Origin of the sequence: Pseudarthrobacter sp. C1, assembly GCF_034720455.1 — a bacterium.
Lineage (GTDB): Bacteria > Actinomycetota > Actinomycetes > Actinomycetales > Micrococcaceae > Arthrobacter.
The window spans coordinates 170,456-216,612 of sequence record NZ_JAYESK010000007.1 but is presented as its reverse complement, the minus strand read 5'-3'; the positions used below and the strand labels follow the sequence as shown (position 1 = coordinate 216,612).

Here is a 46,157-nt window from a genome sequence, read left to right as displayed (position 1 = left end):
GTGTGCATGCGGCGTGGTCCGGGGCTAACAAGTATGTGCGGGACTGTGTCAATGATGGTGATGACAAGAACGTTGACGTGCCCAAGGCGAGTGCCTCGCCGTCGTATGTCTTCCGGGTGAACCGGGACCTGGTGGTCCTGAATGACGTGAACTCCGGGAATGTGTGGCTGGTGAACCAGAACATGCAGCTGGTCAACAACTGGGACGACGTCATCCCGCCCAAGAACGAATCCGACGAGCAGGACCAGGAATCCGCGGACAACAACACCATCAACGTCCTGCCGGACCGCACCAAGCCCAACCGTCCGCCGGAAACCAAGCCCGACGCCGTCGGCGTGCGCCCCGGCCGCACCACCATCCTCAGCGTCCTGGACAACGATTCGGACCCCGACGGCGATGTCCTCACTGCCGCCGTCGGGGATTCCGGACCCCAGGCCGGCAGCCTTGAGAACATCTACGGCGGCACGGCCTTCCAGATCTCCGTTCCGGCCGGCGCGAAGCCCGGAACGGAAACATTCAGCTACAGCGCCTCCGACGGCCGCGGCCTTTCCGCCACCGGGCAGGTCACCCTCAGCGTGGTGGCCCCCGAAGAGAACAAGCCGCCCCGGTTCAAGCGCGGCGACAACACCACCATGCTCGTGGAACAGGGCAAAACCGTCAGCCAGAACATCCTTACCGACTGGATTGACCCCGACGGGGACGACCTGGTGCTCCTTGACGCCAAAGCGGACAACGACCAGGACCAGGTCAAAGTCCGCCGCGACGGCCTGCTGACCTTCCAGGACTCCGGTGCGACAGCCGGCAAGAAGGCCGTGGAGGTGACCATCTGGGACGGCAGGGCCACTGTCACCGGAAAAGTGGTGGTCAACGTCCAGCCGCCGGGAGCCCTTGCACCGGTGGTCAACGCCGACCACGTCACGGCAGTGGCAGGCCAGGACCTGGTCATCTCGCCGCTGAAGAACGACGTGGACCCCAACGGCGGCGCCCTCCGCCTGGCCCAGGTGGAGGCCAGCGGCCCCGCCGAGCTGGGTCCCGTGACCGACGGCGGCACCTTCACCTTCCGCAGCACCACCCCCGGCCCCGTCTACCTCACCTACATCGCCAGCAACGGGCCGCAAAGCAGCCAGGGGCTGATCCGCGTTGACGTTGAGTCCGGGGATGAAACCGGCAACCCCGTCGCCGTCCACGACGTCGCGCTCATGCCCACCGGCGGAAGCGTGCTGGTGGACCCGCTGGCCAACGACTCCGATCCCTCGGGGGGAGTCCTGGTGCTGCAGTCCGTGAAGCTGCCGGAAAATTCGACCGCATCCGTGAGCGTGATCAACCACAGCGTCCTGCGGATTACCGACATCCTCGGAACCAAGGACCCGGTCCTCTTCGAATACACCATGTCCAACGGCAAGAAGTCGGCCACCGGCAGCGTATCGGTGGTGCCCGTCCCGGCCCCCGCCGTCCTGGAAGCACCCCAGCCCAAGCCCGACGAAGTGAACGTCCGGGTCAACGACGTCGTCACCATCCCGGTGCTCGAGAACGATACCCACCCGCAGGGCCAGGAGCTCACCGTGGACCCGGTTCTTCCGCAGGGCGTTGATCCCGTGGACGGCAAGAGCTTCGTCTCGGAGAACACGCTCCGGTTCATTGCCGGCCCGCAGCCCAAGACCGTCCGGGCCATCTACAACGCCGTGGATCCGCAGGGCCAAAAGAGCGCCGCAGCGGTGACCATCCACATCCTTCCCCTGGAGGGGGCCGAAAACTCACGCCCGCAGCCGCGCAACCTGACGGCACGCGTAGTGGCCGCCGGCACGGTCCGGATTCCCGTCCAGCTGGACGGCATCGATCCCGACGGCGACTCCGTCCAGCTGACCGGCATCGACAGTACGCCCGCGATGGGCATGGCCACCGTGGGCAGCAACTTCATCGACTTCACGGCTGCCGGCAACGGCGCCGGGACAGACACGTTCCGCTATAAGGTGGTGGACCGGCAGGGCGCCGTCAACACCGGAACCGTCACCGTGGGCATCGCCCCGCGCGGCGAGGTCAACCAGAAGCCCACTCCCGTGGACGACGAAGTGAGGGTTCGCCCCGGCCGCCAGATCGCCGTCGACGCTACCGGCAACGACACCGATCCCGACGGCGACCTCATCCGCATCCTCAGTGACGGCATCGAGGCCGACGCAGCGCTGCAGGCCACGGTAAGCAAAGCGAGCGGCCGGATCATCCTGCTGGCTCCAGCAGAAGCCGGAACCGTCAACGTGCGCTACACCATTGCAGACGACCGCGACGCCTCCGCCCAGGCCGCAATCCGCGTCGTGGTGGACAACGAGGTTCCCCTCAAGGCGCCCATCGCCCGTGATGACAGGGTGACGTCCGCGCAGACCATGGGCAAAACCGCAGTGGACGTCCCTGTCCTGAAGAACGACGAGGACCCGGACGGCGTAGGGGAAAACCTCAAGGTCAGCACCGAAGCCACCACCGCCCGGCCCGGGGCGGACGGCAACATGATCGTGGACCTGACTGAGCAGCCCCAGCTCATCCCCTACACCGTGGAGGATGTGGACGGCCAGAAGTCGACGGCGGTGATCTGGGTACCGGGCCTCGGCCAGCAGGTGCCCACCTTGGCCAAGGACGAAGTGCTTGAGGTAGTTGCCGGCCAGTCCGTGGATGTTGACCTGGATGAGTGGGTCAGGGTCCGGGAGGGCCGCTCGCCGCGGCTCACCCAGACGGACCGCATCAGGCTCATCGGCGCCGACGGCAGCGACCCCATGACCGGAGACGGCACGGGACTTAAGTACACCGCCGGCGCGGACTACGTGGGACCGGGTTCCCTTACCTTCGAGGTGACCGACGGGACCGGCCCGGATGATCCGGCCGGCCTGAAGTCCACCCTCAGCATCCGCACCAAGGTGCTGCCGGATCCGAACAAGAACAACCCTCCGGAACTGCTGGGCGCAAACCTGGACGTGCCCAAGGGCGACTCCGCGAGCACCGACCTGGGCAAGCTGACGGCGGACCCTGACCGGGACGACGTCGAAAAGATGAAGTACGAGCTGGTGGGAGGATCGCCTGCCGGTTTCAACGCCGGCATCGACGGCAAGACCTTGAAGGTTTCCGCGGCAGACTCGAGCGGGGCCGGGACGACGGCCGCCGTCCAGGTCAAAGCCAGGGATTCCCGCGGGCTCGAAGCCACGGCCACCTACCAGCTGAAGGTGACGGCTTCCAACCGGCCGAAGCCGGTGGCGAACGACGACGTGCAGGACAACGTTGCCGCCGGTAAACCGGTGACGGTGAACGTGCTCGCCAACGATGCCAACCCGTTCCCGGAGACCGCACTCAAAATCATTGCGGCCGCTGCGGAAACCGGCAGCGGCAACGTGGACGTGAACGGCGATTCCATCACAGTCACCCCTGCGCCTGGATTCACCGGCACCATGGTGGTGTCCTACACAGTGGCCGACAAGACCGGCGATGACTCCCGCAATGCCACCGCCCGCGTCCGGCTGACAGTCAAGGACAAACCCCAAACCCCCACCACCCCGCAGGCGCAGAGCGTGGGGGACCAGACGGCACTCCTGACCTGGACGGCGCCGGCGGACCGCGGTTCAGCAATCACTAAATACACCGTGTACGGAGAGTCCGGCTTCCGGCAGGACTGCCCGGCCAACACCTGCACCCTCAACGGGCTGGTCAACAACACCAACTACCATTTCCAGGTCACGGCCACGAACGAGTTCGGCGAGTCCGACCGCTCGCCTGCGTCCGCCGAGGTGCGTCCTGATGTCAAGCCCGATACCCCGCTGGCACCGTCGCTGAAGTTCGGTGACAGGGAGCTGTCCGTCAACTGGACCGCTCCGGCCAGCAAGGGCTCACCGGTGAAGTCCTACGACCTGGAGATCTCGCCTCCTCCCGCCGGCCAGAACGCCCAGATCCAAAACCTGACGGGCGTCAGCTACGTCTGGAAGGGCCTGCAGAACGGCGTCTCCTATAAAGTCCGGGTCCTGGCGCGCAATGATGCCAAGGAACCCTCCGAGTGGAGCCCCTATTCAGCAGCCATGGTTCCGGCGGGCGTTCCGGCCACTCCGGCCGCACCATCTGCGGCGCAGGCGGGTTCGGTGGGTTCGCAAAGCCAGCTGCAGGTGAGCTGGACTGCGCCGAACAACAATGGCGACGCCGTCTCGGCGTACACCCTGACCACCCTCCGCGGCGGTGCCGTGGTGTCCAGCCAGCAAGTGGCCGGTACCTCGCAGAACGTCACGGTGGACAACTCCGAAACCAACTACACCTTCACGGTGTCTGCCACCAACAAAGCGGGCACCAGCGGGACAAGTGCCCAGTCAGCGGCCATCCGTGCTGCCGGCAAGCCCGGCCAGGTCAGCGGTGGAACGGTGGCGGAAACGGGGAACAGCGGGCAGCTCAAGGTCACCTTCACGCCCCTGACGGAAGCCCAGCGCAACGGCTCCACGGCGAGCGAGATCGCCTACTCCTACCGGGCTTCAAACGGCCAGGCCGGGCCCATCAGTGCCCCCGGCGGCAACATCAACGGCCTGCCGAACGGCCAGGACATCACCATCAACATCATTGCCACGTCCACCAAGAACAACGTGTCCGGTGACGCCAAGGCCATCGGAGCCGGCAACCCGTACGGACCGGCCAATGCACCCAACGTGAACGGGGGCACATCACCGAAGGGCGATGGCCAGGTGCACTGGACCTGGAACAACCCGAACACCAACGGCCGTCCGCTGAGCCATTACGAGGTCAGCATGGACGGCGGAGCGTGGCAGAACGTCAACAAGGCCAACAGCTTCGATGCCGGCGCCGGCGGATGGAGCCAGAGCCATAGACTGCGGGTCCGTGCCGTGACGGTGGTGGACGGCGCCATCGGCGGGCCAGCGACCTCCACATCCGGCGCCGACCCGACGCCTCCTCCGGCACCCACAAAGGTCCGGGTCGAGGCTTCGACCGTCAACAGCTGCCCCGGAAAGCCGGGCGTTCCAGACCGATACAGCAATGTCAACGGCGATGCCCGTTGCGGTTCCAGCGACGCCAACTGGGTGTCCTTCTCGGACGGCTGGATCGACAGCGCCTGCTGGATGAACATCTACGGTTCGCCAGAGTCGGATCCCGGCTACTACAAGTGGTACCGCATGGATGGCGGCCCCTGGCCCGGCTGGTACGTCAAGCGCGCCACGATCGATATCAGCGGTCCGGACGTTCCCCGATGCTGACCGTTCAAGCCCACCCCCCGTTTCCGCCCCGCCTAACCAGCAGCCTCACCAAAGGACGTACATCATGACCATGACCATCGAGCAGGCCGCGTGGTTTGCAGACACCTTCGAGAAACTCGTTGCCAATGTGGGGCAGGCCGTCCTGGGCAAGGAGCACGTCATCCGGCTCACCTTCACCGCCATGCTCGCCGAAGGCCATGTGCTGTTCGAGGACGCCCCCGGCACCGGTAAGACCTCCTTGGCCCGGGCCCTGGCCGCCACGGTGCAGGGGTCCAACAACCGCATCCAGTTCACCCCGGACCTGCTGCCCTCGGACGTCACCGGTGTGACCATCTACGACCAGAAGACGCAGAAGTTCGAGTTCCACAAGGGCCCGATCTTCAACAACATCGTCCTGGCGGACGAAATCAACCGTGCTTCGCCGAAGACCCAGTCGGCTCTGCTGGAGGTCATGGAGGAGTCCCGGGTCACGGTTGACGGCGTCACCTACGAGGCCGGGCGCCCGTTCATGGTGATGGCCACGCAGAACCCCATCGAGCAGGCAGGCACCTACCGCCTGCCGGAGGCACAGCTGGACCGCTTCCTGATCAAGACCTCCATCGGCTACCCGGACCACGCCTCCACGGTCCGGCTGCTGGGCGGCTCCAACCTGAAGGACCGGTCGCAGGATCTCTCCGCCGTCATCACCACCCAGGCTGTGGCCGATATGGCAGACCTCGCCGCCACGGTGCACGTGGACACGGCCGTGCTCGAGTACATCTCGCGGCTCTGCGAGGAGACCCGCAACGCCCCCGAAACCCGACTGGGCGTCTCGGTCCGCGGGGCCCTGGCCATGGTCCGTGCAGCAAAGGTCTGGGCGGCCGGGCAGGGGCGGAACTTCGTGCTGCCGGATGACATCAAGGAACTGGCCCCGGTGGTGTGGACCCACCGTTTCGTCATGGATCCGGAGGCAGAGTTCTCCGGAGCCACTCCGGAAGCCGTGCTGACACGGATCCTGGCGGATGTCGCGGCTCCCCAGCAGCGCACCAACGCTTGACGGTCCCGGCACGGACCCCACCACGTCCACGCAACAACGAAGGCACACATATGTCCACCGGCACCCCGTTGACCCGGCTCGCGGAGCGTCTCAAGCAACCCTTCCACAGGGATGGCCGGCCCACGCAGCTGCACCCGTCGGCAGTCTGGTCCGAGGCGCGGAACACTGCAGCCATGGCGCTGGCGCCAGCCTGGCGTACCGTCCGGACTGCATGGCTGAAGTACGCCTGGCCCGTGCTGTCCGTGGTCAGCGTCCTGGGCTGGTCCGTCCTGGCCGCCGCCATCCTGCTCTGGACCACCGGGCAGGCGTTCGGCTGGCAGGAGGCGAAGGCTGCGGCCATCGCGGCGTTCGTGATGTTCCTGATTGCCAGCGCCTTTGTCCTGGGCCGCTCTTCCTATGGAGTGCTCCTCGACCTCGCCCGCACCCGGGTGGCCGTGGGGGACAGTGCCGTTGGCAGCATCGCCGTGTCCAACACATCAGCCCGGCCCCTGCTGCCGGCAGCACTGGAACTTCCGGTGGGCAGCGTCACGGCTGTGTTCCACCTGCCCCGCATGAAGCCGCAGCAGGTGCACGAGGACCTCTTCACCATTCCCACCGCCCGCCGTGCCGTGATCGTCGTCGGACCTGTCCGGTCGGTCCGGGCAGACCCGCTGCACCTGCTGCGCCGCCAGGTCCTGTGGACCGAACCGGAAGACCTTTTCGTCCATCCGCGCACGGTGGCCCTGGCCGGTTCGGCCGCCGGCTTTATCCGCGACCTGGAAGGAATGCCCACCACGGACCTGTCCAGTGCGGACGTGTCCTTCCATGCGCTTCGCGACTACGTGCCGGGGGATGACCGCCGGCACATCCACTGGAAAACCACCGCGCGGACCAACAAGCTCATGGTGCGCCAATTCGAGGAAACACGCCGGGCCCACCTGGCCATCTCGCTGTCCATCAACACGGACGAATACGCCTCCGAAGCCGAATTCGAGATGGCCATCTCCGCAGCCGCATCGATCGGCCGGCAGGCCATCCGCGAGCAGCGTGAGCTGGACGTCCTGACCCAGAAAGGCCCGCTCCGCTGTGAAACCGGGCGGAACATGCTCGATGACATGACCAGGATTGTGGGAGCTCCCATGCGGCGGACCGCCGTCGACCTCGCCAGGACCCTTGCGGACACCGTCCCCAACGCCTCCGTGGTTTTCCTCGTGGTAGGCAGCAACGTGACGGCCACCCAGCTGCGCTCCGCGGCCGCGTCCGTGCCGCCCGGCGTCCGCAGCCTCGCGGTGCGGGTGGAAGCCGGCGCTTCGCCCGGCCGCGCCAACATCGCAGACCTCACCGTGCTGACGCTCGGCGACCTGAACGACCTTGCCATTGTGCTGAGAAAGGCCGCAGCATGACCTCCACGGAAGGCATGCGCCCGCGCAGCACGCGCCCGCGCAGCGAACCAACCGGCACCAACCGCGGTGCGTCCGGCAGCGGCCGTAACCAGGCCTCCGCCTTCGCCGACGGCCAGCCGGCCTGGCACTTCGTGCTCGACGCCGGCGCGCTGACGGTCCTGCTGGGGCTTGGCCTGCTCGGCTTCGGCCTCAGCTTCGGCGGCGACCCGTACTACCTGTTCTCCGGCTTCGGCGGCATCCTCCTGGGCCTGGCCATCGGCGCGCTCAACGCGCACCTGCGGCTCGGACTGCTCATCACCACTGCGGTTGCCCTTGGCGCCTACCTGGTCCTCGGCACGTTGCTGGCGGTGCCCGACGCGGCAATCGCAGGTTTTGTCCCCACCCTTGACTCACTCCGGACCCTCCTCCTGGGGGTGGTGTTCGCCTGGAAGGACATGCTGACGGTCGGTGTCCCCGTGGGCACGGCAGGCGGCGTGCTGATTGTTCCCTTCCTGAGCTCCCTGGTCACCGCCCTGGCGGCCGGTGTCCTGACGTGGCGCCTTCGAAGCCCCTACTTTCCGCTCCTGCCGGTGCTGGTCCTGTTCGTTACCGGGATCGCCTTCAGCACCAACGCCGCGTTCCTCACCCTCGAACGCGGCATCGGCCTGACGGTCCTGGGCATCGCCTGGGCCACCTTCCGCCGGGACGCCCTCAGGAAGAACTCCACGCGAAAGGTATCCGTCAACAATCCGCAGACGGATACCGCCACCGCGCAGCGGGCGAAGATCCGGAGGCTGGGAATGGCCGCCGGCGTCATCGCCGTCAGCGTGGCCGTTACGGCGCTTTCGGCGCCGCTGGTCACCGCGGGCAATGACCGGAAGGTCCTCCGGAACGTGGTGGTCCCGCCGTTCGACCCCAAGGACTACATCACGCCACTGGCCAGCTTCCGCACGTTCGTCAAGGACAAGAAGGACGACACCCTCTTTGTGGTCAAGGGCCTTCCCCGTGATGGCCGGGTCCGGCTGGGGGCCCTGGACGCCTTCAACGGAACCAACTACACCATGGACCCCAACGGCTCGGGAAACTTCAGCAAGGTCGGCGATACCGAGTCGATCAACACCCTGGCGGACACCTCCGGTGTTGTTCCCACCAAGGACTACGCCATCAGCATCACGGTTGAGGACTACCAGGGATTCTTCGTGCCCGGCGGGCGTAAAACCACGGGGCTGAGCTTTGATGACAGCGCCTCGGCCGCGGCGTCCGGCCTCTACTTCAATGCCGGCACGGATACCGCCGTCACCACCAACGGGCTCTCCCGCGGAGATTCCTACAAGGTCCAGGTTTCGGATCCCGTGAAACTCGAACACGGGCAGCTGGCGCAGTACGACTTCGCGAAACTGTCCCTGCCCGACGCCACGGAAGTGCCCCCGGTGGTGGGGTCGCAGGCCAATGACCTGTCCACTGACGCCCCCACCGCCATCGACCGGGTCCGGCAGATTGAGGCGCATTTCCAGAAAACCGGGGCATTCAGCAACGGGCTGGTCAGCGAAGGCCAGCTCCCGAGTGTGTCCGGCCACGGTTCTGCCCGGATCAGGAATCTCCTCACGGCCAAGCAGATGCTGGGCGACGACGAGCAGTACGCGGTGGCCATGTCCCTCATGCTCCGCCACCTGGGCATCCCGTCCCGCGTGGTGATGGGCTTCTACCCCGAACCCACCAGTCCGGAAAACGGGGCAGGCGAAGTCAAGATCACCGGCAAGGACGTGCACGCCTGGGTGGAAGTGGCCTTTGAACGGGTGGGCTGGGTAAGTTTCGATCCGACGCCGCCCAAGGACAACATTCCCATCCCGCCGGACCCGGAAAACAAATCCAAGCCCAAGCCGCAGGTGCTGCAGCCGCCGCCCCCGCCGCAGGAACCCGCGGACCTGCCGCCGGACTCGTCGCCCGATGCGCTGGATGCGGACCAGAAGAAAAACAACCCGTGGCTCTTCTGGGGCGCCCTGTTGGGCGCGCTGGGCATCGCCCTGATACCGCTGTCCGTCCTTGCGCTCCCGTTGCTGCTGGTCGTCCTGTTGAAATCACGACGGCGGAAGTCGCGGTTCAGCGAAGGCCATCCTGCGCAGCGCGTAGGGGGCGGCTGGAGCGAGGTGGTCAGCCTCGCCACGGACATGGGGGCCGCCGTCGACACCCGGGCCACCCGCCGCGAAAGCGCCGCGGTCCTGGCCGAGGCGTTTCCGGCCGCGGGCGGTACCACCACGATGCTGGCCCGCCGCGCGGATGCGTCGATCTTCGGTGCCGGCCAGCCCAGCGAGGACGAGGTGCGGGAGTACTGGACCATCGTGGACAGCTCGCTGAAGGAGATGACCTCCACGGCAGGTTTCTGGCAGCGGCAGCAGGCAAGGTTCTCCCCGCGGTCGCTGCTTGCTGACGCGCGCGGCGCCCTGGCCCGCCGCAGCCCGCTGGCTCAGCGCGGCCGGCTGGCTTTGCCGGCCCTGTCGGCACTCAGGCCGTCCACCCGCCGTCGTACTGGCGCGGACGGCGAACACTCCGCAACGCCTGCACCGGAAGCAACGGCGGTGCAGGCAATGCCGCTGCAGGACCGGCAGGCGCCGGAACCGCCAAGGCAAGGACCTCCGGCGCCGTGACCGCGGAACTCCAGACATGCCCCCGCTGCCAGCGCTCCATCCGGGCCGGTGCGGCCTTCTGCACCTCCTGCGGAGCGCCCCTGCCCAACAGGGCGGCGCGCAGCAACCGCAACCTGCACACCGGCGGCCATGCCGGCAGTGACCCGCCGCCCGGAGCTGTGACTGCCCACCGTGCAGCGATTCCCGGTACTATCCCGGTAGTACAAAGCCCCCCGGCGCTTCAGGCCGCGGGGTTCGCAAACGCAGGCACGGGGCGGGGGCGCGCCGGCGGTTTCACCGCGCAGTCGGGGGCCGTCCCAGGGGGAGGAACGGGAATGGCAGTGAACCTTCAGCTTGTGCCGGCCACGGCCGGCAAGCGGCTTGGCGCTGCCGTCATTGACTGGCTGCCGCCGCTAACCGTGCTGGTGCTGACGCTCACCGTTGGCTTTGCCGGGATTACCCGCACCCGCAACGGCCAGTACATCACCTATGACACCGCCTCCCTGGTGCTGTTCGGCAGCATCGGGCTGGGCCTGACGCTGGTGTACCTGTTCGTGGTCATGGGGATTGAAGCGAGGACAGGCAAGACACCCGGCAACCTGCTCATGGGCATCCGCAGCGCGGACAACGACGGCTACGCGCCGGGCGCCGGCGCCGTCTTCCTCCGCGGCCTCTTTACCGGTGCCGGCATGCTGGTGGCGCTGCTGGCGGCGGTCCTGGTGGTGGTGTTCAAGTGGTTCGGACCGGCCCTGTTCATCCTTGCGCCGCTGCTTTTTGCGGGTGCCGCCTGGGCCGTGCTGGTGGTGGTGTCCAATACCTGGGACCGGAACGGCCGCCTGCGGGGATGGCAGGACAAAGCCGCCAAGGCCCTCGTTTTCGATGTGAAGGCCGGGCGCGACCCCATCACCACCGGCGGCATCCAGGGCCCGTACAGCTTCGCGCCGCTGGACCTGCCGCCGGTGCAGCAGGTGCTCTCCCCGGTGGCGGGCATTCCCGCCGCGTCCCCGCCGGTGCAGCCTTCCCCGCCCGTTCAGGCGCCCTCGCAGACGTCGCCGTCCCAGACCATGCCCTACACGGCACCTGGGTCCTTCGCGCCGCCGTCCGCCGTGCCGCCGGGTACGTCAGCCGCCGCCGGTGGACCCGCTGGTGCGTCCGTGCCGATGCGCGGCGCGCAGCACCACGTGGACGACGACGTTGAACGCACCCAGGTGCGCCCGCAGGCAGGCGGGCCTGCACCCGTCGCCGTCCTCCGGATCCGCCTGGACGACGGGCGCGACTTCCAGTTGGACCGCAGCGTCCTGGTGGGCCGCAATCCCGTGGGCCAGTCCGGTGAACAGCATGCCCAGCTCCTGGCCGTCGACGATCCCGGCCGGTCCATCTCGAAAACCCACCTCCACCTGCTGACCGACGGCGCGGGGATCTGGGTGACGGACAGGAACTCCACGAACGGCAGCGCCGTGACCACCCCGAACGGCGCCAGGACGCCACTTGCGCCGGGTGTCCCAACTTTTGTTACGCCCGGATCCAGTGTCCACTTCGGAGACCGGACCTTTTACCTAGGACAGGCATGAACCAACAGCCCGCCAGCGTTCCCTCCACCGTCCAGCCGGGCCTCAGCCTGAGCTACGGCTATGGCACGGACCGGGGACTCCGCCGGGAGCTGAACGAAGATTCCTACCTTGCTTCCGATCCTGTGTTCGCCGTTGCGGACGGGATGGGCGGCCACGAAGCAGGCGAAGTGGCAAGCGGCATGTGCGTGCGGGCCCTGGCAGGGATTCCGCAGCTCGCAACGGGGGAACGCACCGTCACGGCCGCGGCGCTCCAGCAGTACCTGCTCCGGGCGGACTCGTCCATCCGGGAGGCCACGGGTGCCAGGGCGGGGACCACCCTGACCGGTGCAGTGGTGGTGGAACAAATGGGCCTGCCCTACTGGCTGGTCATGAACATCGGCGATTCCCGTACGTACCGCCTCAGCCAGGGGCGGTTTGAGCAGGTCAGCGTGGACCACTCTGAGGTGCAGGAACTTGTGGATGCGGGCGAGATCACCGCCGAGCAGGCCACTGTCCATCCTCGGCGCCACGTTGTCACCCGCGCCCTGGGCACCGGGGACGAGACCGAGGCCGACTACTGGCTGCTCCCCGTGGAGGAAGGCGACCGTGTCCTGGTCTGCTCGGACGGCCTCACCGGCGAAGTGGCGGACGAGGACATCCTCCGCATCATCAGTACGGTGGGCCACCCGCAGGACGCCGCCGACGCCCTGATCCAGGCTGCGCTGCGGAACGGCGGCAGCGACAACATCACGGTGATTGTGGTTGATGCCCGGAACGTCCTGAACGACGCCGGCGCCGCCACCACCGCGCCGCGGCACGGTCCGGACGCAGAAGAGGCAGACACGCTGCCCCGCTCCCATGGGAGCCAGGCTGTAACGCAGCCCTTGCCCCAACAAGATGGCGGACCTTCGGCGCACGAGAGCGGGGAACCCCACGATGACCGGCACTAGCTACGTCCCGGGCACCTGGCTGGGCATCCTCCGCTCGCGCACCGCGGTCCTCCTCGGCCCGGACACGACGCAGGCCACGGCGGGTGCGGTATGGGAACTCCTGGAAAGCAAGCCGGCGGTCCACGAAGTACTCCATGCCATCACCGGCAGCTCTGGCGGCTCACTCACCCGGATCCCGCCATTTGGCATCCTCGATTTCTCCGGTCCCTTGCGGGTGTTCCTCCGCGGCGACCTCGACCTCGCCGTGGAACTCCCGGACGGCCGGGTGGAACTGGACGGGCGGGACGTCACCACCTGGAACGAGCGCCGGTTTGCCCTGTCCGGAGCCTGCCGGATCAGCATCCCGGCCGGCGGTTCCGGAGACCAGCCGGAGTTGCCGCTGGGGGAGGGTGTGGTCCTGCTGCAGTCCCTGGTCCTCGGGCTGGGCCCTGCCCGGCCGGAACTGGCGCCGGCGCCGGCGGCTGCAGTGGCGGTCGATTCCGCAGGCGTAGCGGACCGGCGCGAGGCGGCGCCGGGAACGGACGAGCCGCGCGAGATAACAATCGTCCCGGAGCCGGAGCCGGAGCCGGAGCCGGAAGCCTCAGCCGAGACTGTTCTCGCCGTGCCCGACGATGATGCGCAGGTCGATGCGTACATAAGTGCGTACGTAGATGAGGGCGACGTCCAACCGGCAGGGGCCGGGCCCGGGATGGAGGCGGGCGCAGGCACAGAGCCGTCCGCCCAAGCCGAAACAGCTGAATACCAGCCGGCGCAAGCGGCAATCGTGGTGAGCGACCAGACCAGCTCCTACGACCACCTGTGGGAGCGGACGGTCATCCGGAGTATCGAAGGCGCCGCAGTGCGCGAGGAAGCGGAGGTTGCCGATGCCGGAAGCTTCACAGACTCTGCCGGCGCCGGGACTGCCGACGCCGTGCCTAGAGCGGAGGAACACAACGCGCCCGTAGTCCTCAATCCTGGCGGAGATGCGAAGGCGGCAGTAACGGAAGCCCCGTCCGCCGTCGAACACGCGCCTGGCGTGGTGGCGGCCCCCGCCGTCGACCACCCGCCGGCAGTGCAACAGCCCGCCGGGGTACTCATCGATTCCGTGCCGTGGAAAAAGGTCCCCGGCACCGCCGCCGCCGCCGCGGCCGATGCCGCGCCAGGGCCTGCACCCGTGCCGGCCACCGTCCCCGCGACCCCGCCTGCAAACGCGGCCTTCGACGACGACCATGACGGACAGACGGTCATGAAGGGCAGCATCGGAGCTTCACCGGCGCAGCCCGCCCCTGCGGCGGTTGCGGACCCGCAGGCCGGGCCGACCGTCCTGGCCCGGGTCTGCAGCCAGGGTCACGCGAATCCCCCCACCCGCGCGCAGTGTGCCGCCTGCGGGGCAGGGCTTCATCCGGACGCCGTGCAGGTGCCCCGGCCACGGCTGGGACGGGTGCGCCTGTCCACCGGGGAGCTGCTGGACCTTGACCAGTCATTGGTCATCGGCAGGCAACCCTCCGTGTCCCGGGTCCAGGGCGGCGTCATGCCCCGGCTGGTCCAGGTGCCGAGCCTGGAAGGCGACATATCCCGGTCCCACGTGGAGGTTCGGCTGGAGGGATGGCACGTCATGCTGTGCGACCTCAAGGCCACGAACGGAACCGTCCTGGTGCGTGAAGGCCAGCCGCCCCGCCGCCTGGCGCAGAACGAGATGGCCATCCTGCTGGACGGGGACATCGCTGAACTGGGCGACAACATCTCGCTGCGTTTTGAGGAGATTCCTTGAGTTCCAAACGGCCTGTAGCGCCGCCGCCCCGCATCCAGGGGTTCACGTACATCAGCCTGCTCGGTTCCGGCGGCTTTTCCGACGTCTACCTGTATGAACAGGACAGGCCGCGCCGCAAGGTGGCCGTCAAGGTCCTGCTCTCGGACCTGAAGACGGAGGGCGCCCGCCGCCGCTTCGAGTCCGAGGCCAACCTCATGGCGCAGCTGTCCTCGCACCCGTACATCGTCACCATCTTTGAAGCGGAGGTGACCGACGACGGGCACTCCTACCTGGCCATGGAGTACTGCTCCCGGCCAAGCCTGGACGTGCGGTACCGCAGGCAGCGGTTTAGCGTGGATGAAGTCCTGGCCGTCGGCATCCAGGTGGCGTCCGCCGTCGAGACCGCCCACCGCGCCGGCATCGCCCACCGCGACATCAAGCCTGCCAACATCCTGGTCACCGACTACAACCGGCCCGCCCTCACCGACTTCGGCATCTCCGGCACCCTCGCCGGCGACAGCGACGACGACTCGGGCATGTCCATCCCGTGGTCCCCGCCCGAACAGTTCACCGATGGCGCCGTGGACGGGGTGATGGTGGATGTGTGGGCCCTCGGAGCCACGCTCTACACCCTGCTCGCCGGCCGCTCGCCGTTCGTCATGCCGGGCGCGGACAATTCACAGCGTGAGCTGATCAACCGGATCAGCAACACGCCGCTGCCGCGCCTGGGCCGCGCGGACGTTCCCGAGTCCCTGGAACAGGCCCTTTCGACGGCGATGGCCAAGTCGCCGCAGTCCCGCTATTCCTCAGCGCACGCCTTCGCCCTTGCCCTGCAGCGCATCCAGGCGGAGCTTAACCTCTCCGTCACGCCCTTTGAGGTGCTTGAGGAGCCGCAGCACGAGGACAGCCGGCCGGATGACGGCTTCGAAGAAACCCGGGTCCGGAGCATCGCCGCGATCGATCCGGAGCGGACGGGCAGCGCGCCCACCTTCCCCGCACGCACGTGGCCGCAGGCCGCTGGCGGGCAGGCAGGTGGCGGGCAGGCCGCTGGCGGACAAGCTCCCGCAGCGGATGCCGCGCCGTCGCGGTTTGCGCAGCCCGCGCCCGCCGTGCACAGCAGCCCCTCCACTCCTGCACCGGCGGCGCAGCCGCAGGAGTGGGCCCACGCCACCGTCCTGCGCGGTGCCGCCGCGCCGGCGCGCCCTGGCGAGCAGGCACCGGGCGGCAATCTTCAAGAGGGTGCGGACGTCCCGGACACTACCGTCCACCGGCCGGCAAGACGCGACGAGCCGGCAGGCGTGCCGCTACCCGCCACGGACCACGGCAAACGCAATCTCTGGCTGGCAATCTCGGGCGGCACCCTGCTGGCCCTTGCCGCCGTGGTGGGCCTGGTGGTGGCCAACGCCTCGCCCGAAAAACCCGCTGCGGTGGAGACCCAGCAGGCCAGCAAGCCGCCGGCCGACGCATTGGACAACGGAACGGTGCCGGACGTGGAAGGCCTCAAGGGAACGGTGTCCGCGGACGGCAACGCCTCCTTCACGTGGCTGAACCCGCAGCCCAAAGAGGGTGACACCTACAAGTGGCGGGTGTACAGCATCGGGGGCGGCGGCGAATACCAGTCTGTCGAACAGCCGCCTGTCCGCGTCACGGCAAACCCGTCCGGCCAGACCTGCATCCAGGTGATGATCGTTCGCTCGGACGGAGCCTTCTCCCCGCTGGAGGAAGGCTCGATCGCTTGCGCCGGCACATGACCGCGGAGCGCCCTGCAACCAGCTCCATGACAAGCTCAGTTCCGCCTAACGAGGAGGCACAGAAAATGGGGGATCTAGCAATAGATTTCTGTGGTGAATGGTACGAGCCATCGGACGAGGACGTCTTCAATATCGGCCGCGAAGGCGACCTCGAAGTTGACGACAATCCCTACCTTCACCGTCAGTTCCTGCAGGTGGCCCGCTATGACGGGATCTGGTGGCTCAGCAACGTGGGCAGCATGCTCTCGGCCACGGTTGCCGACGCCACCGGCGGGATGCAGGCCTGGCTGTCACCCGGAGCCCGGATCCCGCTGGTCTTCAGCCACACGAACATCATTTTCACGGCAGGGCCCACCACCTACGAGTTTGCCGTGCACCTCAAGACCCCCTCCTTCCGGCAGGAGGCGCGCGACGGCGACAGCAACGGCGACACCACCATCGGCCCGGTGGTGTTCACCGACTCCCAGAAGGCCCTCATCGTGGCGCTCGCAGAACCCATGCTCCGGCGGGAAGGTACGGGGTTCAGCGCCATCCCCTCCTCGGCGGCTGCCGCGAAGACGCTGGGATGGGCGCTGACCCGCTTCAACCGGAAGCTCGACAATGTGTGCGACAAGCTCGACCGCGTGGGCGTGGCCGGACTGCGGGGCGGCGGCGGCAAACTCGCCACCAACCGCCGCGCCCGGCTTGTGGAGCACGCGGTCACCTCACACCTGGTGACCCCGGATGACCTGCACCTGATCGAGAAGATGAGGGGCGTGGACGAGGGATGAGAATCCGTGTGACCCTCCGCCGGGACCCTGCCGAAACGAAGGATCTGGCCGTTACCGTGGACGGCCTGGCCACCGTGGCCGATACCGCCGCCATGCTCTGGGCCGCGGATCCGGGGCGCAAGGGCACCCCGGTGCCGGACAACCTCTCCCTGCGCATCGAAGAGGCGTTTGTCGGTGCCGGCCTGAGCGGAACCATGCTCACCCGGACGGACAACCTCCTCGAGTCCGGCCTCCGGCCGGGTTCTGTTGTGTCCCTGGCCCAGGTGAGCGCGCAGTTCGATGTGCCGGGTGCCAGCCGCGGTCCTGCGGCCGCCACCCTCCGCGTCCTTTCGGGGCCCGACGCCGGCCGCGAGTTTTCCCTGCCCGTCGGCACCAGTTACATCGGCAGGGACCGGGACGTGGACATCCGCCTCTCGGACCCCCTGACATCCAAGCGCCACGCCCGCATCACGGTGGGTGAGGGCGTGGAAATCGTGGACACCAATTCGGCCAACGGGCTGCTGATGGACGGCCTCCCCGTCACCCGCGCCACCCTGAATTCCTCGGACGCGGTCACGCTGGGGGACACCACCGTGACCGTGGTGCCGCTGGGGCACAACCAGGCGGCAGCACCGACGTCGCCCCTGGTGAACTTCAACCGGTCACCGCGCGTGGTTCCCCGCTTCGAGGAACCCAAACGCGTGCTCCCTGCCGGACCCAAGCGTCCCGAGGACCACCCGTTCCCGTACATCATGATGATCGCCCCGCTGCTGATGGGTGCGGTGATCTTCGCGGTGACCGGCAACGCGCTCTCGGTGCTGTTCATGATGATGATGCCGCTCTTCATCGTGGGCCACTACGTGGACCAGAAGATGCGGAGCAGGGGGCAGCAGAAGGAGCAGCTCAAGCACTTCCGCGCCGCCATGGCCGCCTTCCGGAAGGACCTCACGGAACTGCAACAGGTTGAACGTGCCGTCCGGCTCCAGGAAGCGCCGTCGGTCAGCGACACCGTGGACGCCATCTACAAGCTCGGTCCGCTGTTGTGGACGCACCGTCCGGAGCACACCGGATTCCTGGGCCTTCGGTTCGGCCTGGGCACGTCACCCTCCCGGGTCCTGTTGGAGGAACCGCCAAGCAACGACACCGAGGCGCAGTACGCGCAGGAGATCCAGGACTGCCTAAAGCAGTTCCGCGACATCGAGGGCGTTCCCGTCGTATCCCAGCTGCGCACCTCCGGGTCCCTGGGCGTTGCCGGTGCCCGCGGCCTGGTGGACGACGTCGCCCGGGGCATGGTGCTGCAGCTCGCGGGCCTCCACTCGCCCGCGGAAGTTGTCATCGCGGCCATCACGTCCGCGCAGTCCCGGGAACGCTGGAACTGGCTGCAATGGCTGCCGCACGTGGGTTCGGGGCACAGCCCCCTTGCCGGCGACCACCTGGCCGCCGGTTCGGCCGGCGGCTCCTCGCTGCTGGCCCGGCTCGAGGACCTGCTCGATGCCAGGGAGGCCGCGGCGAAGCGCTCCGGACCGGACCTCCGCCCCGGGCTGGACCCGGCCAAGCACGACGTGGACCAGCCTGTGCTGCCCGCGGTCCTGGTGATCGTGGAAGACGACGCGCCGGTGGACCGCGGCAGGCTCACCCGGCTCGCGGAGCGGGGACCGGACTCCGGTGTCCATGTGGTCTGGGTGGCCACCGACATCCAGTCGCTTCCCGCTGCCTGCCGGGACTTCATGGTGGTGGACGGGGAACACGGCACCACCACCGGGCAGGTCCGCCTTGGCAGGCACACGTACCCTGTCAGCTGCGAAAGCGTCGACGCCGAACTGGCCGCCCAACTTGCCCGGATGCTGGCCCCGGTCATGGATGTGGGCAAACCCGTGAACGACGATTCCGACCTTCCACGGGCCGTCTCCTACGCCACGCTGATCGGCAAGGACTTCCTGGACAACCCCCAGGCCGTGGCCGAGCGCTGGACGGAAAACAACTCCGTGCACGCCAGCGCCGTGGCCAACCGGAAGGACAACGGCACCCTCCGGGCCCTGGTGGGTTCCAAAGGCATTGAACCCCTGTACCTGGACCTGAAGAACGAGGGCCCGCACGCCCTGGTGGGCGGCACCACGGGTGCCGGCAAGTCCGAATTCCTACAGTCCTGGGTGATGGGCATGGCCGCCGCCTACAGCCCGGACCGGGTGAGTTTCCTGTTCGTGGACTACAAGGGCGGGGCTGCGTTCGCCGACTGCATCAACCTGCCCCACACCGTCGGGCTGGTCACCGACCTTTCGCCGCACCTGGTCCGGCGCGCCCTCACCTCACTGCGCGCCGAACTCCACTACCGGGAGCACCTGCTGAACCGGAAGAAGGCCAAGGACCTGCTGGCCCTTCAGCGGGAAGCAGACCCGGACGCGCCGCCCTACCTGGTGATCGTCGTCGACGAATTCGCCGCGCTGGCCAACGAGGTACCCGAATTCGTTGACGGAGTGGTGGACGTTGCAGCCCGCGGGCGCTCGCTGGGCCTGCACCTCATCCTGGCCACCCAGCGCCCGGCCGGCGTCATCAAGGACAGCCTCCGCGCCAACACCAACCTCAGGGTGGCCCTGCGGATGGCTGATGAGGACGACGCCACGGACATCCTCGGCGTCCCCGATGCCGCCTACTTCGATCCGGCCATCCCCGGCCGCGGTGCAGCCAAGACCGGCCCGGGACGGATCCAGGGCTTCCAGACCGGCTACGCCGGCGGATGGACCACGGAGAAACCGCAGCGGCCCCAGATCGACGTCGTGGAAATGGCCTTTGGCTCCGGCCCGGCCTGGGAGGCCCCGGCTACGGAGAAACCGGAAGCGGCCGGGCCCGCCGGCCCCAACGACATCGCCAGGATGACCTCCACCATCGTCCGCGCAGCGGATGCCCTGTCCATCAACGCCCCCCGCAAGCCGTGGCTGGACGAACTCGCCAAGACTTACGACTTCTCCAGGCTGCCCAACCCCCGTACCGACGAACAGCTGCTCCTCGGCGTGGCCGACGACCCTTCCCGCCAGGCGCAGCCCACCGTGTTCTACGAGCCGGACAAGGACGGCAACATGGCCATCTACGGCACCGGCGGTTCGGGGAAGTCGGCCGCGCTGCGCGGCATCGCGATAGCGGCCGCGGTGACGCCCCGCGGCGGGCCGGTCCACGTGTACGGGATCGACTGCGGCTCCTCCGGGCTGAGCATGCTGGAGGAGCTTCCGCACGTGGGCGAGGTCATTAACGGCGACGACGTTGAACGGGTGGGGCGGCTGCTGCGCCTGCTGGGGGACATCGCCGAGCAGCGGTCGGCCCGGTTTGCCGAGGTGCGCGCGTCCACCATTGTCGAGTACCGCAAGCTGGCCGGCAGGCCTGATGAAAAGCGCATCTTTGTTCTGGTGGACGGCATGTCCGCGTTCCGGGAGGCCTACGAACACAGCAGGCTGTCCGGGCTGTGGGACATCTTCCTGCAGCTGGCGACGGACGGGCGCACCCTGGGCATCCACCTTGTGGTGACCGGAGACCGGCCCAACGCCGTGCCCGCCTCGCTGCTCGCTTCCATCCAGCGCCGCCTGGTGCTCCGCCTGTCCTCCGAGGACGACTACATTTCCATGGACGTGCCCCGGGACGTCCTCACCGCCGCCTCGCCGCCCGGGCGGGGACTCCTGGACGGGCTGGAAGTCCAGCTGGCAGTCCTTGGCGGCAACTCCAACCTGGCGCTGCAGGCACGTGAGGTGCACAAGCTCAGCGAAGCCATGCTCCGCCAGGGGCTGGATGCCGCACCCGGCATCGAAAGGCTTCCGGACCAGGTGGACCTGGATGTCCTGCCGTCCGGCAGCACCGGAGTTCCGGTCATTGGCGTCGACGATGAAACGCTGCGGCCGGCCGAGATCATGGCGCGGGGCCCGCTGCTCCTGGCAGGCCCGCCAGGTGCGGGCCGCACCGTGGCGCTGGTGACGCTGGCCTACGCCCTGCGGCGGTCCAACCCGGACACCGAGCTGATCTACCTGGCAGCCCGGCGCTCCGCCGTCGCCTCCCTGCCTATCTGGAACCGCTCCGTGGTGGGAGCGGACGATCTCGCTGCGGTTGTGGAGGACCTGGTTGAACATTCGTCCGGAAACCCCGGCTCCCTGGCCATCTTCATTGAGGGCCTGACCGAGTTCACGGATACCCTGGCCGAATCGGGCGTGGCGCAGCTGGTGACCGCGTCCATCAAAGCCGACCAGTGGGTGGTGGGGGAGTCCGAAACCTCCACCTGGTCCTCGGCCTGGTCCCTCGCGCAGCCATTCAAATCCGGCCGGCGCGGACTGTTGCTGAACCCGGGGGACATCGAAGGCGACAGCCTGCTCAACACCTCCCTGGGCCGGGTCAGCCCGGACTTCATCCCGGGCCGCGGCTACGTGGTGGGACGCGGCAAGGCACGGAAAATCCAGGTGGCGCTGCCCCCGGAAAGCAGGGACTGACGCACGTGCCACACGGTACGCCGCAGGTCCCGGTGATTTGCGGCTGATTTGCGGCGCCAGGCGAGGGTGTAGAAGACTACCGGAGACACCAGAAAGCCGCAGCGGGGGGACTGCGCGCATCGAAAGGTAGCAAATGTTCCCGTCCCTACCAGTATTCCGCGCTGCCTCGGCGACGGCATCGGCCGCTGTCCTGGCCAGCACCCTGTGTCTCCTCCCGGCCAGCCCGGCGACCGCAGACTCCCCGGAACCCGCACCGGCGTCCACAACATCTCCTGGCCTGTGCCTCGTGTTCTGCGCGCCAGAGCCTGCGGACAATCCGAATCCCGCGGAGCCCACCCGGACCCAGAAGCCCAAGGAACCCGAAAGCCCGCCCGTTCCGCCGGCCGATCCAGCGCCGGCCCCTCCGGGTCAGCCCGCCCCTTCGGTCGCGCCTCCGGCCGAACCTGAGCCCTTGCAGGCAGCCCCGTCTGCGGAACCCGAAGGATCAGCCACCCCTTCGGCCACGGCAACGGGACCCGCGGCTTCCCCACCGCCCACAGGCGCATCAAGCGGTCAGGACTGGAATACGCCCGTCACCAGGTCCGCCAAGGCCACGCGGGTTGCGGCAGTCGCGCCCGACGGGGATTCCGGTGGCGGCCCCGCCCTCCTGCCAGTCATTGCCGGCATCTTACTGCTGGCCGCCGCCGCAGCATCCTTCGCCTGGTGGGGCAGGAACCGCCTCCGGTCGCACTGATCAGGGCCCCGCTCACCTGCCTTGATGGCAAGATAGGTCTGTGAGTACAGGACCAGGCCCCGCAGAAATGACCGCCACCCGCACCACGGAACCCGTTGAGCCGAACGCCGTCCCCAGCGAATCCGTCCGCGAGGAGTACGAGAACCTGGTGGACCTGGTCAGGAAGTACCGGTTCGCGTACTACCAGGAAGACGCCCCGCTGGTTTCGGATGCTGAATTCGACGAGCTCTTCCGCCGGCTGGAGGAAATTGAGGCGCTCCACCCCGAACTCGTGGCCAACGATTCGCCCACCCAGGAGGTGGGCGGGGAAGTTTCCGCAGCCTTCGCCGCCGTGCAGCACCTCCAGCGGATGTACAGCCTCGAGGACGTTTTCTCCCTCGAGGAGCTGGAGGCCTGGCTGAAAAAAGCCGACGCCGGCATCGCCAAGCTCGGCGACGGGACACCGGCCGCGGCCTGGCTGACGGAACTCAAGATCGACGGCCTCGCGGTCAACCTGCTCTACCGCGACGGGAAGCTGGTGCGTGCCGCCACCCGGGGCGATGGAACCACCGGCGAGGACATCACCCACAACGTCCTGACGATCAAGGAAATCCCGCAGGAGCTCCGGGGCGGGGGGTTCCCGGCAGAAATGGAAGTCCGGGGCGAGGTGTTCATCCCCTCCAAGGAATTCGCCGAGTTCAACGAGGCGCTGATCGAAGCGGGCAAGGCACCCCTGGCCAACCCCCGCAACGCCGCTGCAGGCTCGCTCCGGCAGAAGGACCCGGCAGAAACAGCCAAGCGCCCCCTGAAGATGTTCGTCCACGGCATCGGTGCACGCGAGGGCCTTGAGGCCCGCAGCCAGTCCGAGACCTATGACCTGCTGAAGGAGTGGGGCCTTCCCGTCAGCCCCTACTCCGAGGTGCTGGGGAGCCTGGACGAGGTCCTGGAATTCATCAAACGGTACGGGGACAAACGCCACAAGCTGCTGCACGAGATCGACGGCATCGTCATCAAGGTCGATGACTTCGCCACCCAGCGGGCCCTCGGCTACACCACCCGGGTGCCGCGGTGGGCCGTCGCCTACAAATACCCGCCGGAGGAGGTGCACACCAAGCTGCTGGATATCCAGGTCAACGTGGGGCGCACGGGCCGCGTGACGCCCTTTGGCCTCATGGAGCCCGTCAAGGTGGCGGGCTCCACGGTGGAAATGGCCACCCTCCACAACCAGGACGTGGTGAAGGCCAAGGGCGTGAAGATCGGCGACATCGTGATCCTGCGGAAGGCGGGCGACGTCATTCCGGAGATCGTGGGCCCCGTCCTTGCCCTCCGCGACCAGCAGGACCCGCCGGTCCGCGACTTCGTGATGCCCACCGAATGCCCCTCCTGCGGCACACCGTTGGCTCCGGCCAAGGAGGGGGACGTGGACATCCGCTGCCCCAACGCCAAATCGTGCCCGTCGCAGCTGCGGGAGCGGGTCTTCCACCTGGCCGGCCGCGGAGCCTTCGACATCGAGGCCCTCGGCTGGGAGGCTGCCATAGCACTGACCCAGCCGGCCGAACCCGAGGTTCCGCCGCTTACCTCGGAAGCTGCGCTGTTCGACCTCACCCCCGAAGACCTGGCCGGCGTCCGGATCCGGCGCGAGAAACGCTCCAAGGGCGTCCCCACCGGTGACTACGAACTGGTGCCGTACTTCTACAGCAAGGGCACGGCTAAGTCTCCGTCCAAGCCCACGGCCACCACCGAGAAACTGTTCAAGGAACTGGAGAAGGCCAAGGCCCAGCCACTGTGGCGGGTGCTGGTGGCCCTGTCCATCCGGCACGTGGGCCCGCGGGCCTCGCGTGCCTTGGCGACGGCGTTCGGCAGCATGGACGCCATCCGGCAGGCGTCGGAGGAAGACCTGGCCCACGTTGACGGCGTGGGCCCCACCATTGCCGCAGCGCTGAAGGAATGGTTCGCGGAGGACTGGCACCAGGAGATCGTTGACCGCTGGGCGGCCGCCGGGGTCCGGATGGAGGACGAACGCGACGAGTCCATGCCGCGGACCCTGGAGGGACTGACCGTGGTGGTCACCGGTTCCCTGCCGAACTTCAGCCGCGACGAGGCCAAGGAAGCAATCCTGGTCAGGGGAGGCAAGGCAGCGGGTTCGGTGTCCAAGAACACCAGCTACCTGGTGGCCGGGGAAAGCGCCGGCACCAAACTGGACAAGGCCGAGCAGCTGGGCGTCCCCGTGCTGGACGAGGACGGCTTCCGCCGGCTCCTGGCCGGCGGCCCGGCAGCGCTGGCCACCAGACCGGAGGACAACGGAGCGGAACCGGGCGCGGAGGCGGCTGAGGCGGTCCCGGCCGACGCGGAGGCATCCCGATGACCAGCCCTACGGAACTGCTGGAGATCGCCAAGGCTGCAGCGGCGGCGGGCGCCCGGGTCCTGGCAGGCAGGAACGCCGGGGAACTCCAGGCCAGCAACAAGGGGGACGCCGGCGATTGGGTCACCTCGTTCGACGTCGCCGCCGAGCATGCGGTGCGGGACGTCATCTCTGCCGCACGGCCGGGGGACAGCATCACCGGTGAGGAACACGGAACCACCAGGCCGGACGTACCCACGGGCTACCGCTGGTCCATCGACCCGCTGGACGGAACCACCAACTTCATCCGCAACATCGTCTACTACGCCACCTCCGTTGCTGTGGCCGATGCCGACGGCGTCTGGCTGGCCGGCGTCGTCAACGCCCCGGCGCTGGGCCGCACCTACTACGCCGCCCGGGGCCACGGCGCCTGGCTTGAGGAAGGCGGCAGGGCCACCCGGCTGGACGGGCCCGTCCCCGGCCGGAAGGGGCAGATCCTGGCCACGGGCTTCAGCTACGATCCCGCCGTCCGCGCCGAGCAGGCCGCCTTCCTGGCCGAACTGCTGGACGGGTTCGCGGATGTCCGGCGGCTGGGCTCCGCGGCCCTGGACCTGTGCCTCGTTGCGGACGGCACCCATGACGCCTACGGTGAGCGCGGCCTCAACGAGCACGACTTCTCCGCGGGGGCACTGATCGCGGAAGAGGCCGGCTGCTGGGTCCGGCGTCCCCGCCTGGCCAGTCCGCTGGAGGGCGGGCCCGCCGATGCCGACCGGCTCGACGCCTGGACCTGCGCCGGCGGGCTCGAGCTCTCCGGCAAGTTTCCGCTCTGACTGATAGTTCGATCACGGAAACCGGGCTTTCGAGGAGCGTTATGGGGCAGTACCACTAGCATTGACGGGTGCAGCCCCAGATAACCGTCCGTCCCGCCGTCGCAACGGATTACGACGCCGTTGCCCGCATCACGCGTGATTCCTACCTCGCGGCGGGCTACTTCGAGGACGCCGACCACCCCTATATGCGCCAAGTCCAGGATGTTGCGCTGAGGGCCGCGAACGCCACCATTTGGGTGGCCGAGCGGGACGGCAGGGTGGTTGGTTCGGTGACGCTGGCGCGCGCCGGGGAACCGTACGCGGACATCGCCCTTGACGACGAGCTGGAGTTCCGGATGCTGGTGGTGGACCCGGCCGTGCAGCGCACCGGCGCGGGCAAGGCCATGGTGGACGCCATCCTGTCCTACGCCAGGCAGTTGGACGGTATCCGGGCCGTCGCACTCACCACCGGGCAAACCTGGGAAAGCGCGCACGGCCTCTACCGCAAGACGGGCTTCTCCCGTGTGCCCGAGCGCGACTGGCTGGTCCCCGGAACCGACATAAAACTGCTGGTTTACCGGCTGGACCTGTAGCAGCCCTACAGTGGTGCCGACCCAATCCAGTATTGAAAGGCCCACCATGCGCAAAACCTTCGGCACCGGCTCCGTCTGGGAACAGACCCTCGGCTACTCACGCGCCGTCCAGGTGGACAACACCCTCTACATCTCCGCCACCGCGGCAAGCGGCGAAGACGGGATCGTGGGGGAGGACTTCTACACCCAGACCCAGTACATCCTGCAGAAACTCGGCAAGGTCCTGGCCGACGCCGGCTTCAGCTTCGAGGACGTCGTCCAGTCCAAGCTGTACCTGACCGACATCAGCAAATGGGAGGAAGCCGGCCGCGCCCACGGCGAGGTGTTCGGCGAGATCCGCCCCACGCTGTCCCTGGTGCACGTCCTCCCGTTCCTGGACCCGAAGATGCTCGTGGAAATCGAGCTCGTTGCCCAGAAGAGCGCAAGCTAGCCCCCGGCAGCCGGCTCAGGACGTTGCGGGCAGGCCGTAGCGGTGCTCCGGCCTGCCCGTCGTCCCGTACCGCAGCTGGATGTCCACGGCGCCGTCGTCCGCCAGTGCGGACAGGTACCGCTGGGCCGTGGCGCGCGAAACGCCCACCCGGCCGGCCACCTCGGCCGCCGAGTACTGTTCCCCGGGCACCAGCGATTCCAGCACCGCGGCCTCCGTGGCTGAACGCGGTTTTGGCGACGCCGCGACGTCGCCCGGGATCAGGGCGCGCTTGGCACGCTCCACCGCGTCCTGGTCCAGCGCCCCGGGCTGCCCCAGCAGGCGCCGGTACCGGGCATAGGAGCGCAGCTGCCGGGACAGGGCCTCCGACGTGAACGGTTTCAGCAGGTAGCCCAAGGCTCCGCGGCGGAACGCGGTCCGGACGGAGGCGGCATCGGAGGCCGCGCTCAGCATGATGGTGTCCACGTCCAGCTGCTGGAGCAGGTCCAGGCCGGAGGCGTCCGGCAGGTAGACGTCCAGCAGCACCAGGTCCGGCCGCAGGCTGTGGATGGACTGCAGGGCCAGCGACACAGTGCCCACCGGCGCCAGCGCCAGGAACCCCGCCACGGAATCCACGTAGGCAGCGTGCAGCTTGGCCACGTGGAAGTCGTCGTCAACGATCAGCACCCGAAAATCTTCAGGCATTGGTGTCCTTTCCGTTTGCCCCCGTGGTGTTCCTGCCGGCCCGGCCTGCGGTTGTCCGCGGCAGGGTGGCCATGAAGACTGCGCCGGGTCCACCCTTTGTGCCCGGATCCAGTATTTTGACGTCTCCGCCGCGGCGCCTCGCCAGCTGGCGTGCCAAAGCCAGTCCAAAACCGTGGCCGCCGCCGCGGCCGTTGCGGGGGCCGGGTCCGGACGCCGTGCTGAACCCTTCGGCGAAGAAGGCCTCCTGGTCCGTTTCCTCCGCCAGCCCGTCGCCTGAGTCGGCGACGACGATGTGCAGGGTGCCGCCGTCGTCGTCCGGCTCATCCAGCACCTCCAGCTCAACCCAGCGGTCCACCGACGTGCCGGCCACCGCAGCGTTGACCGCGTTGTCGATCAGGTTGCCCAGCACGGTGGTGACGTCCTGGGGCTCCGCCACCTGCCCGCGGACCAGGGTCTCCGGACCGATCCGCAGCGCCACGCCGCGCTCGTCCGCCTCCACGCCCTTGGCCCCCACGAACGCCTGCAGGTAGGGGTCCTGGAGCAGCTCCGCCTGGTCCACCGGGAACTTCAGCGGCCCGGTGGCCGCCAGCCGGGCCAGGTACTCGCGGGCCTGCTGGTGCTGGCCGATGCTCATGAAGCCGGCAATGGTATGCAGCTGGTTGGCGAACTCGTGGCGCTGGGCCCGCAACGCCGTGGACATGGTTCCCACGGCGTCCAGCTGCCTGGTGAGCTGCTGCAGTTCCGTGCGGTCCCGGAGCATCACCACCCAGCCCAGGTCCTCCCGCCGGTGCAGGGCCTTGCGCGCATTGGCCACCAGCACCCGCCCGCCCGCCACGAGCTCAAGTGCCTCCGGGCCGCCGGAACCGGTCCGGGTCAGGGATTTCAGCTGGTCCGGAACCGGCGCCTCCTCCCAGCGGCTTCCGGCCAGGTCCGGCAACCCCAGCAGCCGCTGTGCTGCAGAGTTGAATACGCTGATCCGGCCGTCGGCCGAAACGCCGATGACGCCGTCGTCCACGCCTTCGAGCACAGCCACCTGGTCGTGGACCAGCGTGCTGATCTCTTCAGGTTCCAGCCCCAGTGTGAGCCGCTGCAGCCGGCGGCGCAGCAGGAACGAACCCAGCACGCCCGCGAGCAGCGCGCCGGCCGCCGTGACGGCCACCGGGCCGATGTCGCGTGCCAGGCTCTGTCCCACGGTTTCCATGGAGTAGCCCACGCTGACCTCGCCCACCACGGTGGTGCCGTCCGGAGCGTAGACGGGAACCTTCGCCCCCGCGGAGGGCCCCAGCGTTCCAGTGTTCCGGGTGGTGACCTCCCGGCCTGCCAATGCCTCGGACGGATCGGTGCTGACCTTTTCACCGAGCCGCTCCGGGTCCGGGTGGGCCAGCCGGAGGCCGGTCTCATCGGTGATCACCACGAAGAGGGCGCCGGTCCGGGCGCGCGCAGCTTCGGCTGCCTCCATGAGCGGCCCGGCGGCCAGCTGCGACGGCGGGGGAGTGCCGGGCTGTTGGCTGATTGCCAGCACGTCCGCCCGCACCGAGGCGTCCGAGGCCAGTGTCCGCGCCAGGGTCAGCGCCTGGTTTTCAGCTTCGCTGCCCGCGCGGTCATAGGTCAGCCAGGCATGGACGGCTGCGCTGAAGAGGACAACCAGGAGCACCACGGACAGTTGCAGCATGAGCGTCTGGGTGGAGAACCGCAGCGGAGGCCGGGGCGCGGAACGCTGCATGATCCTCCTTGACTGGGCTGTGGCGGGTTTGAACGGCCGGGGCGGGGGCCACATACAGGCCGAACCGACGTGAGCACAATGAGCAAAATGCTCCCAATAAGCAGTATGCCAATCAATTGAGCCAAAGGCACTGCCGTGACGGCGGCCACCCTACAGTCTGTAGCACGCGTCACACCGCTGTGCCGCTGTTCACAAGAAGGAGCCGGCTGTGCTGGTATTACTTGGATTCGCCATGATCGCGGTATTCATGGTGCTGATCATGACGAAGAAGTTGACGCCAGTGCTGGCGTTGATCATTGTCCCCACTGTTTTCGGTCTTTTCGCCGGCGCCGGCCTGGGCATCGGCGACATGGTGATGGACTCCATGAAGTCCATGACCTCCACCGCGGCCCTGCTCATGTTCGCCATCATCTACTTCGGGCTGATGATCGACGTCGGGCTGTTCGATCCGCTGGTCCGGTTCATCCTCCGCAAGCTGGGCAATGACCCCGCCAAGGTTGTCCTGGGAACCGCCATCCTCGCCGCAGCTGTGTCCCTTGACGGCGACGGCTCCACCACCTTCATCCTCACCACCGCAGCCATGCTGCCGATCTACCTCCGGCTGAGGATAAGCCCCGTGGTCCTCACCTGCGTGGCGGGCCTGGCCAACGGCACCATGAACATCGTGCCGTGGGGCGGCCCCACCGCCCGCGCCGCAAGCGCACTGAAGATCGACGTCAACGACGTCTTCGTCCCCATGATCCCGTCCCTCCTTGCGGGCATCGCCGTGGTCATGGCCTTCGCCTGGGTCCTGGGACTGCAGGAGCGCAACCGCCTCCGCGCCACGGCGCCGGAAATCTGGGCTGTGCCTGAAACCGCTGAAGGGTTCGACGGCGGCACGCATCCTTCCGGCCCTGCCGGTTCGTCCGGAACCGGCCGCGGACGCAAGGGGACCAGCCCCGGCGGAGCAGCCCCCGCCGTCGACGGTTCCGCCGGCTCCTCCGTGGCCGTCCTGGAACGCACCGAAAGTGCCGTGGACGCACAGGAGGCGCAGGACGCACAGGACGCCGGGCTGGCTGACACGGCCCTGGACCCCAACCGCTCCACGCTCCGGCCCAAACTGTTCTGGTTCAACCTGGGCCTCACGGTGGCCGTGATGGGCATGCTCATCGCCGATCTCGTGCCCCTGCCTTACGTCTTCATGGTGGGATCGGCCATTGCCCTGCTGGTGAACTTCCCCCGCGTCAAGGACCAGGCCACGCAGATCGTGGCCCACGCGCCGTCGATCGTTGCCGTGGTCAGCATGGTCATGGCTGCGGCCGTGCTCACCGGTGTCCTGACCGGGACCGGCATGGTTGAAGCGATGTCCGCGTGGCTGGTGCAGATCATCCCTTCCAGCATGGGCCCGCTGATGGCCGTGATCACCGGCGTCCTGAGCATCCCCATGACGTTCTTCATGAGCAACGATGCCTTCTACTTCGGCGTCCTGCCCGTGCTCAGCGAGACCGCAGGCCACTATGGAATCAGCGCCGCCGAAATGGCCCGGGCCTCCATCACCGGCCAGCCGTTCCACATGCAGAGCCCGCTGGTTCCCGCCATCCTGCTCCTGGTCTCGCTGGCGAAGGTGGACCTTGGCGACCACCACAAGAAAGTCCTCTGGCGCAGTGCCGTAGTGTCCCTGGTCATGCTGGGAATTGGCATGCTGACTGGAGCCATCGGAATCGGTTAGTCTGTAGCTGCCGTGCTGCCGCCATTCGTGGCGGGACCCGGCAAGAAGGTGCCCGTCTGACGCCCGCTGGGGGTCGTCAGACGGGCATCATCGTTTCCCCACTAGAATGGGTCGGAAATCAATTCAAACTTTGCAGGGGAGATCCATGGCTGCGATCAACCGTGACGACGTCGCGCACCTCGCGCGGCTCGCTCACATTGAGATGAGTGACCAAGAGCTGGACAGGATGGCCGGCGAACTCGCCGTCATCGTTGATTCGGTCAAATCCGTCAGTCAGGCCGCTGGCGACGACGTCCCGGCCACCTCACACCCCATTCCGCTGAGCAACGTGTTCCGCGAAGACGTTGTGGGCCACACCTTCACGGCGGAGCAGGCACTCTCCGGGGCGCCGGACTCCGACGACAACCGTTTCAAGGTCCCGGCAATCCTGGATGAGGCATAAACCCATGACTGACACGAACAAACTCATCCGCCTCTCCGCCGCCGAGCTTGCCGAAAAGCTGGCCGCCGGCGAGGTCACCTCCGTGGAGGTCACCCAGGCGTACCTGGACCGGATCGCGGAGGTGGACGGCGGCGAACGCGGCGTCAACGCGTTCCTCCACGTCAATGCAGAGGAAGCGCTCGCCGTCGCCGCCGAGGTGGACGCCATCCGCGCCGCCGGCGGTGCGGAGGCCGAAGCGCTGCATGTCCTCGCGGGCGTGCCCATCGCCGTGAAGGACCTCATCGTCACCATCGGCCAGCCCACCACCGCGGGATCCAGGATCCTCGAAGGCTGGCACAGCCCGTACGACGCCACCGTCGTCGAGCGCCTGCGCGCCGCGAAGATGCCCATCCTGGGCAAGACCAACCTGGACGAGTTCGCCATGGGCTCCTCCACCGAGCACTCCGCCTACGGCCCCACCCGCAACCCCTGGGACCTGGACCGCATCCCCGGCGGGTCCGGCGGCGGGTCCGCTGCCGCCGTCGCCGCCTTTGAGGCGCCCCTCGCCCTCGGCACCGATACCGGCGGGTCCATCCGCCAGCCCGGCGCCGTCACCGGCACCGTGGGCGTGAAGCCCACGTACGGCAGCGTCTCGCGCTACGGGGCCATCGCCATGGCGTCCTCGCTGGACCAGATCGGGCCGGTTTCCCGGACCGTCCTGGACTCCGCGCTCCTGCACCAGGTCATCGGCGGACACGATCCCCGCGACTCCACCTCGTTGCCGGACCCGCTCGCCGACCTCGTCGCCGCTGCCAGGACCGGCAACGTTGAAGGCCTGCGGATCGGCATCATCAAGGAGCTGCACGGCGAGGGCTACCAGGCCGGCGTCGAAAACCGCTTCAATGACGCCCTGGAACTCCTCAAGGAGGCCGGCGCGCAGATCGTTGAGGTTTCGTGCCCCAACTTCCAGTACGCCCTGGGCGCCTACTACCTGATCATGCCCTCCGAAGCGTCCTCCAACCTCGCCAAGTTCGACGGCGTCCGGTACGGCCTGCGCGTCCTCCCCGAAGAGGGCCCCATGACCATCGAACGCGTCATGGGTGCCACCCGCGCCGCCGGTTTCGGCGATGAGGTGAAGCGCCGCATCATCCTGGGCACCTACGCCCTGTCCGCCGGCTACTACGACGCCTACTACGGCTCGGCGCAGAAGGTCCGGACCCTGGTGCAGCGCGACTTCGAGGCAGCGTTCACGGTGGCGGACGTGCTGATCTCGCCCACCGCCCCCACCACGGCCTTCCGCCTCGGCGAGAAGCTGGACGATCCCCTGGCCATGTACCTCAACGATGTCGCCACCATCCCGGCCAACCTGGCCGGCGTTCCCGGGCTCTCCCTGCCGGGCGGCCTGGCGGACGAGGACGGGCTGCCCGTGGGCATCCAGCTGCTGGCCCCTGCCCGCGAGGACGCTCGCCTGTACCGGGTGGGTGCCGTCCTGGAATCGCTGCTCGAGGCGAAATGGGGCGGCCCGCTGCTGGCCCAGGCCCCGGCGTTGGCCGCCTCGGCGGCCGGGCCTGTCGAAACCCTTGTTGGAAGCCAGGAGGCAAAATAATGAACACTGAAGCAATCCTGAGCTTCGAAGAGGCCATGGAGAAGTACGATCCCGTCCTGGGGTTCGAGGTCCACGTTGAACTCAACACCAAGACCAAGATGTTCTCCTCCGCCCCGAACGTTTTCGGCGACGAGCCCAACACCAACGTCAACGAGGTGGACCTCGGCTTGCCGGGCGTCCTGCCGGTGGTCAACAAAACGGCGGTGGAATCCTCCATCAAGATCGGCCTTGCCCTGAACTGCAAGATCGCCGAGAGCTGCCGGTTTGCCCGGAAGAACTACTTCTACCCGGACACCCCCAAGAACTTCCAGACGTCCCAGTACGACGAGCCCATCGCGTACGACGGCTACCTGGACGTCGAGCTCTCGGACGGCACCGTGTTCCGCGTGGAAATCGAGCGCGCGCACATGGAGGAGGACGCCGGAAAGCTGACCCACATGGGCGGGGCCACCGGCCGCATCCACGGGGCCGATTTCTCCTTGGTGGACTACAACCGCGCCGGCGTTCCGCTGGTGGAGATCGTCACCAAGCCCATCGAGGGCGCCGGCTCCCGCGCACCGGAGCTGGCCAAGGCCTATGTGGCGGCAGTCCGCGAGATCGTCAAGAACCTGGGCGTGTCCGACGCGAAGATGGAACGCGGCAACGTCCGCTGCGACGCCAACGTGTCGCTGCGCCCGCACGGCCGCGAAAGGTTCGGCATCCGGTCCGAAACGAAGAACGTGAACTCGCTGCGCGCCGTCGAACACGCCGTCCGCTACGAGATCCAGCGCCACGCCGCCGTCCTGGACGCCGGCAACCCCGTGGTGCAGGAAACCCGCCACTGGCACGAGGACACCCGCACCACCACCTCGGGCCGGCCCAAGTCCGATGCCGACGACTACCGCTATTTCCCGGAACCGGACCTGGTTCCCGTGGTGGCTTCCCGCGAATGGGTTGAGGAACTCCGGGCCACCCTGCCCGAGCCGCCGGCCGCCCGCCGCAAGCGCCTCCAGGCCGACTGGGGCTACTCGGACCTGGAGTTCCGCGACGTGGTCAACGCCGGCGTCATGGACGAGATCGAGGAAACCATCGCCGCCGGGGCCTCGGCCTCCGTGGCCCGCAAATGGTGGATGGGCGAGATCGTGGGCCGGGCCAAGAACGCTGACGTGGACCCGGGCCAGCTAGGCGTGCAGCCCGCCACCATCGTGGAGCTTGCCCGCATGGTGGAGGAAGGCAAGATCAACAACAAGATGGCCTCGGAGGTGCTGGACGGTGTCCTCGCCGGCGAAGGCTCCCCGGCGGAGATCGTGGAGACGCGCGGCCTGGCCGTTGTTTCCGACGACGGGCCCTTGCTTGAGGCCATCGACGCCGCCCTGGCCGCGCAGCCCGACGTCGCGGACAAGATCCGCGGCGGCAAGGTCCAGGCCATCGGCGCGATCGTGGGCGGCGTCATGAAGGCCACCCGCGGCCAGGCCGACGCAGCCCGGGTCCGCGAGCTGATCCTGGAGAAGCTGGGCGTCACCGCCTAACCTCCTCCCATCCCAACCGGGTAGCGCGAAGTGTCGTTTTGAACGCTCATAACGACACTTGGCGCTACCCGGTTTTTCTTTAAGTACTCAGGTGCGTGCGCCGCGAAAGTACTTATGTTCACTGGCTGGACGCGGTCCTACACTGAAGCGCAGGACACCGGTGCGGGGAACAAACGGGCCGGTGCCGCCGGAGATGCTGTGTGGGAGGAATGGACATGTCCGTCAGGGATCCGCTGAAGATTCGCAAGGGCCTGCTCGCCGGAGCCGTGGCCCTGACCTTGACGGGGGCCGGGGTGGCCTTTGCCTGGGCCGCCGACTCGCCGCAGCCCTCCCCATCGCAGTCGGCGCCGGGGCAGGAGAACCGGCCGGCCAAACCGGACAAATCCCAGCGCCCGCAGCACCTGCACAGCGAGGGCGTGGTTAAGAAAGCGGACGGCACCTTTCAAACCGTCCTGGAACAGCGCGGCACGGTGGAGTCCGTCAGCGACATCTCGATCACCGTCAAGAGCGAGGACGGCTACTCGCAGACCTACGCAATCAACGCGGAGACGAAGATCAAGAAGGTACCTGCCCCCGCCGCCGACGGCTCGTCGGCAACGCCCGACGGCGGCAAACGGCTTAAGCCAACGGACGGAACCATCGCGGACATCGCCGCCGGCGACACGGTCCGGATCTCCGGCGTCAGGAATGGGGACCAGGCCATGGCAGAGCGGATTGTTGAAGGTGCCGGTGAGGGTCCGGGACTCGGGCTGGGTCGGGGCCACGACAAGGGCCACGGCCACGAAAAAGGCCACGGTAAACGCCATGCAAAGTAGGTAGCAGCAAGTGTCGTTTTGACCCCTCAAAACGACACTTAGTGCTACCTAGTTGGGTCAGCCCTGCTCCACCAGCCCGGCCATGATCTCCTGCAGCGCCTCGGAGACGATCGTGACCGAACGGCGCTTCAGGTTCTCCGGCCGGGCCAAAAGGTCGATCCGGCGCCGGGTGCTGATACCGGCCAGCGGCCGGAGCACGATGTCCGGATTGAGCACCGGTCCCGCGGTATACCTCGGGAGCAGGCCCACCACGCCGCCGGCAGCAACCAGGGCCGCCACCGTGGAGTAGTCGTTGATCCGGTGGACGATGTTCGGCTCACGGCTGGAAACGGCGGCGACGGCGGACAGCACGTCGGCAGGAGAGTATCCGCTGTGGCTGGTCACCCAGGCCTCGCCGCCGACGTCGTCTGCCGTCACCGCATCCTTGGCCGCGAGGGGATGCCCGGCCGGCAACGCCACGTCCAGCGGTTCGTGCGCCAGTGGTATCACGGTGACCCGCTCGGCCGGCCACCGCGGGCTGTGGTCCATCCTGTGGGCGAGCACCAGGTCATAGCGTGCGGTCAGGGCGGGAAAGTCCTGCTGGGCCACGTCCTCGTCCGAGAGTTCTATGCGCGGCTGGCCCGGGGCGTCAAGGATCCGCGCCAGCGGGGCGAACACCGCCTGGCCGGCACTGTGGAACCCGCAGAGGGTCACCCGTCCGGCGGAAGAGCCGTGATAGTTGCCGATGGCGTCCCGTGCGTCGGCCATGGCACTGACGACGGCGGCCCCGGCGTCGGCCAGCACCTGGCCTGCCTCGGTGAGGACCAGGTTGCGGCCCTCCTTGCGGGTGAGGGGAACGTCGATCTTCCGCTGCAGCAGCGCCAGTTGCTGGGACACGGCTGACGGGGTGACCATGAGGGTGTCGGCCACGGCCTTGACGCTTCCCAAGGCGCCGAGTTCCCGGAGGATTTCAAGCTGGTGGATCTCCATCCCGTCAGTCTACGCATTAGGAAAGCTGCATCGTCGATTGAGAATTTCGTTGTTGTGCTAAAGCTTTCTCCTCGCTCTAATGGGGAAGGCAGGATATGCCAAGGACAGACAAAGAGTGAGGAAGCCGATGAAGGCTTTGTACAAGGCCGGCCCACAGGCCGGCTTCGAACTGGTGGAGCGCCCCGAACCCGAGGCAGGCCCCGCGGACGTGAAGATCCGGGTCATGACCACCGGGATCTGCGGCACGGACCTGCACATCCAGTCCTGGGACTCCTGGGCACAGGGGATCATTGAAGCCCCCCTCATCCCGGGCCATGAGTTCTACGGTGAAGTGGTGGAAATCGGCGAGGACGTCCGCGACGTCAAGGTGGGTGACCGGGTCTCCGGCGAAGGCCATGTTGTCTGCGGGATCTGCCGGAACTGCCGGGCAGGCAGGCGCCAGATGTGCATCCACACCGTGAGTGTAGGGGTGCAGCGGGACGGCGCTTTCGCGGAGTATGTGGTGATCCCGGAAACCAATGTCTGGGTCCACACCGACCCCTCGGTCACCCCGGAGCTGGGCGCCATCTTCGACCCCTTCGGCAATGCAACGCACACTGCCCTGAGCTTCCCGCTCGTGGGCGAGGACGTGCTCATCACCGGCGCCGGACCCATCGGCCTGATGGCCATCGCCGTCGCCCGCCACGCCGGCGCCCGCAAGATCGCCATCACAGACGTGTCCCGGCCCCGCCTGGACCTCGCGCGCCGGCTGGGTGCCGACCTGGCCATCGACGTCTCCACCACCCGTGTCCGGGATGCCCAGCGCAGCCTGGGCATGCGGGAGGGCTTTGACATCGGAATGGAAATGTCCGGCCACCCCGGCGCACTGCCCGAGATGATCGACAACATGAACCACGGCGGCCGGATCGCCATGCTGGGGCTGCCCAGCCAGGACATCATCATCGACTGGGGCAAGGTGGTCACACACATGCTCACGCTCAAAGGCATCTACGGCCGCGAAATGTATGAGACCTGGTACGCCATGAGCGCCATGCTCAGCTCCAACCCCGTGCTGCACGCCGGAATTTCCGCCGTCGTCACTGACACCCTGCCTGCCGGCCAATGGGAAAAAGGCTTCGACCTTGCCCGCAGCGGCACAGGTGGCAAAGTTGTCCTCGACTGGACCCAACTCTAAGGAACGCCATGTACACCTCGATCAAGGACCAGCTGAGCACCGAGCTGGAGGACATCCGCAGCGCGGGCCTCTTCAAGACCGAACGCAGCATCAGGTCCCCGCAGTCCAGCCACATCACGGCCGGACAGATTGGGCAGCAGGGCGCGGACGTGCTCAACTTCTGCGCCAACAACTACCTCGGCCTGGCGGACCATCCGGAGATCATCCGCGCGGCCAAGGACGCCATGGATGAGCGCGGCTTCGGCATGGCCAGCGTGCGGTTCATCTGCGGCACCCAGGACCTGCACCTGGCACTTGAATCCCGCGTCTCCCGGTTCCTCGGCACTGAGGACACCATCCTGTTCTCCAGCTGCTTCGACGCCAACGGCGGGGTGTTCGAGTCCCTGTTCGGACCGGAGGATGCCATCATCTCCGATGCCCTGAACCACGCATCCATCATCGACGGCATCCGCCTCTGCAAGGCGCAGCGCTACCGCTACGCGAACCAGGACATGGCGGACCTGGAGGCCAAGCTTGTGGAGGCGTCCACACAGGACCAGCCCGCCCGCCGCAAGATCATCGTCACGGACGGGGTCTTTTCCATGGACGGGTTCCTGGCCCCGCTTGAGGCCATCTGCGACCTCGCCGAGAAGTACGACGCCCTGGTGATGGTTGACGACTCGCACGCCGTCGGCTTCATGGGGCCAACCGGTGCCGGCACGCCGGAACATGCAGGCGTTTCGCACCGCGTCGACATCTACACCGGCACGTTCGGCAAGGCGCTGGGCGGAGCATCCGGGGGCTATGTATCCGGCCGCGCGGAAGTGGTGGCGATGCTCCGGCAGAAGGCCCGCCCGTACCTCTTCTCCAACTCGGTGGCCCCCGCAATCGTCGCCGCCACCATCAAGGCCCTGGACCTGGTGGAGAACTCGGCGGACCTGCGGCGCACGCTCTTCGAAAACGCCGCCCTGTTCCGCCGCCGGATGACGGAGGAGGGCTTCGACCTCCTGCCCGGCGAACATGCCATTGTTCCGGTCATGTTCGGCGACGCCGTGATGGCTGCCAGGGTTGCCGACCGGATGCTGCAGCATGGCGTTTTTGTCACCGCATTCAGCTTTCCGGTGGTTCCGCGGGGTGCCGCGCGGATCCGGGTGCAGCTTTCAGCTGCGCACTCAGCGGACGACGTCGAAGCCTGCGTGCGTGCCTTCGTCGCCAGCCGGGCGGAAGTGGCAGGCTAAGACAGGAAGCGCCGGCACCGACTCTGCGAGGATGGAGAGATGGCAGCACATTACGATGTCCTGATCGTGGGCGGCGGCATTGCCGGACTGTCCCTGGCGTCCGCGCTGGCGGGCAGTTGCAGCGTGGCGCTGGTGGAGGCCGAGCAGGAGCTGGCGTACCACACGTCCTCCCGCTCGGCCCGCCAGTTCATCCCCAGCTACGGCCCGCCGGTTGTCCAGGCACTGACCGTCCGGACTCTTGAGCTGCTTGCCGCCCGCGATGCGCAGTTGCCTGAACCCATCCTGACGCCGCGCAGCTTCATGCTGATCGGCTCCGAGGAAGCAGTGGCTTCTGAAGCGAGCGGACTCATGCGGTCCATCACCCCCGCTGAGGCTCTGGAGCTTTGCCCGGCACTGGTCCCCGGCACATTCCAGGCCGCCGGACTGGATGAAGGGTCCTTCGGCTGTGATGCGCCACGGCTCCTGGAGGACCACCGGCAGCGCGCTGCGGCGGCCGGAGCGGACATCATCACGGGCGCCAGGGTGCACACCGCCCAGCGCCTCGGCTCCGGCTGGCAGGTGGGGGCCGGGACGGAGGGCTTCCAGGCGGGCGTCCTGGTCAACGCCGCCGGCGCCTGGGCGGACGAACTCGCCGTCATCAGCGGCGTGGAGAAGCTGGGGCTGCAGCCGTACCGGCGCACCGCGGCGATTGCCGCCGTCGAACATCCCCTGCCTGAACGCTGCCCCATGGTGGCGGCCGCGGACAGCACGTTCTATTTCCGCCGGGACGGCGACGACGTCCTCATCTCGCCGTCTGAATCGGAGCCGAGCGGACCGGAGGACGCCCGTCCCCGGCCGGGGGACATTGAGCGGCTGGTGGGCAGGCTGAACCAGGTGACAACCCTCGGAATCAAGGACATCCGCCGGGCGTGGACAGGATTGCGGACGGAAGCGGCCGACGGTGTCCCCGTGGCGGGGTTCGACGCCGAAGCTCCGGGCTTCTACTGGCTGGCCGGCCAGGGCGGCTACGGTTTCCAGACCTCGTCGGCCATGGCTGAGCTCGCGGCCGCCCAGATCCTGGCCGGCCAGGGCGGTGCGGCTGCCGCAGCCGGCACGGATGGTCCGGCATCCCGGACAGCGCAGGCACTGGCGGCCACCCGCTGGTCCGTCCGGCGCTGAAGAATGGCTGTATGAGTACGCTGATCACCAATATTGCCGAGCTGATGACGCAGGACCTGGAGCACCGGGTCCTGAAGGATGCAGCAGTGGTGGTCGAGGGTGAGCGGATCTCCTGGATCGGTGCCGCAGCCGATGCGCCGGCCGCGGACGACGCCGTTGATGCCGGCGGCCGGGCCCTGCTTCCCGGCTGGGTGGATTCCCATACCCATCTGCTGTTTGCCGGTGACCGGACGGCAGAGTTCGAGGCGCGGATGGCGGGGGAGTCCTACTCGGCCGGCGGGATTGCGGTGACCATGAAGGCCACCCGTGCCACCTCCGACTTCGACCTCACCCGCCTGGCGCTGGGCCGCGTGGCCGAGGCTGTCTCGCAGGGGACCACCTACCTTGAGACGAAGACCGGTTACGGCCTCGACGTCGAACACGAGGCCCGGAGTGCCCGCATCGCCTCCACTGTGGCGGACCAGGCCACGTACCTTGGGGCGCACCTGGTGCCTTCCGGGCAGGACCCGGAAGCCTACATGGACCTGGTCTGCGGCCCCATGCTCACCGCCGTCCGGCCCTACGTGCAGTGGGCCGATGTCTTCTGCGAGGAAGGGGCGTTCACGGCAGGGCAGTCCCGCCGGGTCCTGGAGGCCTGCCGCGACGCCGGACTGGGGCTGCGGGTCCACGGAAACCAGCTCGGTGAAGGCCCGGGCGTGCAGCTCGCGGTTGAATTCGAAGCCGCCAGCGTGGACCACGTGAACTACCTCGCGGACAAGGATGTGGACGCACTGGCCGGAACCTGGGCCGGCTGGGATGCCGGCAGCGGGACGGGGGAGCGCGGAACCGTGGCGACATGCCTGCCTGCCTGCGACCTCTCCACGCGCCAGCCGCTTGCGCCCGCGCGGGTGCTGCTGGACAGGGGCATCCAGGTGGCGCTCGCCTCCAACTGCAATCCGGGCACGTCCTACACAAGCTCCATGGCATTCTGCGTCACCACCGCGGTGCTGCAGATGCGGCTCAGCGTCCATGAAGCCGTCCGTGCTGCGACGTACGGCGGCGCCCTGGCCCTCCACAAGGACAAAGGCAACGACGCCGACGGCGAGCGTGCGGTGGGCTCGATCGCCGTCGGACACCGTGCGGACCTGCACCTGCTGAATGCGCCCTCGGCCACCCACCTTGCCTACCGGCCGGGCATGCCCCTGACGTACGCTGTATGGCGGGCCGGCCGGCGGGAACGGTAGCTCGTGGCCGCTTAAATGACGTTATTTGATCATTAGGGTTCTGTTATGATCAAGAAACGTCATCATAGCCGGTGGCGGGAGCTTTTGGAGGCCTTGCATGACCCGCACCGACCGTTTGACGGCAATCCTTGACCTCCTGGCCAAGTCCGGCCAGGTGGAGGTCGACGAGATCGTGAGTACCCTGAATGTCTCGCCTGCCACCGCGCGGCGGGACCTCGATAGTCTCGCTAAGCGCCGGCTGCTCACCAGGACCCGCGGCGGTGCCACCACGGGAGCCCTCGCCTATGACCTGCCGGGCCGGTATAACCGTGACGACCATGCCGAGGCCAAGGAACAGATTGCCCAGGCCGCGTCCGCGCTGATTGCCCCCGGGGCCGTGATCGGTCTCTGCGGCGGCACCACCAGCACCGCGCTGGCGCAGATCCTGGCCACCCGCGAGGACCTCAACGCGCCGTCCAACCAGCCCACCCTGACGGTGGTGACCAACGCCATCAACATCGCCGGGCAGTTGGCGGTCCGGCCCAACATCAAGGTGATGGTCACCGGGGGAATCCTCAACCCGCGCTCCTACGAACTGGTGGGGCCGTACACGGACATCATCATGCAGAAGGTGGTGCTGGACATTGCCTTCATCGGCGTCAACGGCATCGATCCCGAAGTGGGGCCCACCAACACAGGGGAGGGCGAAGCTTCGGTCAACGCCCTACTCGCCAGCAGGGCACGCGTCTCCTACGTGCTGGCTGACTCGTCCAAAGTGGGGGTGCGCGCCTTCGCAACCATGGACGGGTACAACTTCACCCGGCTGATCACCGATGCCGGAATTTCCGCCCGGGACAAGGCGGCATTCGAGGCCAACGGCACGGAAGTGATCGTCGCCGGCAGCTGAGGCACGGGGCCTGTGCGGCTTCCGGCCATGTGGCGCGGGCAGGACAGCGAGGGGTACAGGACACTGAGGCGTACAGGACACTGAGGGGTAATCAGCCCAGATCCAGAAACTGAAGGCAAGATGGGAACATGCTGGTTCCCTCCCGCCGCCGACTGCGGCTCGAAGTCTGGATTGTCCTGGGCCTGTCCTTGGGGCAGTCTGCCGTGTACTCGGTTGTGCAGCTGCTGGACAAGATGACCCGCGCGCCGCTGGCGGAAGGCACCTCCACACTCAACCGCTCCCAGAGCACGCGCGAATACTTTGACCTCACGTACCAGCTGTTGGACATACTCTTCGCCCTGGTACCCGTGATGCTGGTGATCTACTTCCTCAGCGACCAGCGGCAGGCCGCATCCGGCGACGGCACCAGCCCTGGTTCGGCCTTCCAGAAGCTGGGTTTCAACTTCGCACGCCCGGGCGCGGACCTGCTCCAGGGCCTGGGGCTGGCGGCACTGATCGGCATCCCGTCCCTTGGCCTGTACGCCGCCGGCAGGGCGCTGGGAATCACCACGGCCATTATTCCCAGCGCGCTGGATGCGTACTGGTGGACGGTGCCGGTGCTGATTCTGTCCGCGATGCGCCACGCCGTGGTGGAGGAAGTCATCGTGGTGGGGTACCTGTTGAACCGCTTTGGAAAGTTCGGCTGGAGCATCCCGCTGTCCATCCTGGCGAGCTCGCTGCTGCGCGGCAGTTACCACCTGTACCAGGGGTTCGGGCCCTTTATCGGGAACTTTGTCATGGGCGTTCTTTTCGCGTGGCTGTACACCCGGACGCGGCGGGTGATGCCCCTGGTGATCGCCCATGCCCTGCTGGATATCGTCGCTTTTGTAGGCTTCAGCCTCTTCGGCAAGGCCGTGGGGTTGGGCTAGGTGCCTGGGCACGCTAGATCCAGGACAAGCACGACGACGGCGGCACGCGGTCAGGCGGGCGGGGCGTGCAGGAGCCGTTCCAGGGCTTCTTCGCCGGGCGAGATCCCGGTGTAGGCGAAGTCCGTACAGCCTGCGATTGATCCTGCCAGGCGTTTCACTTCCGCAGCCCGATCTGGCCAGTGGGGTGGTTCCCAGTCCTGGTGTTCGGTTGTGTAGTGGCGGCCGGTGGGTGAGGTCCAGCCGGGTGGTTCGGTTTTTGTTGCCGGGGTGGGTTTCCAGCCGCTGGTGTGGCGGAGTTTGTGGTGTTTCGGGCAGGGCTGGCCGAGGTTCGAGACTCCTGTGGTGCCGCCGTTGTGCCAGGCGAGGAGGTGGTCGGCTTCGTTGTCGAGGGAGTGGTTGCTGCAGCCGGGGAAGGGGCATTTGCCGTCGCGCAGCCTGAGCCAGTTCCGCATGGCCTTGGTGACCCGGTAGCTGGTGCGGCCGATTTCCAGCGGCGCCCCGTCCCGCGGGTCCACCAGGACGCGGTGGAACGAATCCGCCCCGTCAGCGAAGAGGTCCCGGGCCATGGAGGGCGGGATGGGTCCGTACCCGTCCAGCATCGCCGATTCCCCGGTGAGTCCCAGCAGGGAGAACACCGGCACGGTGACCAGCACCTCGGCCCGGACTGGCGCTTGGCTTGGACCGGTTCCCTCACCGCCGTCGCCAGCACCGGCTGCACCGGTAACGCCGGTAGTGTTGCCGCCGTTGAGGAGCCCTTCGGCGAAACTATCGGCCCGGAGCTGGGTGAGGGTGCGGTGCTCGTTCGGTCCCTGCATGGTCCGGGAGAGCGCGGTGAGCTTGTTCCAGAGGGCCGTGGCCTGGTGGGCGGGCAGGTAGGCGGAGAGCCAGGCCATCCCGTCCTGGTCGGGCCGGTATTCGACCCGCCGGTCCGAAACCCCTTGGGCGTGGCGTTGTTCGATGGAGTCGGCGTGGTGGCGTTCGCGCCAGGTGCGCGCCTTGGCCCGGAACCTGTACGCGGGGATCTCCCCGATCGGGCCGGCGGTGGCGGGTTTTGGTGTGTCCGGGTCCAGGAAGTGGGCTTCCAGGGCGGCGGCGCCGGCGGGGTCAAGGGTGGCGGCCTCGTCCACCATGACGGTGGCGTGCTGCCAGGAGATGGTGCCGTTGTGCAGGGCTGCGAGGGTCCGGGGCAGGGAGGTGGTCAGGGCGTGGGAGCGGGCCAGCAGGGCTCCGGCGGCCCGGTCACCGATGGCCATGACACAGCTGATCTCGGCGGCGATAGCCCTTTCGAGCGCCTGCACGGGCGGGTCCGGCGGGGCGGCCGCCCGGGCGGTTTCGGCGTATGTCCCTGCAGCGCTGGCCACCAATCCAGCAATTCTGGCCTGGACCCCGGCGGCCCCGGCAAGGATGTCCAGGCACCCGTCGGCCAGCCCGGCCAGCGGATCAGCAGCGGAAAACGGCTCCGAACCGCACCCGTCCGCCTCGGCAATGAGCACGGCAAGAGCGGCATTCATGTCCGCAAACGCCTTCGCCACCGCCGCTTTCCCCATACCAAAATCATCGCGGGAGGGTACGACATTATTGGGGGCCGGGTTTGGAGAGTCTGCTTCGGAAATGGATTCGGCCGCCATCGGCAGGTGACGCCGTTGTCACATGCTGATGGCGGCCGAAGACGAGGAGGGCACGGGGCCCACACCGTGCCGGGCTTGCCGGCACGGTAACCAAGGTAAGGGTCAGATGGTGACGGCCCCGTTGCCGGTCTCGAAAGTTACCGAGAGGATCCCGGGGGTTCCGTGCGGCGCCACCCACTCCACAGCGACGTCCTCCAGCGGCTTCTCGACGGGTTCGCCCAGCCACTCCGTAACCCGGGCTGCGGAACCGGCAATGGTGAGGCAGCTCATTTTGACGTTGCTCTCGTAGGCGTTGGACGGGTGCAGGGACGGATCCCCCTCCCACTTGAGCATGTAGGGAACCTGGGGGTCGGCAATCAGGCCCAGGATGCCAATCTGCTTCCAGACCAATTCGCGGCCATCAGGGAACTTGCGGTTTCCGTTGACGGCGGAGCGGCCCAGCCGCTCCTCGAAGGGAGCCAGGTCGTCCACCTCGACGCACCAGCCCATCCAGCCGCCGCCCGCGGCAGACCGTGCACGCACAGCCTGCCCGAAAGGGGCCTTGTCGGAAGCGGGGTGGTCCAGGACCTCCACCACCTCGACGTATTTGTGCCCCGCGAGCGGGATGATCATATTCCGGGTTCCGAACCGCGGGTGCACCCCGCCCTTCACTGCCTCAACGCCGAGGGCAGAGGAAATACGTTCGGTGGTGGCAGCCAGGCCATCGTGTTCACAGGCGTAAGAGACGTGATCCATGCGCATGCCAACATCTTGGCACTTTGTGATCGGCCTCTCAGCTAAGGGTACCCTTACCAGGATTTTCCATCCGGGACCCCTGATTTCAACCTATTCCCGGGCGGAGATCAGGGGGACTATGTTCGTCACAATCCTGTCCCGCACCGGTTTCATGTTCCTACACTGGGCTCAGGTCATGAGTGCCAGCGCCAAGCCCCGGCTCGCTGGCCGGCAACCCTCCATCCGCGGTGGGGTGCCCCGGATGAGGACCTGGCTGTCCGGCAACGGCCGGATGGCAAGCGCGGCCCGCGGTGCCTACAGCATGCCGGGCCCATGTCAGAGGAGCCTTAGTTGTCCAACGGATGGTCTTTTGAAACCCGCCAGATCCACGCAGGACAGGAGCCGGACAGTGCCACCGGCGCCCGTGCACTCCCTATCTACCAGACCACGTCCTTCGTATTCCCAAGCGCGGAAAGCGCCGCCAACCGTTTTGCCCTCGCTGAACTGGCGCCGATCTACACCCGCATCGGCAATCCCACCCAGGATGCCGTGGAACAGCGGATCGCCAGCCTTGAGGGCGGATTGGGAGCACTCCTGCTGAGTTCAGGACAGGCAGCAGGGACTTTCGCTGTCCTCAATATCGCCGAGGCGGGGGACCATATCGTTGCCAGCCCCAGCCTGTACGGCGGGACTTACAACCTGTTCGCACACACCCTGAAGAAGTTCGGCATTTCCGTGACCTTCGTGGCGGACCCGGACAACCTGGACCAGTGGCGCGACGCGGTCCAGCCAAACACCAAGCTCTTCTTCGCCGAAGTGGTGTCCAACCCCCGCCAGGACGTCCTGGACATCGAGGGCGTGTCAGGCATCGCCCATGATGCCGGCGTGCCCCTGATCGTGGACAACACCCTGTCCACCCCGTACCTGATCCGGCCGCTGGAATGGGGAGCGGACATCGTTGTCCATTCCGCAACCAAGTACCTGGGCGGCCACGGATCCGCGATTGCCGGGGTGATCGTGGACTCCGGCAAGTTCGACTTCGGCAAGGACCCTGCGAGGTTCCCGGGCTTCAACACCCCGGACCCCACGTACAACGGGCTGGTGTACGCCCGGGACCTCGGCAAGGACGGTGCCCTGGGCGCCAACCTGTCCTATATCCTCAAGGCCCGCGTCCAGCTGCTCCGGGACCTGGGCTCCGCAGTCTCCCCGTTCAACGCGTTCCTGATCGCCCAGGGCCTGGAAACGCTGAGCCTGCGGGTGGAACGGCATGTTGCCAACGCCACGGAAGTGGCGCGCTGGCTGGAAGGAAGGGACGACGTCGAATCCGTCGCCTACGCGGGGCTGCCCTCCAGTCCGTGGTACGAGCGGGGCCGCAAGTACGGGCCCAAGGGCACGGGCGCGATTGTCTCCTTCAACCTGGCTGGCGGGGCCGAGGCCGGCAAGCGCTTCGTTGACGCGCTGGAGCTGCACTCCCACGTGGCAAACATCGGCGACG

31 protein-coding genes, 1 pseudogene and 1 riboswitch (1 of these 33 cut by a window edge) are annotated in these 46,157 nt (G+C 67.7%); of the genes and pseudogenes, 27 read left to right on the top strand and 5 right to left on the bottom strand.

Features of this window, described 5'->3' with window-relative positions; genetic code table 11:
* The 15 genes and pseudogenes from U7114_RS13835 to U7114_RS13765 all read left to right on the top strand — a co-directional run.
* Nucleotides 1-5,225: Ig-like domain-containing protein (locus tag U7114_RS13835; protein ID WP_323057661.1), on the top strand; the 5,225-nt coding region annotated here is incomplete at its 5' end.
* 64 nt (nt 5,226-5,289) lie between these two features.
* Nucleotides 5,290-6,261 carry an AAA family ATPase gene (locus U7114_RS13830; protein ID WP_157238672.1) on the top strand — a complete coding sequence of 324 codons (972 nt, stop codon included), beginning with the start codon at nt 5,290-5,292 and terminating at the stop codon, nt 6,259-6,261.
* A gap of 50 nt (nt 6,262-6,311) precedes the next feature.
* On the top strand, nt 6,312-7,643 hold the full coding sequence (locus U7114_RS13825) for a DUF58 domain-containing protein (RefSeq protein ID WP_323057660.1): 1,332 nt from the start codon (nt 6,312-6,314) through the stop codon (nt 7,641-7,643).
* Nucleotides 7,640-10,267 (top strand): transglutaminaseTgpA domain-containing protein, encoded by a 2,628-nt coding sequence (locus U7114_RS13820; protein WP_323057659.1) that lies wholly within the window; start codon nt 7,640-7,642, stop codon nt 10,265-10,267. The genes U7114_RS13825 and U7114_RS13820 overlap by 4 nt, the downstream gene beginning before the upstream one ends.
* Nucleotides 10,264-10,344, top strand: a pseudogene (locus tag U7114_RS13815) (zinc-ribbon domain-containing protein); the annotation flags it as partial. The gene U7114_RS13820 and the pseudogene U7114_RS13815, both read left to right, overlap by 4 nt.
* A gap of 237 nt (nt 10,345-10,581) precedes the next feature.
* Nucleotides 10,582-11,817, top strand: a complete 1,236-nt coding sequence (locus U7114_RS13810) for an RDD family protein (protein ID WP_323057667.1) — start codon at nt 10,582-10,584, stop codon at nt 11,815-11,817.
* Nucleotides 11,814-12,746 carry a PP2C family protein-serine/threonine phosphatase gene (locus U7114_RS13805; protein ID WP_157238669.1) on the top strand — a complete coding sequence of 311 codons (933 nt, stop codon included), beginning with the start codon at nt 11,814-11,816 and terminating at the stop codon, nt 12,744-12,746. The genes U7114_RS13810 and U7114_RS13805 overlap by 4 nt, the downstream gene beginning before the upstream one ends.
* Nucleotides 12,733-14,496, top strand: coding sequence for an FHA domain-containing protein (locus U7114_RS13800; protein ID WP_323057658.1), 1,764 nt, complete (start codon nt 12,733-12,735; stop codon nt 14,494-14,496). The genes U7114_RS13805 and U7114_RS13800 overlap by 14 nt, the downstream gene beginning before the upstream one ends.
* Nucleotides 14,493-16,226, top strand: a complete 1,734-nt coding sequence (locus U7114_RS13795) for a serine/threonine-protein kinase (RefSeq protein ID WP_321215789.1) — start codon at nt 14,493-14,495, stop codon at nt 16,224-16,226. Before U7114_RS13800 ends, U7114_RS13795 begins: the two co-directional genes overlap by 4 nt.
* A 65-nt stretch (nt 16,227-16,291) precedes the next feature.
* Nucleotides 16,292-16,996 carry a hypothetical protein gene (locus tag U7114_RS13790; protein ID WP_157238666.1) on the top strand — a complete coding sequence of 235 codons (705 nt, stop codon included), beginning with the start codon at nt 16,292-16,294 and terminating at the stop codon, nt 16,994-16,996.
* Nucleotides 16,993-21,438, top strand: a complete 4,446-nt coding sequence (locus U7114_RS13785) for an FtsK/SpoIIIE domain-containing protein (protein ID WP_157238665.1) — start codon at nt 16,993-16,995, stop codon at nt 21,436-21,438. Before U7114_RS13790 ends, U7114_RS13785 begins: the two co-directional genes overlap by 4 nt.
* 800 nt (nt 21,439-22,238) lie before the next feature.
* On the top strand, nt 22,239-24,515 hold the full coding sequence (gene ligA / locus U7114_RS13780) for an NAD-dependent DNA ligase LigA (protein ID WP_323057666.1): 2,277 nt from the start codon (nt 22,239-22,241) through the stop codon (nt 24,513-24,515).
* Nucleotides 24,512-25,321, top strand: a complete 810-nt coding sequence (locus U7114_RS13775; RefSeq protein WP_323057657.1) for an inositol monophosphatase family protein — start codon at nt 24,512-24,514, stop codon at nt 25,319-25,321. Before ligA ends, U7114_RS13775 begins: the two co-directional genes overlap by 4 nt.
* Before the next feature lie 68 nt (nt 25,322-25,389).
* Entirely contained in the window at nt 25,390-25,893 is a 504-nt protein-coding gene (locus U7114_RS13770) for a GNAT family N-acetyltransferase (RefSeq protein ID WP_323057656.1), read from the top strand.
* A 46-nt stretch (nt 25,894-25,939) separates the two neighbouring features.
* Nucleotides 25,940-26,323 (top strand): RidA family protein, encoded by a 384-nt coding sequence (locus tag U7114_RS13765; protein ID WP_157238663.1) that lies wholly within the window; start codon nt 25,940-25,942, stop codon nt 26,321-26,323.
* Between the two features lie 15 nt (nt 26,324-26,338).
* On the opposite strand, the gene U7114_RS13760 is transcribed toward U7114_RS13765, so the two are convergent.
* On the bottom strand, nt 26,339-27,004 hold the full coding sequence (locus U7114_RS13760; protein WP_157238662.1) for a response regulator: 666 nt from the start codon (nt 27,002-27,004) through the stop codon (nt 26,339-26,341).
* Nucleotides 26,997-28,727, bottom strand: a complete 1,731-nt coding sequence (locus tag U7114_RS13755) for a sensor histidine kinase (protein ID WP_323057655.1) — start codon at nt 28,725-28,727, stop codon at nt 26,997-26,999. Before U7114_RS13755 ends, U7114_RS13760 begins: the two co-directional genes overlap by 8 nt.
* Before the next feature lie 208 nt (nt 28,728-28,935).
* On the opposite strand from U7114_RS13755, the gene U7114_RS13750 reads away from it, so the two are divergent.
* The 5 genes from U7114_RS13750 to U7114_RS13730 all read left to right on the top strand — a co-directional run bounded on the left by U7114_RS13750 (nt 28,936) and on the right by U7114_RS13730 (nt 34,785).
* Nucleotides 28,936-30,435: a CitMHS family transporter gene (locus U7114_RS13750; protein ID WP_323057654.1), complete on the top strand. Its 1,500-nt coding sequence runs from the start codon at nt 28,936-28,938 to the stop codon at nt 30,433-30,435.
* Between the two features lie 145 nt (nt 30,436-30,580).
* Nucleotides 30,581-30,877 (top strand): Asp-tRNA(Asn)/Glu-tRNA(Gln) amidotransferase subunit GatC, encoded by a 297-nt coding sequence (gatC, locus tag U7114_RS13745; RefSeq protein WP_059319419.1) that lies wholly within the window; start codon nt 30,581-30,583, stop codon nt 30,875-30,877.
* 4 nt (nt 30,878-30,881) lie between these two features.
* Nucleotides 30,882-32,462 carry an Asp-tRNA(Asn)/Glu-tRNA(Gln) amidotransferase subunit GatA gene (gene gatA, locus U7114_RS13740; RefSeq protein WP_323057653.1) on the top strand — a complete coding sequence of 527 codons (1,581 nt, stop codon included), beginning with the start codon at nt 30,882-30,884 and terminating at the stop codon, nt 32,460-32,462.
* The gene (gene gatB / locus U7114_RS13735) at nt 32,462-33,970 is read left to right on the top strand and encodes an Asp-tRNA(Asn)/Glu-tRNA(Gln) amidotransferase subunit GatB (RefSeq protein WP_321215795.1); all 1,509 of its coding nucleotides are present in this window, start codon (nt 32,462-32,464) and stop codon (nt 33,968-33,970) included. Before gatA ends, gatB begins: the two co-directional genes overlap by 1 nt.
* A 215-nt stretch (nt 33,971-34,185) precedes the next feature.
* Entirely contained in the window at nt 34,186-34,785 is a 600-nt protein-coding gene (locus tag U7114_RS13730; RefSeq protein ID WP_323057652.1) for a DUF5666 domain-containing protein, read from the top strand.
* 57 nt (nt 34,786-34,842) lie between these two features.
* On the opposite strand, the gene U7114_RS13725 is transcribed toward U7114_RS13730, so the two are convergent.
* Nucleotides 34,843-35,754: a LysR family transcriptional regulator gene (locus U7114_RS13725; RefSeq protein ID WP_323057651.1), complete on the bottom strand. Its 912-nt coding sequence runs from the start codon at nt 35,752-35,754 to the stop codon at nt 34,843-34,845.
* Between the two features lie 127 nt (nt 35,755-35,881).
* Here U7114_RS13725 and tdh point away from each other — a divergent pair, with 127 nt between their 5' ends.
* From tdh to U7114_RS13695, 6 genes are all read left to right on the top strand, one after another.
* A complete protein-coding gene (gene tdh / locus U7114_RS13720) occupies nt 35,882-36,928 on the top strand; it encodes an L-threonine 3-dehydrogenase (protein ID WP_157238656.1) in 1,047 nt (348 codons plus the stop codon).
* An 8-nt stretch (nt 36,929-36,936) separates the two neighbouring features.
* Nucleotides 36,937-38,145 carry a glycine C-acetyltransferase gene (locus U7114_RS13715; RefSeq protein ID WP_323057650.1) on the top strand — a complete coding sequence of 403 codons (1,209 nt, stop codon included), beginning with the start codon at nt 36,937-36,939 and terminating at the stop codon, nt 38,143-38,145.
* 39 nt (nt 38,146-38,184) lie between these two features.
* Nucleotides 38,185-39,303, top strand: a complete 1,119-nt coding sequence (locus U7114_RS13710; RefSeq protein WP_157238654.1) for an NAD(P)/FAD-dependent oxidoreductase — start codon at nt 38,185-38,187, stop codon at nt 39,301-39,303.
* 11 nt (nt 39,304-39,314) lie between these two features.
* Nucleotides 39,315-40,526, top strand: coding sequence for an imidazolonepropionase (gene hutI / locus U7114_RS13705; protein WP_323057649.1), 1,212 nt, complete (start codon nt 39,315-39,317; stop codon nt 40,524-40,526).
* A 97-nt stretch (nt 40,527-40,623) separates the two neighbouring features.
* Complete coding sequence (locus U7114_RS13700) at nt 40,624-41,412, top strand: DeoR/GlpR family DNA-binding transcription regulator (RefSeq protein ID WP_157238652.1); 789 nt, start codon at nt 40,624-40,626, stop codon at nt 41,410-41,412.
* A 128-nt stretch (nt 41,413-41,540) separates the two neighbouring features.
* Nucleotides 41,541-42,320, top strand: a complete 780-nt coding sequence (locus U7114_RS13695; RefSeq protein WP_323057648.1) for a CPBP family intramembrane glutamic endopeptidase — start codon at nt 41,541-41,543, stop codon at nt 42,318-42,320.
* Between the two features lie 50 nt (nt 42,321-42,370).
* Here U7114_RS13695 and U7114_RS13690 read toward each other — a convergent pair whose 3' ends face one another.
* Together U7114_RS13690 and U7114_RS13685 are read right to left on the bottom strand one after the other, a co-directional pair.
* Entirely contained in the window at nt 42,371-43,867 is a 1,497-nt protein-coding gene (locus U7114_RS13690; protein ID WP_323057647.1) for an HNH endonuclease signature motif containing protein, read from the bottom strand.
* Nucleotides 43,868-44,050: 183 nt separating this feature from the next.
* On the bottom strand, nt 44,051-44,689 hold the full coding sequence (locus U7114_RS13685) for a VOC family protein (RefSeq protein WP_157238649.1): 639 nt from the start codon (nt 44,687-44,689) through the stop codon (nt 44,051-44,053).
* Nucleotides 44,690-44,854: 165 nt separating this feature from the next.
* Nucleotides 44,855-44,970, top strand: a riboswitch (SAM riboswitch).
* 43 nt (nt 44,971-45,013) lie between these two features.
* Here U7114_RS13685 and U7114_RS13680 point away from each other — a divergent pair.
* Nucleotides 45,014-46,157: the 5' portion of a bifunctional o-acetylhomoserine/o-acetylserine sulfhydrylase gene (locus tag U7114_RS13680; protein ID WP_323057646.1), read on the top strand. It continues 182 nt past the right edge of the window; the window shows 1,144 of its 1,326 coding nt (coding positions 1-1,144); the start codon lies at nt 45,014-45,016; the stop codon falls past the right edge of the window.

What these genes read in the sequence shown, in the direction of transcription:
- U7114_RS13830 (WP_157238672.1), top strand. Translation starts at nt 5,290, where the DNA reads ATGACCATGACCATCGAGCAGGCCGCGTGGTTTGCAGACACCTTCGAG.
- U7114_RS13825 (WP_323057660.1), top strand. Translation starts at nt 6,312, where the DNA reads ATGTCCACCGGCACCCCGTTGACCCGGCTCGCGGAGCGTCTCAAGCAA.
- U7114_RS13820 (WP_323057659.1), top strand. Translation starts at nt 7,640, where the DNA reads ATGACCTCCACGGAAGGCATGCGCCCGCGCAGCACGCGCCCGCGCAGC.
- U7114_RS13810 (WP_323057667.1), top strand. Translation starts at nt 10,582, where the DNA reads ATGGCAGTGAACCTTCAGCTTGTGCCGGCCACGGCCGGCAAGCGGCTT.
- U7114_RS13805 (WP_157238669.1), top strand. Translation starts at nt 11,814, where the DNA reads ATGAACCAACAGCCCGCCAGCGTTCCCTCCACCGTCCAGCCGGGCCTC.
- U7114_RS13800 (WP_323057658.1), top strand. Translation starts at nt 12,733, where the DNA reads ATGACCGGCACTAGCTACGTCCCGGGCACCTGGCTGGGCATCCTCCGC.
- U7114_RS13790 (WP_157238666.1), top strand. Translation starts at nt 16,292, where the DNA reads ATGGGGGATCTAGCAATAGATTTCTGTGGTGAATGGTACGAGCCATCG.
- U7114_RS13785 (WP_157238665.1), top strand. Translation starts at nt 16,993, where the DNA reads ATGAGAATCCGTGTGACCCTCCGCCGGGACCCTGCCGAAACGAAGGAT.
- ligA (WP_323057666.1), top strand. Translation starts at nt 22,239, where the DNA reads ATGACCGCCACCCGCACCACGGAACCCGTTGAGCCGAACGCCGTCCCC.
- U7114_RS13775 (WP_323057657.1), top strand. Translation starts at nt 24,512, where the DNA reads ATGACCAGCCCTACGGAACTGCTGGAGATCGCCAAGGCTGCAGCGGCG.
- U7114_RS13765 (WP_157238663.1), top strand. Translation starts at nt 25,940, where the DNA reads ATGCGCAAAACCTTCGGCACCGGCTCCGTCTGGGAACAGACCCTCGGC.
- U7114_RS13760 (WP_157238662.1), bottom strand. Translation starts at nt 27,004, where the DNA reads ATGCCTGAAGATTTTCGGGTGCTGATCGTTGACGACGACTTCCACGTG.
- U7114_RS13755 (WP_323057655.1), bottom strand. Translation starts at nt 28,727, where the DNA reads ATGCAGCGTTCCGCGCCCCGGCCTCCGCTGCGGTTCTCCACCCAGACG.
- gatC (WP_059319419.1), top strand. Translation starts at nt 30,581, where the DNA reads ATGGCTGCGATCAACCGTGACGACGTCGCGCACCTCGCGCGGCTCGCT.
- gatA (WP_323057653.1), top strand. Translation starts at nt 30,882, where the DNA reads ATGACTGACACGAACAAACTCATCCGCCTCTCCGCCGCCGAGCTTGCC.
- gatB (WP_321215795.1), top strand. Translation starts at nt 32,462, where the DNA reads ATGAACACTGAAGCAATCCTGAGCTTCGAAGAGGCCATGGAGAAGTAC.
- U7114_RS13730 (WP_323057652.1), top strand. Translation starts at nt 34,186, where the DNA reads ATGTCCGTCAGGGATCCGCTGAAGATTCGCAAGGGCCTGCTCGCCGGA.
- U7114_RS13725 (WP_323057651.1), bottom strand. Translation starts at nt 35,754, where the DNA reads ATGGAGATCCACCAGCTTGAAATCCTCCGGGAACTCGGCGCCTTGGGA.
- tdh (WP_157238656.1), top strand. Translation starts at nt 35,882, where the DNA reads ATGAAGGCTTTGTACAAGGCCGGCCCACAGGCCGGCTTCGAACTGGTG.
- U7114_RS13715 (WP_323057650.1), top strand. Translation starts at nt 36,937, where the DNA reads ATGTACACCTCGATCAAGGACCAGCTGAGCACCGAGCTGGAGGACATC.
- U7114_RS13710 (WP_157238654.1), top strand. Translation starts at nt 38,185, where the DNA reads ATGGCAGCACATTACGATGTCCTGATCGTGGGCGGCGGCATTGCCGGA.
- hutI (WP_323057649.1), top strand. Translation starts at nt 39,315, where the DNA reads ATGAGTACGCTGATCACCAATATTGCCGAGCTGATGACGCAGGACCTG.
- U7114_RS13700 (WP_157238652.1), top strand. Translation starts at nt 40,624, where the DNA reads ATGACCCGCACCGACCGTTTGACGGCAATCCTTGACCTCCTGGCCAAG.
- U7114_RS13695 (WP_323057648.1), top strand. Translation starts at nt 41,541, where the DNA reads ATGCTGGTTCCCTCCCGCCGCCGACTGCGGCTCGAAGTCTGGATTGTC.
- U7114_RS13690 (WP_323057647.1), bottom strand. Translation starts at nt 43,867, where the DNA reads ATGGGGAAAGCGGCGGTGGCGAAGGCGTTTGCGGACATGAATGCCGCT.
- U7114_RS13685 (WP_157238649.1), bottom strand. Translation starts at nt 44,689, where the DNA reads ATGCGCATGGATCACGTCTCTTACGCCTGTGAACACGATGGCCTGGCT.